Below are 54,970 nucleotides of genomic sequence, written 5' to 3'. Positions count from 1 at the left end.
CGCCAACCACCAGTGCAATGACAGGAACAACGCCGGCCTCGGCGCCGCCGATCTGGCTCAGGCCGTACACCAGGCCACCAAACGCGGGCACGGTGAGTATCACCGAAGGAACGTCCAGAGTGGTCTTCCCGCGTTCCCCCACGTTGGTGAGGTACTTGGCCCCGATCGCGAAAGCAGCCAGGGCAACGGGCAACACGAAGACAAACATGAAGCGCCATGAGAAGTTGTCCAGGATGATGCCGGAAACGGTGGGGCCCATGGCCGGAGCGACCGAGATGGCGATGCTGACGTTGCCCATAACGGCACCACGTTTGGACATCGGCACCAGTGTAAGGATGGTGGTCATCAGCAACGGCAGCATGATGGCGGTACCACCGGCCTGGACGATGCGTGCCAGCAGCAACACCAGGAATCCCGGTGCCAGTGCGGCCATGAGGGTTCCGCCGCTGAAGAGTCCCATGGCCAGCATGAAGGCACCGCGGGTGCTCATCCGCTGCAGGATGAACCCGGTGGTGGGGATGACCACGGCCATGGTCAGCATGAAGCCGGTAGCCAGCCACTGCACGGTGGAGGCGCTCACCTGAAGGTCGATCATGAGTCGCTGGAGGGCGACGTTCATGATGGTCTCGTTGAGGATCACCACGAACGTGGCAACAAGCAACGTGACAATAACCGTGACGGATTCACGGGACATCTTCCCGGACACCGGGGCGTTCGAGGCCGGCGCCTGCGACGCCGGGGCCTGCGGTGGTGCCGCCTCTGCGGAGGTGACGGTACCGGAAGCGCCGGATTCAGGATTGCCGTAGGCGTCGGACGTGACGTCGGTAGACATGAGGATTCCCCAAGGTTTGGATTTGGTGTCCGGCGATCTGTGCCGGTGAAGACTAAAACAGTCTAAACGCCCATCCAATTCCCGTCAGTAGAAAAATTCCTAACGCTAGGAGAACAAAGGGGCGTTGTCGATGAGCCGCACCGGCCCCACCTTGGCGGCAATGATCGCCAAACCCTCACCGCGGAACGGGGTCTCCTTGCAGTTCTCTGCGAGCGGTTCCAGCGTGACGGGATCAACGACGTCGAAGTAGTCCAGTTCCACCAGCGGCTGGGATTCAACAAGCGCGACGGCGGAATCGAGGTCAAGCGGTTGGTGCGCCTTCGCGCGGGACTCAATGAGGCGTAAAGCCCGCGACAACACCAAGGCAGCGTCGCGCTCCTCATCCGAGAGGAAGCGATTGCGGCTAGACAACGCCAAACCGTCCTCGCTCCGAACGATGGGTACAGGAACGATCTCCACAGGGAAGTTCAGGTCCGCAACCATACGCTTCACCAACGCCAACTGTTGTGCGTCCTTCTGGCCGAAGTACGCCCGGTAGGCCGCCGTGGTGCCGTCCGCAGCAACTCCTCCCGGGAGTCCGTAATGCAGCAACTTGGCCACGACGGTGAGCGCGCCGTCGAAGTGCCCGGGGCGGGAGGCGCCTTCCCACTTATCGCCCAGTGGGCCGGACGTTACCCGCACCAAGGGCTGGCCGCCGGGATACACCTCGTCCACGGACGGCGCGAAAACCAAGTCCACGCCTTCAGCATCAAGCAGGGCCATGTCGGCGTCGAGCGTGCGGGGGTAGCGGTCCAGGTCCACAGCATCACCAAACTGCAGGGGGTTCACGAAAATGGTGGCCACCACCACGTCATTCTCCGCCACGGCAGTCCGGGCCAGGGTGGCGTGGCCCGAGTGCAGTGCGCCCATGGTGGGCACCAAACCTTGGGAATGTCCGCCTTTAAGAGCCAGGAGCCGGGCACTGTCGGCGCGCAGTTCCGCCGCAGTGGTCACGAGTTTGATGGCCATGCTGTTCAGTTTCCTTCCGGCGCCTTGGGGTCGGTGCCCAAAGCTTCGTCAATCTCATTCAGTTGCTCCGGGCGCAGCAGTCCGCGGCTTACCGCCCGGCGGGCAGTGGCCTGCGCCATGGCCTGGTAGGCCGCGAGGACATCGCCGCCGGCACCGCCGTCGTACTCTTTCAGAGCTTGGGCATGCGCCGAAACGGTGCCGACATCCCCACGCGCCACGGGACCGGTCAGCGCGGATTCACCGGAGGCAAGCGCGTTCTCCAGCGTCGCGCGCAACAGCGGGCCAAGCATGGACTCAGGATTTTCGACGCCGATCTCCCGCAGCATCTGCGACGCCTGCGCCACCAGCGTGACCATATGGTTCGAGCTGTGCGCCAGTGATGCGTGATAAAGCGTGCGATCGGCCTCAGCAATGGCCACAGGTTCCGCACCCATCTCCACCACAAGGGCCTGGGCGATCGGAAGCATGGCAGCGTCGGCCGTGACACCGAACGTGCAGTCCAAGAGCCGGGTCAGGTCCAAGCTCATGCCGGTAAAGGTCATGGCCGGGTGCAGAGCCAGCGGAATCGCACCCGCCGCCCGGACCGGGTTGAGGATCCCGACGCCGAACCGGCCTGACGTATGCGCCACCAGCTGCCCGGGCTGCCAGGCAGCGAGCTTGGCCAGTCCCGCGACCAGCTCACCCAAGGCGTCGTCAGGGACGGCCAGCAGCACCAGCTCGGAGCGTTCCACGATGTCCTGGATTTCCAGGACCGGGACGCCGGGCAACAGGGTCTCCGCCCGCTCGCGGCTCGCCTCGGACACAGCAGAAACCCCGACGACAGCGTGCTCGGCCGCGCGCAAAGCGGCACCTAGGACGGCACCCACCTTGCCGGCGCCGATGATCCCGACACCGAGTCGTCCTGGCCTAGCCATCGTGGCGTTCCTCCTGTTGTGGTGAAGTACGGGGATGCATGTCTGATTCCGGCTGGGTGGCTTGGCCGGGGTGGGTGGCTTGGCCGGGGTGGGTGGCTTGGGCAGGCTGCGCGGGTTCTACTGCCAGAGTGGCGGCGACCTCCGGGGCTTGCGGGGCCACCTGAGCCAGCCATTGTTCGCTGGTTTGCCGCTTCCGTGCTTCCCGGGCCCGGGCAGCCTGCTGATCGAACAGCTCCACTGCCTGCTCTACGCCCGCTTGGAACACCCGTGGAGAAACGGGACCGGCAGTGGTGTGGAGGACAAGATCGGCCACGCCGAAGCGGCGCGCCAACGGTCCTTGGTGCAGGGCCATGGACTGCGTCCGCTGATGCGGAACCATCACCAGCGTGTGCCACCAGCGACCGGAACGGATCAGCAACGCCGTTTTGGTGGCAAGGAATCCGTTGCGTCGCCAGCCCAGCGGGGCCAGCAAGCGTGCGCGGCGGGGTGTGGTGGTGAAGCCATCGCTCGTCGATGAGCCGGTTTCCACTGGCCCCAGTCCGTCAAGCCCTGCAGTGAATACCCGTTCCGGATCCTCAACTCCAGGATCAGGCAACACCAAGGACATCATCCGCAAAACGTCCGGCTTCAGGCCAACGGGCAGCAGCAAGGTGCGGGCAGCACCTTCGGTACTCCCTGACACTCCATACCCCGCCACGTTCACGTGGATCCGGTACCAACCGAATACCCTCCACAGCGGCGGCTGGGTCACCATGAGCGCCTGAATACGTCCGGGTGGCACAGTCTGCGCCTGGGTATCCAAGAGACCGTAGCGGAGCCGGATACCGTCCGGCGAAATGGCCGCTGTGAAGTTGTAACCCTTGTTGAAGGAGCTCCAGTACGCTGCGCCGATTCCCAGGACGCCGGGGATAAGCGCCAGAAAAAGCGTCTGGTTCTGCGTGAAAACGGAGACTGCAACCACCACGGCCGCGCCCGCCAGAATTCCAACGGTCTGCTCGCTGAGAAGCAAGGACCCGACGAGCCGGGACGGCGGCACGGACAACACAACATGCTCGGGAGCTTCCGGGATTTCCTCCGTCGTCTCGGGTCCGCTGACCACACCGGCCGCCCGCGCAAGGATCGTGGCACGCAGCTGTTTGGCCTTGTCCAGCGGAAGGTAAGCCAGGCGCACGGCCGATTCACCGGCGTCGGCCACTTCAAACTTGAGTTCAGCGAGCCCGAAGATGCGCGCCAAAAGCGGCTGCACTATGTCAATTGCCTGAACGCGGTCCAGCCTGGCCTGCCGTTGCTGCTTGAACAGGAAGCCGGTGTTGACGCGGACATACCCCTCAGCCACTTGATAGCGGGTGAAGTACCAGCTGAGAATGAAACCGCCTACCGTCAACAGCAACACCACAGCGCCGCCGGCCAGGAGCCACGGCACCCGGCCGCTGAGGTTCGGATCCATGAAATCCCGGCCCTGCAGCATCCGCTCAAAAGCATCACGGCCAAAGAAGAACCCGACGGCGGCAAGCGCCACCCAGCCCCGAACGAACGGTGACGCAGGGTGGACGCGGTTCCAGTCGCCGTCGACCGTTGGTTCCGGCTTGCCCGGGAGGCTCTCAGCGGCGTCGTTCTCCAGGCTCACAGCCCGGCCAACCTGGCTTCTCCGCGAGCCGAAAGTTGCTCGCGCAAGCGTGCCCCTTCTGCTGAGGGAAGCCCCGGTAAGTGCGCATTGGTTCCCGCCGAGGCCGTGTGGAGTTTAAGGGTGCACAGCCCCAGGCTGCGTTCAACGGGACCAACCGCGACGTCCACGTATTGCATCCTGCCGTAAGGGACCACCATGGTTCGCTGGAAGAAGATGCCACGGCGGATGAGGAGGTCGTCGTCGCGCTCGGCATAGCCGATTGCACGTACTTGTCGGGGAATCAGCACCAGCCGCCACAGCGCCAACACCAGCATCACTGCGGGGACCGTGATGGCCAGCCACAACGGCGGCCACCTCCACCAGCCAAGCAGCACAAAAACAAGAGGCAAACTGAGGACCGCCAGCAAGATGACATTGCCAATTGCCCACTCCACCAAGCGAACCGTGACGTACTTCGGGGACACCCGCAGCCACTGAACGCCGGGAGGGTCAATCGCCTCGGTATGCATATTCGCCTTCACCTTTAGTTTCGCCGCGACGGGTTTCCGGTCCGGCGGTACCACCTTCGAGATCCTCGGGTGGGATCCGGCAGAACCGCTCCACCACCACTCCGACCACAACCATTACCACGCCACCGCCACCCATCAGCAGGGCGTTCCACAGAACGCCCTCGCCTCCGCGCAAACCGCCAATACGGAGAAGATCCGCCGCGATCCCCACATGCCAGCCAAGAAGCAGGGTCCCGGCGTAAGCGCAGGCCTGGGCAAGAATCAACGTCCTTGCCGCCAGGATCGGGTTGAGCAGATTCTTCTTCTTGCCGTTGCGCCAACGCAGCACCCGGACGCCCATGATCAGCGTCAGCCCGGCGATGACCGCCATGGTGACGAGCGCCGAGACCGGCAACACAGGTGTTGGCATGCTGAAACGGTTGGTAGTGAGAGTAGCCAACCAACCAATCACGGCGGCGATGACGGCGATGAGCAAAAGAACTACCGGGCGCATTGCCTTCATGGCTGCTCCACTGCCCCGTTTGCAGGTACACCGGCCACGTCACCGAAACCGTCGAAGCGCCGGATGTCAGGCATGTCAGCGGCGACGGCGGCGAGTTCAGCCACGCTCCGGCCGTTCAGTGTGGCGTGCGGCTCCAGCAGGGACCACGGGTAGAGCACGAAAGCCCGTTCAGCTGCCCGCGGGTGGGGGATGGCCAGAATAGGGTCTTCGCTGACAAGGTCGCCGAACAGGATGATGTCCACATCCAATGTCCTGGGACCCCAGCGAACCTCACGGGTGCGGTGATGCTTCTGCTCCACAGCATGGCAGTGCTCCAGGAGCTCCATTGGAGTCAGCGTGGTCTCCACAGCCATGACCATGTTCAGGAAATCAGGTTGGCCCTCGGGACCGCCCACAGCCTTGGTCTGCACCACCGGCGAGACACCCAAGAGGCGAACCTCCGGCGGGTCCACCAGATCCGCCACGGCTGTGGAAAGTGTGTCGTTGCGTTCCCCCAGGTTGCTGCCAAGGGCCACGATGGCCTTGGTATAGCCGGCACTCATGATCTCTCCCGGTGGACGCTGACAGTTACGTCGCCAAACGGGGCCTCGATGGGCGCCTTGGGTTTGTGAACGGTGATATCCACGGCCGCTACGTTGTAGTTCTCAAGGATGCCCTCGGCAATCCGGACCGCCAACCCCTCAATGAGGTTCAACGGCTCGCCCTCGATGTGCTTCGTAATCAGTTCAGCCACTTCACCGTAATGGGCCGTGTACTGCAGATCATCCGTCTCAGCAGCTTTGGTGAAGTCCGTGTACAGCACGGCATCCACAACAAAAGGCTGGCCGTCACGGCGTTCGAAATCGAACACCCCGTGATAACCGACGGCGGTGACGCCGGTCAGCGTGATCCTGTCCACAGCGGTATCCAATCAGCGGGAAATACGGGCGGCGACCTTGACGGCGTCAAGGCTGGGGCCGACGTCGTGAACGCGGACAGCCCAAGCGCCCTTGGTAGCGCTCAAAGCGGTGATGGCAGCCGTCGCGGCGTCGCGCTCCAAAGGTGCAGCCGACTTTCCAGCCACGGTGAGAAGCGAACCGAGGAAGCGCTTACGGGAAGCAGCAACCATCACCTTGTGGCCCAGCGAGAAAAGCTGATCCAGGTTCCGGAGGACTTCCCAGTTCTGCTCTTCATTCTTGGAGAAACCAACGCCGGGATCGATGATGATCTGCTCCGGCGCAACACCTGCCGCGTACAGCTTGTCGCGGACGCCGCTGAGCTCCGCCACCACGTCCTCGGTCACGTTGTTGTAGTCCGTGAGGCTGTCCATGGTCCGGGCATCGCCACGGCGGTGCGTCAGGATGTACGGAACCTTGGTCCGGGCAACAAGCTCGGGCATGTCCGGTTCAATCGTCAGGCCGGAGACATCGTTAATGATGGCCGCACCCGCCTCAATGGCAGCGGCCGCGGTGGACGTGTGCATAGTGTCGATGCTGACCAACGCGCCGGCCTTCACCAGCGCCTGAATCACGGGGATGACGCGACTCTGTTCTTCCTCAGGAGAAACCGGTTCAGCGCCCGAGCGGGTGGATTCACCCCCGACGTCGATGATGTCCGCGCCTGCGTAAAACATCCGCAGGCCGAGCGCGATGGCAGTGTCCGGTGTCCGGTGAGTACCGCCGTCGCTGAAAGAATCCGGGGTGACATTGAGGATTCCCATAACCAGCGTGCGATCCTTCGGCAGGTCCTCGAACCTGGCCGCGGGGCGCGGTTTACGAAGAACCGGCAACGGGCTTGTGGCCGGGCCGGTTCCGGGTGCTGCAGCGAGGGAGTCCATAGTGCTTTACCTTCCGAGTATGAGGCTCATGGCCTCGGCGCGGGTGGCCGGGTCATGGAGTTGACCGCGCACCGCGCTGGTGACGGTCTTCGCGCCGGGCTTGCGAATGCCGCGCATGGACATGCACATGTGTTCACATTCGACGACGACAATCGCGCCGCGCGGGTTCAGGTGCTTCACGAGCGCCTCAACGATCTGCGTAGTGAGGCGTTCCTGCACCTGAGGCCGCCGCGCATAGATATCCACGAGTCGTGCCAACTTGCTCAGGCCGGTCACTTTGCCGTCATGTGACGGAATATAACCAACATGCGCCACTCCGTGGAACGGCACCAAGTGATGCTCGCACGTGGAGTAGAAGGGGATGTCCTTCACCAGGACAAGCTCTTCATGGTCCAGGTCAAACGTGGTGGAGAGGACATCCGCAGGGTGTTGGTGCAGGCCTGCGAAGACCTCGGCGTAAGCCTTGGCCACACGCTTGGGCGTGTCCAGCAGGCCTCCACGCTCAGGATCTTCACCTATTGCCAGGAGGATCTCGCGGACGGCCGCTTCAATGCGCGGCCGATCCACTTTGTGGCCATGAGTGGAGCCCACGGCGGAACCGTGGGCGGCGGCGAGGTCGTCGTCGTCGTCGAAATGAGTCACAGCAGAAAGCTTAGCCGTGATGCGGGTGGTCGTTGCCGCCGTCGGGCTGCGGGGCTTGGAATGACTCCTGGCTGCTGACTCCCTGGGCGTGCGGGGCTACGACGTCCAGAGGCTCGTCCAAGCGGGCCTGCTTGGCCTCTTCCTGGGCTTCGCGTTCAGCCTTCTCGGCGCGGCTCTCCACCGGAGGAATCGACTGCACCGGACGGGATTCCTTGGACAGCCAGATCTCGCGGAAATCGCGCTTCCGGATGTCGTGGAAGATGTCAGCGATTTCCTGCTGGTTCAGGGTTTCGCGCTCCAGCAGCTCCAAGGCCAACCGGTCCAGGACGTCGCGGTTCTCCGTGAGGATCGCGTAAGCCTCGTCATGTGCCTGGTCGATCAAGCGACGAACTTCCTCATCCACAACGTAGGCGATCTGGTCGGAGAAGTTACGCTCCTGTGCGGCGTCGCGGCCGAGGAACGGCTCACCGCCACCCTGGCCCAACTTCACGGCACCAACACGCTCGCTCATGCCGTACTGAGTGACCATTTTCCGGGCCGTGGCGGTGGCCTTTTCGATGTCGTTGGATGCACCTGTGGAGGGGTCGTGGAACACGATTTCCTCAGCAACACGGCCGCCCATGGCGTAGGCCATCTGGTCCAGCAGCTCGTTGCGGGTGACCGAGTACTTGTCATCCTCAGGGATCACCATGGTGTACCCGAGAGCACGGCCACGGGGAAGGATGGTGATCTTGGTGACCGGGGCGGAATTACGCAATGCGGCAGCAACAAGAGCGTGGCCGCCTTCGTGGTACGCGGTGATCTTGCGCTCGAGTTCCTTCATGACCCGGCTGCGCTTCTGCGGGCCCGCCATGACGCGGTCGATTGCCTCGTCCAGCGCGCGGTCGTCAATCAGGTTGGCATTGGAACGGGCAGTGAGGAGTGCGGCCTCGTTCAGGACGTTGGCCAGGTCCGCACCGGTGTAGCCCGGAGTCTTTTTGGCCACGGCCTTAAGGTCGATGCCCTGTGCCATCGGCTTGCCCTTGGCGTGGACGTTGAGGATCTGTTCACGGCCAATCATGTCCGGTGCTTCCACGGTGATCTGGCGATCGAAACGGCCCGGGCGCAGCAGCGCAGGATCCAGCACGTCAGGCCGGTTGGTGGCCGCGATGAGAATGACATTGGTCTTGACGTCGAAGCCGTCCATCTCAACGAGGAGCTGGTTCAGGGTCTGCTCGCGCTCATCGTTGCCGCCGCCGATGCCGGCACCACGGTGACGTCCAACGGCGTCGATTTCATCAACAAAGATGATGGCCGGAGAGCTTGCTTTGGCCTGCTCGAAGAGGTCGCGGACACGCGAAGCACCAACGCCGACGAACATTTCCACGAAGTCCGAGCCGGAGATGGAGAAGAACGGAACGCCGGCCTCGCCGGCAACAGCGCGTGCAAGCAGCGTCTTACCGGTACCTGGAGGGCCATAAAGCAGCACACCCTTGGGGATCTTGGCACCAACGGCCTGGAACTTGGCCGGCTCCTGGAGGAACTCCTTGATTTCCTGGAGCTCTTCCACTGCCTCGTCAGCGCCGGCGACGTCAGAGAAGGTCACTTGGGGCATGTCCTTGTTGACCAGCTTGGCCTTGGACTTGCCGAACTGCATCACCTTGGAGCCGCCGCCCTGCATGCGGGAAAGCAGGAACCAGAACAGGACACCGAGGAGCAGCACAGGGATGAGCAGGGAGAACAGACCGGAGAACCAGTTATTCTCCACCGGCTGGTCCGTGAAACCCTTGTCCGGGTTGGCGTTGGTGACAGCCTTGACCACGTCCGGACCACGATCCGTGACGTAGAAGAACTGAACGTTCTTGCCCTTGTCCTGGCCGTCCAGGTTCAGGTTGTCCTTGAGCACCAGGTCAACGCGGTTCTCGGCGTCGAAAATCTTGGCCTGCTCAACCTTCCCGCTTTGGGAAAGGAGTTCGAGGCCTTCTTTGGTGTCAATGCGCGTGGAACCGCCCGGAGCCAGTGTTGCGAATGCCACCAGGAGCAAGCCAACGACGACAACAATCCAGATGCCCGGGCCCTTGAAGAAACTCTTAGCTTTCATCTGATCGGGGTTTTGCCCCGTCCCTCCTGGTAGTGCTGCAAGGCGCAACTTCTGCGCGCGAGTGGTGCTGCTTCAGTTTCAAGCTATACACCGTTCCCAGTAATTCACGCATTGGAAAGTGCAAAAGTTCCCTCTGGGCGTACACAGGATACTCGCGTTGCGTGTGCTGGAACAGGGCTTTTGCGTTGCTCAGGTGGTGCGGAGCAGTGTTGCCTGGCTGCCGGCGCACCCACTCCCGCCAACCGCACCCGCTGACCCATCACCCCCTGCGCCGGCGCACCCACTCCCGCCAACCGCACCCGCTGACCCATCACCCCCTGCGCCGCCGCACCCACTGACCCATCACCCCCTGCGCCGACGCACCCACTCCTGCCAACCGCACCCGTAACCACTGGCGCGAATGGCGGGAACAGGTGCGGGCATGTTGAGGAAAGGGAGCGCTCAGCGGAAAAGGGTGCGGGCCTGGGATGAGCCCTCGCATTACCAGCGCAATGTGGTGTGCACTCCTTTGGTGCTTCCACGTGGTCTTGAGGCTCTTTTTCCACATAGCTTGGACGGGCGCTTTCGACTTCGCACAGAACCGGCAAACGTGGAAGCTATGGCCATTTCGGAACTCATACTTGCTTCAGATGCGACACGCATCGGACAGGACGCGCGCCACCTTGCCAAGCAGGCAAAACGTGGCGAGCTTGTTCGGATTCGACGGGGCGCCTATGTTCGCGCTGCTTCTTGGGCGGAATTGAACGAGCGCCAGCGGCACGGACTTCAAGCTGCTGCGCTGGTCAATGCGGCCAAGACACCTCCCCTCTTCAACTTGCAGACGGCCGCACTCCTGTGGGGCCTGGGCATCGTGAGCGCGCCGAAGCGTTTGTGCACCGTCACTGATGACCCCAGAGGCGGCAGGTCAAAGCACGGAATCCGGAGAAGCTTGGGCTCCCTTGATAGCGGGGTGGCCCAACTGGGCGACTTCCAGGTAACGGACAAGGCGCGCACCACAGTAGAGCTGGCGGCTGCGCTCAACTTTGCTGAGGCCTTGGCCGTCGTGGACTCCAGCCGACGAAATCAAAGGTGGGGCGATGCTCTCGAGGCCGGCAATTGGAGCAAGGACAAGGCCTGGGGTCCGCCGGCCCGCATGGACGAACTGACTGAAGCAATCTCCGCTCTCAGCAGCGCCTCGAGGAAACGACGTGCCCAATCGGTCCTGGATCTCTCTTCAGAAGAGTCCGAGTCAGTGGGGGAATCCATGAGTCGAGCCCAAATGATCTTGCTCAACTTCCCCATGCCCAGCCTCCAAGGCTCTTTTACGCTGAGAAACGGACGAACAGCCCGAACTGATTTCTGGTGGCGCGAACTCGATCTGGTGGGGGAATTCGATGGTCACGGAAAGTACTTGAGACAAGAGTGGCGAGGAAACCAGACCCTCCAACAGGCAGTCATGGCGGAGAAGGACCGTGAAAACGGACTGCGGGCTCTAGGCCTCACTGTTGTTCGCTGGGACTGGTCCGACATGATGAACCCACGTGTGTTCGCGCGCATTCTGAACGACGGCGGTCTTCGTTCCCTGCGCGCGGCGTAGGGAACCCAACTGGGTCAGGCTGCGACTGGAAGCACCAGCAGGTAACCAGTGGGCAGGTCGGTGCTCCAGCGCCGGGGTTCACGGACCACGAATTGTGTGGCCAGCTGCTCCGGAGTAAGCAAACTGTTGGGCTCCGGTGAGGCTCCCCACTGCCCGCTGCCGTGAGGATAGAGCGGATCCAAGACACGAACCCCCGTCACCTGGAACTCCGCGAACTGCGCGGGATCACCCATGGACTCAAAGCCGCTCATCACCCAAGCGTGCCGACCACTCCACATAACCAATCCCACCGGCCGGCCAGTTTCGGCTATTGCTCGCGCCGCCGTCTGCAGCGTGTCCTCGTAAGTTGCGACGCTGACCACCGCGTACGGGCCCATTCCAACTTCAGTCAACACCTGTGCCCAGCCCTTCGGGTTGGCACCGTTGAATGAATTCGAGGACCGTGCACGGGCCATCTCCCACAACTCGCTTTGCTGTGCGGAGGACGCCCATGTTCCACCGCCGGTGTCATCGATGAGGTTGTGTGCCATTTGGATGCTCGCGGCAACACACCAGTCAAAGGTGTACTGCGGGACGAAGTCCCCCTCCTGGTAAAGGTTGAGGGCAAAGGCCTGAGGCACAGCGGGTGGAAGTGCGGGCGGCGCAGGCGGAGGCGGCGGGGCGGGCTGCGGTGGCACAGGAGTTTGGGTGGCGCTCGTTGACGGAGCGGAAGAGAACGCAGTTGGCTGCCCGGAATCGGTCTCAGTGAGATCGACCGCAGGAGTGCAGGCCGTGAGGAGAGTCGCCATGACGGCGAGCCACGTCAAGAGACGGGCGGGAGCACCGGTCATGGTCCAGTTTAGCGCGAGGGCTTGCCGCAGCGGCAGGGTTCACGAACCGGATACCGGCGCCCGCTACCGCCAATCGCACCCCTTAGGCACCAACACCGCACCCAGTCCCGCCACACGCACCAGAGGTTCGGTATTTATCAAGCTGCTTATGACAGCTGTTGGTTGGGTTGGTTGATCCAGACATTGCTGGGTGGGGATTTGATGTGGGGCCGGCGGCCGTATCGTTCGGGGTTGTGGGCGTAGTGGGTATCGAGTATTTCTTGCCGGAGGGTCTGGATCGTGGCCCAGTACCCTTTGTGCACAGAGTCCGGGGTATAGCCATTCAGGCCGGAATGACGGTGGTTTTCGTTGTAGTCGGAGAAGAACTCCCTGGCGTAGCTCCTGGCATGTTCGAGTGAAACGAACCGGGCAGGAAATGCCAGGGAATACTTCACGGTCTTGAAGAGTGATTCGATGAACGGATTGTCATTTGAGGTCCGGGGCCGTGAATGCGAAGGGCTGATCCCCAGCATTCGCAGGACATCGTAGGTCGGCCGTGCCCGCATGGCGGCACCGTTGTCCGAATGCAGGATCTCCGGCGCGCCCCAGTTATCGATCACGGATTGCTCCATCAGCTCCCCAGCCCGGAACGATGTTTCCTGTTGTTCGACCCGGTGGCCGACGACTCGTCGGGAGAAGACATCCATGACGGTGTAGAGCTTCAAGTGCTGTTTCCCGGGACCGTAGAGGTCGGTGATGTCCCAGCACCACAGCTGGTTCGGTCCGGTTGCTTCCAGGACCGGTTTGGACCTCCCGGTGCCGGTGCCAGCGGAGCGCTGCGGAGCGCTGCGGACGTCTGTCACCATTCTGGCCAGCCCGCTTCACGATCCTGTGAGTGGAGGACATCGAGGCATAATATTCACCGTTATCCAGCAGCCGATACCAGGCCTGGGTGATGGACAGGTCTTCGTAGTCCTTGGAGTTCAGCCTGTTCAACAGCTGCTCGCAGACTTCGGGTTCGATCCGGTTGGGGTAGGCCCTGTCGGCGTGCGGGATCCGCACACCGGTGGACAGACCCGGCTTCAGTGACCGGTACCAGAGCATGTGGGAGACACCGGCAACGCTGCAGGCAGCCCGGACAGACCATTTCGCGGCGATCAGCATGGCTACTATCCTGAGGATGATTTCTCGTCGCGGTTGTCCTCCAACCACTCCGGCCGTCCCGGCTCCTTCTCCTCCAAGTGGGGATCGGTCGCCGTCGCGCTCCTGGCCAATGCCTCCAGAAGCGCGGACGCTTTTCCCAGGATGTCAACGGCCGCCTCGGACTTCTCCAGTTTGGCTTTGAGCTTCTCGTTCTCCTTGCGCAACCGATTCAACTCATGACGCTCTCGATCGTTCATCCAGCGGCTCCCCTCCTTAACCGCCGGACCACCTGCATCTGGAGGAGGCGCCATCCGACCCTGTTCGCGGTCAGCAGCCCAGTCCCGCATGGTTCTCGGCTGAACACCGACCGCCCTGCAAAACGCCGCCTTCGCACCTCTATCAAGGCACTTGTCGTACTCAGAGAGCAACTCCCATTTCTGGGCTCGCGAGAATCTGTGGTTACGGGATGGGCGTTGAGGAACTTCAAACACGGGCAATCCATTCCCCGCTCCGCGCATCAGGCACAACTGCAAACACTATGTAACAGCCGAGCCTGACACATGGGGGGTTACGGGTGCAAACGGCGGAAAAGGGCGCGACGCCAAGAAACGCACACCACAGCAAAACAGAACACCACCAGCCGCACCGCAGCTACACGCGCCCGCTACCGCCAATCGCACCCCTTAGGCACCAACACCGCACCCAGTCCCGCCACACGCGCCAGAGGTTACGGGTGCAAACGGCGGAAAAGGGCGCGGCGGCGGTGCGAAGCGGTGAAGCTGAGAGGCCTACTCGTAGACGTGCGGAGCCAAGGTGCCCACGAAGTCCAGGTTGCGGTACTTCTCGGCATAATCCAGGCCGTAGCCCACCACGAATTCGTTAGGGATGTCGTATCCGACGTACTTGACGTCGATTTCCACCTTGGCGGCGGTCGGCTTGCGGAAAGCCGTGCAGATTTCGACGCTTGCCGTGCCACGGGATTCAAGGTTGGACTTGAGCCAGGACAGAGTCAGGCCGGAGTCAATGATGTCCTCGACAATCAGGACGTCCTTGCCCATGAGGTCGGTGTCGAGGTCCTTCAGGATCCGGACAACACCCGAGGACTGAGTACCCGAGCCGTAGGATGAGACCGCCATCCAGTCCATGCTCACGTGGCTGTGCAGCGCACGCGCCAGGTCAGCCATGACCATGACCGCACCCTTAAGGACACCGACAACGAGGATGTCACGGCCTTCGTAGTCTTTGTCGATCTGCGCCGCAAGTTCCGCGATACGCGTCTGGATTTGCTCTTTGGTGTAAAGAACGTGCTTGAGATCTGCCTGGACGTCGTTTGAATCCACCAATGGCTCCTGTTTTGATGCTCGGTGCGGCTACTGTTGGGACGGTTTCTGATGCCGGAATACTAGCTTCCCACAGGGGGAGGCCAGTCGGGGAACGCCGTCACCCGCAGCACCCGCCGAAACAGCCGACGAAGCACCCGCGGAAACAACGCGTTCCTGCTCCAAATCATGGAGGGATAAGCGGTACACACTGACGTGGCCGGGAAGCTCCACGGGCCCCGCCGACCCTTGCCGGCGAAGCAGCGCTTCCGCAGCGTGAAGGCGCCCGTAGCCGGGTTGTTGACCGCCGACGTCGGCCGCCGCCTTCGCGATGACGCGGAACCGGAGCGCTGCAGGCAGCTCACGGACGGCGTCTTCGGGAAGCCACGCATCCCTGCCTTCCCGCTGGACAAGTGAGAGATAAGTCTCGTTGGCAAGGTCTTCAAGGAAGTCTGCGTCTTGCTGCAGGATTGCAGCGGTCCTCGCCAGCGACTCAGCGACCCCCGGGCCGAGCTTTTCCTCCAACACCGGCATCACTTCCACCCGGGTCCTGGAACGGGCATAGGCAGGATCGGCGTTACTCGGATCATGCCAGGGGTTCAGTTCTTCAACCTCGCAGATTTCCAAGGTCTCTTCGCGTCGCAGTCCAAGGAAGGGCCGGAGCAGACGGCCACGGGCGGGCCGCATTCCGGCCAGCGAGCGCGTTCCGGACCCACGGGCCAAGCCCAAGAGCACTTGCTCTGCTTGGTCGTCCAAGGTGTGGCCGAGCAGGATCGCGTCACAGCCAAAGTCATCAGCAGCGGATTCCAACGCAGCGTGACGGGCATCCCTGGCCGCAGCCTCGGGCCCAAAGCCTGTTGCCGCAACTTCCACGGTGCGAACTTCAACTGGAGACAGACCCAGTTCACGCAACACGGCGGCGGTGCGGGAGGCGACGTCCGCGGAGCCCTCCTGCAGCTGATGATCCACCACCACACCGGCAACGTTCGCCGGGTGTCCGTCCACGTGACCGCGCCTGGCGAAGTACGCGGCGATGGCGGCCAGAGCCAAGGAATCCGGGCCGCCACTACAGGCAACCAGCACATGTGAGGGGTAGCCCGCAGAGGCCAGGGCGTTCTGCAACTGCTTTCGCGCTTTGCCGACGACCGGCGCCAAACGCCCCGGCCGTCGTCGACCCTTAGCTACGGACCCGACAGCGGAACCGTCGCCGGAACCAGAACCGGACGGAACGCTCAAAGCCCCATCCGCTCAAGCCACAGCTTGGAGTTGTGGATCTCTTCTTCGGTGGGCAGGTACTCTGCGGATTCCCACACGTGGTTGAAGCCCTCCATGCCGGCCACGGCAACCACTTCGCGGACGAACTTGGCGCCGTCGGTGTACTGGCGCATCTTGGCGTCAAGGCCCAGGAGGTTGCGGATGAACTTCTCCACCACGCCGCGGTCCTTGCCGCGCTCATTGAAACGCTGGCGGATGGTCTTCACGGAGGGGACGATGCTCGAATCCACGGCATCCATCACCACGTTGGCGTGGCCTTCCAGAAGGCTCATGACGGCAGTGATGTGGGACAGGGACGCTTTTTCCTCCGGGTTCTGGAGGAGGTCCAGGATGGCGCCACGGCCCGGCGTCTTCTCGGTGGGGTTTCGGTCCCGCAAGGACTTGGCCACAGCGCCGGCGCGTTCAACCAAAGTATCCATGTTGCCCAGAAGATTGCCGCTGAGCTTTTCGATCTCGTCCAGCATGTGGTGCCGAAGCCATGGTGCAGCCGCGAACTGGACCCGGTGAGTCTGTTCGTGCAGGCAAACCCACAGACGGAAGTCGTCCGGGTGGACGTTCAGTTCGCGTTCCACGGAGATGATGTTCGGCGCCACCAACAGGAGCCGGCCACCCGGGGGCACGTTGGAATCCGGGGCCAGGGCGGCAAAAGGATCGTACTGGCCGAGGACTTTACTGGAGAGGAACGCAAGGACTGCGCCGAGCTGGGCGCCTGTGATGGCACCGCTGGCAGCAGCTGCGGCCGGAGTCATGGCTGCTGGACTGCGGCTTTCCAGCATTTTCTTCAGCGCGGGTTGGAGCATCACCGCGAAACTCTGCGTATTGGCCTTGGACCACGAGGCCCGGTCCACCACAAGAACGTGCGAATCACGCAGGTCCCTCGCGGCGTCCAAGCCGGTGATGTCGTGCACGTGCGGGACGGAGATATCCGCGTTGAAGCGCAGATTATCCACCGCCTTGCTGATCTCCCCGGCGCTCAGCTCCGGGCCGGGAGGGGCAAGCCGGGCAGCCGTAGAGGCGGCCAGGTCCCAGTTGATCAGGGACGGGGCCCCTGCTGACGAATCTCGGGCAGATGACACCATACGGTCCATCAGACCACATGCGACTGACAGTGAGCCTTAAGTTCGCTCCGCGCGGAGGACTCAGCCCCGGCACCCGCAGGCGGCCAGCACCGACGCCGAACGGTCCATCGCCACTTTGTTGCCCGCGGCACCGGGGTCCAGCCCATTGCCGATGAACGAGAACACCAGCAGCCTGCCATCAGCATCCACCACGTAACCGCTCAACGCGATCACGGTATTCAGGGTCCCGGTCTTGGCGCGTACCAGCCCGGCGCCCTCGGATGTTCCGGCGTCGAGGTACCTGTCGTCCAAAGTCCCGGTGAGTCCGGCAACCGGGAAACCGTCGAGCGCGGTCCGCAGGGCAAGGTCCGGCCCGCTGGTGATGGCGCGAACAACCTCGGCAAACTGGTGGGCGGTGACCTGGTTCTCCAAGGCAAGGCCCGAAACGTCGGCCAACTGCATCGAATCCGTGGCGATCCCCAACTCCCCCAACTTTTGCCGCACGGCCGCAGTGGCGCCGTCGTACGTTCCAGCCTGACCGGACGCCAAGGCGGTCATGCGCCCCAGCGCTTCTGCGAGGAAGTTATCCGAGGACTCAAGCATGAGGTCCACTTGCTCGCTGACAGTGGCTGACTCGGCAGCAGCCAACACTTTGGCGGGGAGGCCTTTACCGCGTTCGACGCCGGGAGTCACCGCAACACCGGCAGCCGCCAACTGCCCGGCGAACGCCTGGGCGGTGGTGATGGCGGAATCCTGGGGCCTGGGTCCGGTAAGAACGTCGGGGCTGTAGCGGCCGGAGTTCAACGCCAAGGAGAACAGCGGCGCGGTCTCTCCGGCGGCGACGTCGTCCAGGCTCCATGCCGGGTTCAGGGGTGCGCCGGTAAAGAGGGAGTCGTCAACGCGCAGGGTGACCGGTCCCGTCACCCCGGCCGCGGCCAAAGCGGCAGCCGTGTCCGCAGCCAATGACGCGAGTCCTGCCCGCCCAAGAACGGCGGTGGATTCGGAGGCGCCGGAACCCAGCAGAACATCCCCTCCCCCGGTCAGCACCACGGTGGAGGGATCGTCGGATGCGAGCACACGGGTGGTGAACCGGGATTCCGGACCGAGCGCTTTCAAGGCGGCGACGGCGGTCAGCAGCTTCATGTTCGAGGCCGGAATGCGGTTGGCGTTGGCATCCCGGTCGAACAGAACCTGACCGGTGGATGCGTCCAACACCACACCGCTGATACTGCCCGCACCATCTGGTGTGAGCGTGGCGTCAAGGAGTTTAGCCACCTGGGCAGGCACAGGCAGGGGCGCCCGGGCATCCAACGGAAGCACACTGTTGACCTCGGAAAGGCGGTCCGGCACCTTCTGCCAGGCGGGGACTGGAACGGGGGGCTTAGGGACGCTCAGCAGGCCCGGGAACATTCCCGTTGCCACCACGGCGCCAAGGCACAACAGAACAGTGGTCAGCAGCACCGGCCATGTAAAACGCCCCCACGCCGGGGAATCCCCTTTGCGGGCACCCCCGTTTTTAACGCCCATCATGGAAGTCGCTTGGTCCTGTCAGTCCTGAAATGTCCCCGCCGGTTCAAGAAACCCGGGCCTCTCGCTATATCCTCAATAGTAGTCGGCGGCGCCGGCTGAGCTTTTGCCTGCCGCGCCCCACCCACCCCCGTCAAGGAGCATTCCATGAAGCACGACGTGACCATCGAGATCCCCAAGGGATCGCGCGTCAAGTACGAAGTTGACCACGAAACCGGCCGTGTCCGCCTGGACCGCGTCCTGTTCACCTCCATGCAGTACCCCACGCACTACGGTTTCTTCGAGAACACCCTGGGCGAAGACGGCGACCCGCTGGACGCACTGGTGCTCCTGCAGGACTTCGACCTCCACCCCGGCGTCATCGTTGAATCCCGCCCCATCGGCGTCTTCAACATGACCGACGACGGCGGCGGAGACGCCAAGGTCCTCTGCGTCCCCGTTGACGCACGTTTCGACCACATCCAGGAAGTCAGCGACGTCAGCGAATTCCTCATCAAGGAAATCGAGCACTTCTTCACCCGCTACAAGGACCTGGAGCCCGGCAAGTGGGTCAAGGCTGAGGGCTGGGGCGACCGCGCCGCTGCCGAAGCCGAGCTGGAAGCTTCCATCAAGCGTTACGTTCCGGCAGCCCACTAGGCTCGCCCCCGGTTCACGCCCGACGGCGGCCGGCACGGTTCCCTGCGAACCGAGCCGGCCGCCGTCGTACTTTTTAAAGCAACGCGGGGTCACTTATGGCCCCTTATGGGGACATAGGGGCCATAAGTGACCCCGCGTTGTGTATGGGCATGTCTCCCCATCGCGGCCGCTTGCAGCTCCGCCTAGGCTGGGACGAGACTTTTCGATGCTTGTTTACAGGGGGTTCCTCATGGCTGGGTTCTATGGCGCGGACATCGCGCAGCTTCGCAGTCTGGCTGGCGTGATGGGCAAAGCCGCCGACGCCATCAGCCTGCAAGGCACGCAGTTGTCCAACGCGATCAACTCCACCACGGCGTGGCAGGGCCGCGACGCCACCGTGTTCAAGGGCGACTGGAATTCCCAGCATCGGCAGAGCCTGGTCAAGGCCGCAAACATGCTGCGCGAGAATGCGAGCCAGCTGAAAAAGCACGCCAACCAGCAGGAATTCGCCAGCCACAACGACGGCTCGGGCACGTCAGTGGGCGTCCTCAAGGACGTCTACGACACCGCGATGGGCGTCAAGGGCCTGGCCGCGCCGCTGTGGACAGCGTACAAATACCTCAAGCTTGGCAACGCCGAATGGGTGAAGACCCGCGAAGTCCTGACCAACTGGCGGGCCGGCGGAACTGTGGTCCGCGACGCCATGACCGCGCTGCGCAATGGTGAGAAAGTCACGGACGTCCTCACTGACCTCAAAGCCAACATCCCCTACAGCCAGGCGTTCCAGGATGCCAGCAAGTTCTCCAAAGGCCTCCGCGTGGCCGGAGCGTTGGCGGCGCCGCTGAACATCGTGGGTGGCATCAGCGACATGATCAACCCCCAGCACGATGGCTGGCGCGGCACCGGCGACCGCATTGCCGGCGGCCTGTCCGTGGTTGGCGGTGTTGGAAGCATCATGCTCATGACGGCCGGCGGTGCGGCCTTGCTGGGGCCGATCGGTGCGCCGATCGTCATTGGCGCCGGCATAGTTGCCGGTGCCTGGGCACTGGGCAACCTCGTGGCCGACAACTGGGACTCCATCAGCAACTTCGCCCGCAACCCGGGCAGCTACATCGCCGACGGCGCCAAGGAGGTGGCAGGCTTCGCGAAGGACGTAGGCAGTAAGGTGGCAGACGGGGTCAGTGACGCCGCCAAGTCAGTCGGAAACTTTGTCGGAGGGATATTCGGATGACCACCAGCACCATGAAATGGACCCAGCGGGACGTTGAGGCCGCAGCGAAGGTCCTGGCTACGGCCAGCGCCACCGGTGCGCCCTTGCCCACGCTGACCGATGAAGAAGTTGTGGCACTGGACGGCGTTCAGCACGAACAGCTGGTTGCCCTGCCGTGGCTCTCAGCCCAGGACGCCAGCAAGGAGCTCATGTGCGCTATTGCCCTGCGCGGCCTGCTGGCCAAGGAACTCGTGTACCCGGTGGTCTTCGAGGGCGAAACTGAACCCTCGCGGCTGCACGCCACCGAGGAAATCACCGGCGCACTTACCCTCCGCCGCAGCGGCAGCAGCGTTGTCTCAGTGGAACGCACCGTTTCCACTGGCAAGCGCTGGCTCTACGGCTACCTTCACGATGACGGCGTGCTGCTGGAAGAAGTGGACGAGAGCGGCCTGCACGGCTTCACCGTAGTCACCCGCGATCAGCTGGTTCCACGCCTGGCCGAATTTGTGGACCCCCAGCAAGCCGCAGTGCGCGACACCGAGCCTGCCCTGTACACAGAGGCCCAGTTCGAGGCCCACGCCGCCACAGCCTTGGCCGACACTCAAGCCGCGAGCAACGTGGTGGCGTTCAACTCCGACACCAACGAATTCCCCACCGTCACTGTTTACACCGGCCCGTCCGGCGTCCACGTGCTGACTCCGCGCGTGGAGGGATCACCGGAATCCGATCTGCCGGAGCAGGGCGGAGCCGTGACCTTCGAGTTGCAGGAAACTTCCGCTCCTTCCTTGGCCCGCGTCCTGGGCGGGTTGGCCGGCCTGGCCTGACACTCCGCTCCACAACGTGCCGCCCAAAGCCGCATCCCGCCGTCGAGCTGAAAGCCCCTCATGAGCACTCCTAAACCCACAACCTCCACCGGCTTGGTGGATCCGCTGACCGGACGCGCTGTCCGCCGCCACACCGATACCGGCGCGTACTTCGTCAAAGCCTCCGGAACAGCGCACTTCTGGGGCCGCGTGCTGGATGCCGTGGTGTTCCTCATGGGCTACATGGTCCTGGCCGTGATCGCCGTAATGGTCCGGGAGGCCATGATGAACAGCGGCTCGGCCTTGGGATACAACGACGGTTTGTGGCTGACGCTCTACGTGGTCCTGTGGTTTGTTGGGCTGTTTATTTACGGCATGATCTGGGGATCCGTGGGAAGCGTGGGCGACGCCGCGGCGGGCATGCGCTCTGTGCGGATCAAGAACGGCACGACGGCGGGAGCCTGGTTGGGCGGTTGGCGTGCCATCTGCTGGTCTTTCTTCCCCTTCTTCGTGGTGATGCTCATTGCCTCCGCCATCAGCGGCGGCGGAGATGACACCTGGGACCCGAAGTTTGCAGCCCTGGACCGGCGCTCGGGAATCGCGCAAGGCCAGCAGCCCATCCCGGACCCCAAGGCAGCGGCGGCAGAGCAGGCGGCCGCGGCAGAGCGACAGAACCTGCCCAACCTCTACGGCCAGCGCCCGGATGCACGGCCGTAATTGGCTGGTTCGCCGGGTTGAACGCAGGCTCGGTCCTGAGCTGGGGCAGCTCCGCTACATAGCCTCCTCACGCAAGATCTTCTGGAAGGCCCTGCTCCCCTGCCTTGTTGTGGGTTTCGCCTTTGGGACCATCGCCGAGTTCGTGAGCCCCATCCGCTCCACGCGGGAAGCCGGACACTTCAATGACCCCGCATTCTTTGCTTTGACGAGCATCCTTACCGGCCTTCTGCTGTGGTTCATGACCCTCTTGGGGAGCTTCCGGAAACTGCTGGTCTTCGACGGCGGGCTTGTGGCCAAATATTCCCAGTCGAGTACCCGTCTGATATTTGCTTGGGGTGACATCGTCCCCGGGACCATCAAAGCCGTGACAACGGTGGACGGCACGGATCCCGATCGTCGCCTGACTGCCCGCCGGAAGATTTCCTTGGGTGCAGGTGGGCGGAATGCCCTGGTTTTCAAGGCCCGTGACACGTTCTGGGTTTTTGCCTCCAACAGCGACCCCGCTCCCCTGGTTCTTGCCATCCAAGGGGCCATGCAGGACGCCGGAATACCCGACGCCCCGCGTGCAGCGGCAGGTGCGCTGCCCGCCGTCGTACTGACGGGGCGCACGGCGCTCGACTGAGCCGTTTTGCCCTTGACGTGGCAAATGTGGCTCTTGCAGACCGACTACCAGCCGGTAGCATGTGATCCACTATGTTCACTCTCACCATCAACCAACGCGACAGCCGCCACGACGGCGATCTTGTGCCGCAATTGCTCAAGGACCTGCGGCACATTCCTGCGCGGCTCGACTTTGACCGATCGGTTGAGGATGAGGTTCAGGGCATCGTGGAGGGCAGTCACCAAGCCGTGGAGACGGCCCTGATCGCGCTCCGGTCCGGCCAGTGGTACGTGGGCATCGGAGTGGGACCCATCAACGAACCCCTGCCCAACCTGGTCAAGGACGCATCGGGCCATGGCCTCGTGTACGCCCGAAGGGCAGTGGATCGTCTTCGCAACGGCAAAGAACGTGTCCCCGTGGCAGTTGACGGGCCCCTCGCCGCCTTGGCTTCAGAGGCTGAGGCAGTGCTGCGCCTCCTCGGACACATTGTGCAGCACCGGAGTGCAGCGGAATGGCGGGTACTGGATCTGCTCACGCCGGGTGTCCGAGGTCAGCAGAAAACGGTCGCCCAGGAACTCGGCATCACCACACAGGCAGTGAGCAAGGCGCTGGCCCGCGCACAGTGGGCAGAGGAACACGCCGCCCGCCCGGCCGCCGCCCGTTTGCTGCAGATGATTCTCGACGTTCGCTGACGAGAGTACTGCTGAACAGGAGGTCCCATGCCATACACCGTTGATTTCAAGACTGTCTCTACAGTCGGCCTGGAATCCTCACCGGTAGCCGAGGCCGCCGCTGGGTTGCGTGCCAATGAGGCCCGCTATTTCCAGAACAAGTACCACCACGTTTTTGTGGTGAGCCCGGCACGTGAGGTTCCGGAGGTGGTGGACCGGGTCAGCCGGATCCTTCGCGAAGAGCGCGACATTGCTATTGAGTCCCGCCCCTTGGAGGCCACTGCCTTCCACGTTGAAGACCTGCATATGGCCTACGTCTTCTACGAATCAGGCCTGGCCATCAACGTGATGTACAGCCTCGAGGACGGGAAAAGGGCGGTTGGTTTCAAGCTGGCCGATGGGATGGAGATCCCCGTCGAGTTGGAAGCAAAGTTCAAGTTTGCCCGGCAAAAGTCGAAGCTCGCCGGTACTATCCGGGGCTCTTACTTCGTCATCAAAGGCGAGTACCCACCCGCACCCGCCCAGACGCAGGCCCACCCAACTAAGTAGCAGATCAGGCCGTTCTCAGCCCTCAGAACGACGCCAACTGCTACTTAGTTGGGTTGGCGGGGCGCGTTACTGACTGCTGATGTTGTCCTTCGCAGTCCCGGCGCGGTCCTGGACGTCCGCGGCGGCTGCCTGGCCCTCGTCCTTCACGTTGGCCGCAGCTTCCGTGGCGCTGTCCTTGACGTTCTGCACGGCATCCTGAGCCGGTTCGCGCAGGTGCTCAGCAACTTCCTGGGCGGCGTGGCTCAGCTCATCGGTCAAGGGCTGCGCTGCTTCCTTAACAGCTTGGGCAGCTTCCCGTTCCCGCTCAGACGCCGGGAAAAGGGAGGCCACCAGCAACCCTGCGCCGAAGGCGATGAGGCCTGCGGCAACCGGACTGCCCTGAGCCTTACGGGTCAACACCTGAGGAGCATCGCCAAGATCCGAAACGGCGCTTGAAACATTGCCGGCGACGTCGGACACGGCCTCGCCGGCCCGGTGCGCGGCGTTGCCTGCAGCAACGCTGGCGTCATCGCGAGCGCCGAAGACCGCAGTCTTGATCTTGTCTACCCGGCGGTTGACGATGTGCGACGGCGTGACCTTGTCAGCCACCGCATCAACGTTGGTACTGAGCCGCCGGCGAGTTTCTTCGATATCGGCGCGCAGGGCGTCGGGGTTCTGCGTCATCGTGTCTCCTCAGTGTTCGGTTTCAAAGCGGGCGGTATTTCCTTGACCGTCTCAGCGGTCTGGGGCATGCCCTTGATGGTGTTCAGTTCCTTGCGGCCCAGCGTGGCCAGCACCGCAGCGACGATTCCCCAGATGACCGCGACAATGACGGCGGACCACCCGAGGCCAACAAGCTGGCCCAAGGCCCACCACAGGGCAATGGACAAGAACAGCACGGTGATGTGGCCGGCATACGCGGCTCCACCCAGCATCCCCGCACCCTTGCCTGCCTTGGTGGCGGACTCCTTCAATTCCGCCTTGGCCAGCTCCACTTCCTGCCGCATCAGCGTAGAAACATCACGCGTCAGGTCGCTCAGGAGCTCACCAAGGGGAAGCGTCTCCGCCTTCATGTGGGCTTCTGTGGGGGGCAGATCGGCGGGACTGCTCATCGGTGACCTCCATACCGGGGGTCATCGGGCTGGGGGTCATCGGGGTGGAGCGGTCCTGCCAGCGGATCTCCCTGAGCCTTAACGCCACCGGCCTCGGTTTCCGGGTACGGGAGCGTGGATCCTTCGTAGCCGCCGGTGGTACCGGCGTCGTATCCGGTGGTACCGGCGTCGTATCCGGTGGTTCCGGCGTCGTATCCCGTGGTGGCGGCAGTGCCGTATCCGGTGGTGGTGGCCGCACCGTATCCGGCGGTGGTGACCGTCGGCCCGGGGAGGTCCACTGCCGGAGGAGTTACCGCGCCGCCGGCGCTGGGGTTGTAGGCGGTGTGAGGTGTCCGGGCAGCATCAGCTGAACCTGTAGATCCGGCATCGGAAGCGTTGCCTGCCATGCCCCGACCCAGGCGGCCCGCAAGGACACCGGCGCCGGCAGCAAGCAGCAGGAAGGTTCCTGGCTTGCGGCGGGCGAAGCCCTTGACTTCGTCCAGCAGCGAGCCGGGATCCCGGCCCTCCAGCCACTGGGCGATCGAGGAAGATCGCTGGGCTGCTTGCTGGACCAGGTCCGTGGCAACGCCACCGTTTTCCGTGGAATTGGCCATAGTGGACAGCTCATCGGAGATGGATCGCAGGCCCTCGGCAACCCTTTGCTGCTGGGCTTGGGCTTGATCGGACAGCTCACCCTTGGTTTGAGTGAGCAGCTGGCGGGCGTTCACTTTGACCTCGTGGGCCACGTGACCAGCCTCGGACTTGGCAGTGTCCACGACACCGCTGGCGGCGTCGCCAACGGCACCGGCAACTCCTGCGGCTTCTTGCTTGGCGGTGTGGACGGTTCCGGAATCAGCAGAACCGGCGGCTGCACCGGTGGTGGTGGTTCCCGAAGTTTCTGTTTCAACGTCCGGTGAGTCCAGGTAGCTTCCGGTGAAAGGTTGGGTCCCGGACTGGGTCCCTACCCTCGGCGTTGCGAAGCTTCCGTCCTGCGGAGATTGGCTCTCAGTCATTGTCGCTCTCTTTCCACAGTTGGCAGGCTGCGGACAGCAGCCGGGATAGTAAGTATCGTTACTATCAATGGGTGTGTACCCGCTTGCGGCGCTTCCAATCACCATCGCAGAGGAAATTGATGCATAGCTCACGTTCACCACTTTCCGCTCGACAGGTGACGCCATACCTGCGAACGTTGGCTTGATGAGCCAACTGCCAAGCAGGCGGCGGCTGATCCCCGCGCTTCGAAAGACCGTTACCCGCCACCGCATCCTCTTCGCGGCCAAAACAGCCGTTGCCGCCGGGCTCGCCTGGTACCTCGCGCCCTTCATGCCAGGATCCGCAGCCGCCTATCCGTACTACGCACCCTTGGGCGCCCTGGTCAGCATGCACCCCACCGTGGCGGACTCCGCCAAACATGGGCTGCAAAGCCTGGCGGGACTGGTCCTGGGCATTGGCATGGCCTTCGCCATCACCACTGTGGCAGCGCCCACGGCCTTGGCCGTTGCTTTGGTGGTGGGCCTGGGCGTGCTGATCGGCGGCCTTCCCCGGCTGGGCACCGCGTCCGAATGGATTCCCATGGCAGCTCTGTTCGTGCTGGTGTTGGGAGATTCAAACGCCGAAGGGTTCTCCTTTGCGTACGTCCTCCAGATGGCGCTGGGCGTCACGGTCGGTTTCGCCGTGAACTGGCTGGTTTTCCCGCCCCTGCACCTCGACGACATTGATCCCGCAATCGCCGGCCACCAAGGCGCTTTGTCCCGCCAGCTCAAGGACATGGCCAAGGCAATGCAGGAGTCGTGGCCACCCAACCACGAGGCATGGGCAAGCCGCAGCGATGAACTCTCCCTGACCGCGGCGGCGGTGCGGACTGCGGTGCACCAAGCTGAGCTGAGCGCCAAAGCGAACCCCAGGTCCCGCCGTCGGGCCACCCGCCTTCCGGGTGATTTGGCGGAATTGCGGACGCTCGAGCGGCTCACGTTCCACGTTCAGGACATTACCGACGTCCTGGCGAGCGCCATCTGGGAGGAAGGCGCCGGGACAGTCATCCCAGATGCCGTAGTGGGCAATCTGGCCGAGTCCCTGAATGCCGTTGCGGCCGTGATAGATCACTGGCGGGATGCGGAATCCGGCGAATTGGCCAGTCGCCTGGCGGAGGCGAAGGACAGCATCACAGCCCTCGGTGATGCTGTGGCCGACGCCGCTGCCAACCAGTCCCCTGTCAATGCGCCGGCATCGGTGGCCATGAGTCTGCGCCGGATCCTGACCGTGGTGTTGTCAGAAGGCTAGTGGGCTAGCGCGGTCTCAGCGGAGGCGAGCCCTTCCGGCCTTTACCTGCACCGATCCCGTCCAGCATCTCCGCCAGTGCCTCCAGCGAAGAATGCTTGGGTGACCAGCCCAACAGGGCGTGAGCACGAGCCGTGTCCATGATGGGCGCGTTGGCCGCTATGTCCACCCATCCGCCGTCGGTCACCTGCAGCCTGAGCCGCCAACTGCCCTCGACGACGGCGCGCAGCACCGCCAGCGGGAACGGCATCACCCGCCGGGCGTTCAGTATCCACGCCAAGGCGTTGGGGTCGATGACCGGCTCGGCAGCGATGTTGAACGCGCCTTCCGCTTTGCGCTCCACCACACGCCAGTAGGCATCTGCGACGTCGGCCGTGTGGACTGCCTGGAACACCATCTCCCGGGGGATGGCGAGCAGCGGCAGCCACGGCTTCCGCGGAACCAGCCGAGGCAGAACCCGTCCCAGGAAGTATCTGCCAACCTCGCTCCCGCCACCGGCACTGAACATCAGCGCAGGGCGGAGCCGTGCCACCACAACGTCGGGGGTTTCCTTGGCAAAAGCGTCCAAGAGCCTTTCCTGCGCTGCCTTGTCCACGCTGTAGTGGGAGCTACGGATGCCGCCGGCGGGCCAGCCTTCCTTGGTCCGCTGGTCTTTGGGTGCCGGCGAGTACGCTCCCACGGATGACGCGCACACCACGTGCCCCACTCCCGCTTTCCGCGCGGCGGCGAGCACGTGGGATGTTCCGGCCACATTGGTCCGGCGGAGCATCTCCCGGTTGTGGTTCGGTTGAATCAGCCACGCCAAGTGAACCACGGCATCGGCTTCTGCCAAGGCTGCTTCCAAGGCAGGCTGATCCTCGGTGGCGCTGATGTCCAGGGTGTGCCACTCCACGCCGTGATACGGGGCGGCGTCCTGGTCAGGTTGACGCCGGACCACGCCCACCAGTTCCAGGTCCGCGCCCTCTTCAGACCGTGCCCTCTGGAGCCGCGTCAGCAGTTCCGTGCCGCCATGTCCTGTTGCACCGATGATCGCAATGCGCATGATTGGCTCCTCAGGCCTGCGGGGTTTCGCCCGTGGAACGGATGCGTTCCAGGACCGCTGTAGTGGAGTGCTCAGGCACATAATCCAGGATGGTCACCGTGCCGCCGTAGCGTTCCACCGCTTCGGTTTCCTGGAGCATTTCCGGCGTGTAGTCGCCGCCTTTGGCGTAAACATCCGGCCGGAGGAGCTCTATGAGCGGAATGGGCGTGGGGGTTTCAAACACGGTGACGTGGTCCACGCAGCTCAAGGCGGCGATGACTGCCGCGCGGTCGGCCTCGTGGTTGACCGGCCTGTCCGGGCCTTTGAGCTTCCGCACGGAAGAATCGCTGTTCAGCGCCACCACCAGCACGTCTCCCAGTTGCTTGGCTTGGTTGAGATAGCGGGTGTGGCCACGGTGGAGGACATCGAAGCACCCGTTGGTGAGCACAATCCGCTTGCCCTCCCGGCGATGCTCCTCCACCTCCCGGGCCAACTCGCGGTCCGTCAGCGCTGTATCGGCGAACCCTCGGAGGTGGTTTGCCAGTTCTTCAGTGGTGCACACGGAGGTGCCCGGCCTGTGCACAACGACGTCTGCGGCGGCTTGGGCCAAGTCCACACTGGTGGTCAACGGCAATCCCGCGGCGCGGGCAATGGTCAACGCCGCCACGAACGTATCACCGGCGCCCGAGGCCTGCTTCTCCGCCTGAGGCCGGGCCCACGTCCGGTGCGTTGACGGATTGTGGGTGGCGCTGTTGGGCCGGATGGTCAAGGTCCCCTCCCGGTCTAAAGTCACGACGACGGCGGCCGCCCCCGATGCGCGCAGGAGCTGGTCCGAGTGGGCTTCCACGAAGGGGCACCTGGCAGCTCCCCCGGGGAATTCGGTGCCGAGCAGCCTGGCCGCTTCCTGCGCATTCGGCGTAGCGAGGTCCGGATTGAGGTGGGCCCAGCGTCCCGGATGGTGGGCGTCCACTACTACCAGCGTGTTCTGCCGGACCGCTGGGAAGCCGGCCCCTGCGCCCTCGGGCTGCGATCCCTCGGGCTGCGGCCCATCAGTCTGGGGCCCCTCAGTCTGCGGCCCCAGATTGTCGAGAATCGCCTCTCTCATGCAACCCTCCAAAGCACCCGCACCGTAGTCGCAGACGACCACGGCAGATGAGCCGGGGAGGGCGTCGGGAAGAGCAGCGGCCATATGGCGGAGGCCATCAACAGGGACCTCACTGGCGGCGTCATCCAAGCGCAGCATCACCTGGCCGCCGCTGCTCACACGGAATTTGGTGGTGGTGGTCATGTCCGCATGGGACACAACATGCGAGACGTCCACCCCCGCGGACTTGAGCTGCTCAACGAGCGTGCGACCCCCGAAATCCTCTCCTACCAAGGAAACAAAACGCACCTCAGCCCCCATTGCGGCGAGGTTCATCGCCGTATTCGCCGCACCTCCCGGGGCGAAGTCCCGGCGCTGGACTTGAACCACAGGGGCCGGGGCTTCCCGGCAGAACCGCTCAATGGTTCCATCCCACCAACCGTCCAGGATGGAGTCGCCGATGACCGTCACAACGGGACGTGCCTCGGCCAGGCGGCCTGGCAACCAGTTAGCCAGGCCCTCTTGACTCGCCAGGCCTTCTTGATCGGCCGGTCCCTCGCGATTCGGTAGGCCCTCTTGATTGGATAGGCGTGCCATGGGGTACCTTCCGATTGGGCTTGGAGTTTCCTGTTCCCCTCAGGTACCCCGAGGGGCGGGCTTCACACGCCGGACCCGGGAGTTTCCGCACGGAATCACACGAGCCCGAAGCTCCGGAAGAACCCGCCCGCCGCTTTGCCAGCGAAAGGAATCAGCCATGGAAAAGCCACTGATGACTCCAAACGTCGGCGTGGGTCCAGTGCTGGAAAGGTTCAGCGACGTCAAGCGGATAGCGGTCCTTAGGGGCGGTGGGATGGGAGACCTGATCTATACCTACCCGGCCCTCCACGCAATGAAGAACGCCTACCCCAACGCCACCATCACGGTTTTGGGCACGCCTATCCACGCAGCGGTCGCGGCCGCAACGGAAGGTCCCGTTGACGTCGTCGAGATGTTGCCCGTGGCGCGCGGTATCCACGACGGTCCGCGCAACGGCGAGCGCTTTCAGGACGATGCGGAGGACGCGGCGGCACAGGACGCCTTCATCGAGGCGATGCGGGCCAAGGAGTTCGATGTTGCCTTCCAAATGCACGGCGGCGGACGGTTTTCCAACCCATTCCTGCTCCGCCTTGGCGCGCGGCATACCGTGGGCACGCGCACCAGGGACGCGGAGCCGTTGGAGCGGAACCTTGACTACGTCTATTACCAGAACGAACCGGCCCGCTGGCTGGAAGTGGCAGGACTCTCCGGAGCTCCGAGCATCGGCTCCCCTCCCCTGCGTCCCAGGCCTGAGCATCAGCAGAACATCGAGGGAATGCGGGATCCCCAGCGGACGTCGCTGGTAGTGGTCCACCCTGGTGCCACCGATCCGCGAAGGCGATGGCCGGCGTCGTACTTTGCGGAAGCCGTTGCGGCATTAGTGCGGGAAGGAGCCCAGGTGCTGATCGTGGGTGACCCATCAGAGAAGGCCTTGGCACAGGAAGTAGCGGAGTCGGCGGCCCGGCAGCTGCCGGAGGTGAGCAGGAGCTCTCCAGGTCCGTGGCCGGCGAGCAGGACATTGGGGACCTGGCAGCTCTGCTGGCGGATGCAACAGTCATGCTCGCCAGCGACAGTGGTCCACGGCACCTGGCCCAGGCATTGGGCACGCCCACGGTGGGGATCTTCTGGGTGGGAAACGCCATCAACGCCGGCCCCCGCGGGCGCGCCTTGCACCGCATTCAGATGTCGTGGGTTACGCAGTGCCCGCGCTGCGGAGCGGACGTCACCCAGGTGGGGTGGACGGCACCGCATTGCGGCCACGACGACACTCTGATCAAGGGCATCGCCGTGGCCGACGTTGTTCAGGACGTGCTGGACCTTACGGCCACGAGCCTTCTTCTGCGGGGCAGATGAGGAGCTCACGGACCTCGCTGCCGAACGGCTGGGAAAGGGCGAACACCACGGCCTGCGCCACGTTGGCGGGGTCGTTCAGCTTGGAATCGTCCTGCGGCTTGTACTGCTCGTCGCGATCGTCAAAGAAGTGGGTCTTCATGCCACCGGGGATGATGGTGGTGACGCCGATGACGCCGCCGGTTTCGGCCGCCAAGGCCCTGCTGAAGCCGATCACGCCGAACTTCGAGGCACAATACGCCGTGGCGTCCGGGAGTGCCCGGAGACCCAGCGTGGAGGCGATGGTGATGGCCCGGCCGCGGGATCCCTTCAAATAGGGCAGCGCCGCCCGGACTACGGACACCGTGCCCAGGAGATTCACTCCGATGACCTTTTCCCATTCCTCCGCCGGGACGTCGCCCAACTTGCCGCAGCGATCAATGCCAGCGGCTGTGACCACCCCGTCCAAGCCGCCCAGGGTTTCCGCGGCCTCTTTGACGGCAGCTTCCACGGCTTCACGGTTGGAGACATCCACTTCCAAGGCTTTGGCACCGGAGACACTGCTGACATCGCGGTCAAAGACAAAGGGTGTGCCGCCGGCGTCGCGGATGGCTTCCACGATCGCAGCGCCAAGGCCGGAGCCGCCTCCAGTAACGATGACGCGGCCAGGATTTTGCGTGTTCATGCGATTCCTTTCGGTTACGGGTGCGTTGTGTCAGCTGACTTTGGCCAGTGCTGCAGCCAGGCCGCTGGTGGAGCGTGCCGGGTGGAAGGGCACTGTGACGCAACGCCCTCCCCATCCCGCCACCAGGCGGGCTTCCGGTAATTCTTCGGGGGTGTAATCACCGCCCTTGACCCAGATGTCGGGCCTGATCTCACTGAGGCAGGCCTCGGGAGTGTCCTCGCCGAAGACCACCACGGCGTCAACGGAACCCAATGCCAGCAGCAACTCCGCGCGGTCTTCCACGCTGACGATCGGCCGGTGCGCGCCCTTAAGCCGGCTCACCGATTCATCGGAATTCAGGCACACGATGAGGCAATCGCCCATGCTGCGCGCGGCAGCCAGCGTCCGGGCGTGGCCGGCGTGGAGGAGGTCGAAGCAGCCACCGGTGGCTACCACCGTCCCGCCTCTGGCCCGCACGGCATGAGCCAGGTGGACGCCGTGCGGGTGCAGGTCACCAGGGTCAAGGAGTCCCAAGCCTTTAAGTTCGACGACGGGACTGGGCTCGTTCTCGGGACTGGCCTCGGTTGCGGGGCGCGGCTCGGTTGCCGGGCGCAGCTCCTGTGTTCCATCCGGCGCCGGCGCGTCTGCCACCACCGCCAGCGATGCTGCTCCGCCCGCAGCGAGAAATGCTGATGCGTCCTCCACGGCCTTGGTCGCCGCCTGATCGAGGTCGAGCCCCATCCCCAAATGGACGGCCAGGCTTCCGGCCAGCCTGTCGCCGGCTCCGCACGGATCGCTGACGTTGGTCCTTGGCGCAGGGATGCCTTGTGCCGCGTCAGCCGCGGGGAGAAGGAGTGCCCCCTCTTCACCTTTGGTCACCAGAACGGCGCCGCTTCCCCATCTTTTGAGCAGGTACCGGCCTGCCTGTTCGGCGCCAGTGCACGACGATTCCAAGCCACCCGCTCTCGCGGAGGCCAGAGCCTCGGCAAGGTTGGGCGTCACCACGGCCACTCCCGCCACGGGCGCGGAACCGGCAGGATGCGGGTCCCACACCACCGGGACACGCCTGGCAGCGTCGGCGACGGCTGAACGGATGTCAGTGTTGGCGGTGATTCCCCGGCCGTAGTCGGCCACCACGATGGCGTCCGCCGAGGCAATGGCAGCGAGCATTTGGGCTGTACAGGACGGGACAGGAGCGGGGGCGCATCCTTCATCGAACCGGACCATCGAATGTGTCCCGATCCTCACGCGGGTCTTGGTGGGCGTCGAGGCGAGCGGGGCTCCCGTAAGCACCAACACGCCGGACAGTGCCCGCATTAGGTGGCTGGCGCCGTCGTCGTCCGAGAGGGCGGTGACCAGCGCGACGTCATGGCCGTCGTGCGCGAGCACTGTAGCCACCAGCCCGGCGCCACCTGCACGACGCCGGATATTGGCGACGTCCACCACGGGCACCGGCGCGTCGGGGCTGAGCCGGGTGGCGGTTCCGTTGATGTCGACGTCCAGGAGGACGTCCCCCACCACGGTGATCCTCATGGCCTCCGCGCTCCGAAAGATGGTGAGCCGGATCCGGCCCGCCGGGCTACCTCGGCATCAACAGCCCGGCACATGGCGTGGATGGCGATGAGGTGGCCTTCTTGGGCATTCGCGGAGATCGCATCAACGGTGATGGCTTGATCGCAGGAGTCGGCCAGCGGGTTGGGGCCGGCGCCGGTGAGTGCCCACGTGACCATGCCACGTTCCTTGGCGGCACGCACAGCCTTGATCAGATTGGGGCTGCGGCCGCTGGTGGAAAGGAGGATGAGGACGTCACCGGCCCGGCCGTGGGCCCTGACTTGGCGGGCGAAGACTTCCTCAAAACCATAGTCGTTGGAGAGTGCGGTGACGGCGGAGGACTCTGCGTGGAGTGAGATCGCGGAAAAGGGGGCGCGTTCCTCATCGAACCTGCCCACCAGTTCGGCAGTGAGATGCTGCGCCTCAGCCGCTGAGCCACCGTTGCCGGCCGCCAACAAGCGTTGCCCGGACAAGAGACGTTTGGCCAGCACCGTTCCCCACTCGGACAAACGGCCCGACTGCGAGCGCAGGGAGTCCAGCGCTGGCAGGACGTTGTCCAGGTGCTGGGTCACCGCGGCGATGTGGGTGTCAGCGGGATCGGCCGCCCATCGCGCCGACACAGTGTTCGGAACAGCGGAAGGGGCCGTGCCTTGAGTCGTCACAGGGCCCTGGATAGTCACGGCGCCTTTGATAGTCACAGCTTTGATAGTCACATCTTTGATAGTCACAGTGCCGTTCCTTCCAATGGTTCCAAGCTTTCGCCGGCTTGCCGGGATAGGCCTGCCGCCAGAACAGATCCGTAGGCTTTCTCGGTGACCGCGGCGATCCGTTCCCAGGAGTAGCGTGAGCGTGCCCGGCGTGCCCCGGCTCGGCCCATGTCGGCGCGAAGATCCGGATCAGCCAACAGCTTTCCGAGCGCCACGGCCAAGGCTTCGGGATCACGTGGCGGGACATGCAGCCCGGTTTTCTGATCCACCACCGTTTCCCGGAGGCCGCCCACGGCTGCCGCCACCACAGGGATGCCGCACGCCATGGCTTCAAGGGGCACAATGCCGAACGGCTCATACCAAGGGGCACAGACCACGGCGTCCGCGCTGCGGAAAATGCCCGGCATCGCATCCCGCGGGACCTGCCCACGCATGGTTACTTTGTCCTCCACGCCGAGTTCCTTTGCCAGAGTATGGAGCCTTTGGGCCTCCGGGTCTTCTTCAAGCGTCAGGGCGTCGCCGGAACCCCCAACAATCAAGAGCTCAACGTCGTTGAAGCCAGCCTCGGCCAGCAGTGGAAGGGCCTGGATGATCAGATCCACGCCCTTGCGTTGCACGAGGCGTCCCACGCTCAGGATCCGGTGCGTGCGGGTCTTGGGTTCGGCGTCGGACGTTCCGGGAAACAAGGTGAGGTCCACGCCGCAGGGTGCGATGGAAATCCTGGACCGGTTGATGCCAAAGGCCATAAGTTCGAACACCTCGTCCGGGCAGGTGGCAATGACCCAGCTGGCGGTGCGTCCTACCCACGGTTCCAGCCATTCACGGGCAGGAGGGCTGGTGTCAGCAGCGCCTTGGTGCCTCCGTTTCACCGACCCCAAAGCGTGGAAGGTCTGCACCACGGGGACCGGAAAGTCAGCGCCAGCCCGGCGGGACGCCTGGAGGGCAGCGAGCCCGGACATCCAGAAATGAGAGTGCAGCACGTCCGGCACGTCGCCTGCCCAGTCTGCACAGATCCCGTCCGCCAGCTCTCCCATGTACGGCAAGAGATGGTCCTTGGGAATGCGTCGTGCGGGACCGGCGTCCACATGAACCACGCTGAGCCCCGGCCCTACCTGCACCTTTGCAGGAAGGTCCGGGTCATCCCGCCGCGTGTACACCGTGACCTGATGGCCGCGATCTGCCAGGGCCGACGAAAGCGCTGCCACGTGGACATTTTGCCCCCCGGCGTCGACGCCTCCCAACGCGGCCAGCGGACTGGCGTGTTCGGAGACCATGGAGATTTTCATGGGTGCGTCCTCTCAGTATCTTGGCGGGCATCGGCAACTTGGCGGGCGTTTGCTGTTCCGGTCTGCGGGCTGCTTCCGCTGCGCGAGCCTTTGGGGAGTTCGGCCAGGAGTTCGTCCCAGGCCCCAAGAAACTTGTCCAGTCCATATCGTTGCAGCGCGGCCTCTCGGGCAACCATGCCCATGGCGTAGGCGTCGTCGGGATCATTCAGCAGACGTCGGGCGAACCTCTGGAGATCGCCGACGTCGTTGGAGACCAAGCCTGCACCGCGCGGAATGGCGCGGCTCGCCTCGGTGGTGGCCAGCGCCAGGACGGGCATGCCAAGGTGCATGGCTTCCAGCAGCGCCAACCCGAGGGAGGTCCAGCGGAGCGGGTGGAGGTACAGCCGGCAGCGGGCCAGTTCCTGGTGGAGTGTAGGAGCCGCGACATCCCCGGCAATGCGGAGCCTTTTCTCGCTGAGGCCGAATTCTTTGAGGTTCAGTGCTTCCGGTAAGGCCTCCGTCCCCATGCCGAAGACCCGCAGCGGCGCCACGCCCGCGAATCCGGGCAAGAGATCGGTTCCGGTGACTCGACCGCGCCGGACAGGCTCGTTAACCACCACGCCCATTTCTTCCCGCTCACCGGTGTACAGATGCCCGGGATCCGGAATCCCATGCTCGATCACCGTGGTGGTCGCCGTGCCCGTGTCCCAGAAGAGTTGGTTGAAATGGGTCACGTGGACCACGGGAATGGTGCTCTGGTCCGCCAATGGGTGCAGCGTGAACGGGACGTCGCCTTTGGGGGTGTTGTGTTCCAGGTACACGGCCGGAAGGTCAATTCCCGGGCGGCGGCCGAGGCTTCGGGCAACGGCTGCGATTTCTTCCGGCCGCTGAAGGACCACAGCGTCAACGCTGGCAGGGTCCAGGGTTTCCACGTTCACGTCCTGCGCGGCGACAGGCCACTCACGTCCGCCTCGCCCCAAACCCCACGCGCCGCCGTCGGACGATTTCGGCAGGAGGTACTCATGCCGGCCGCGGACGAATGCCTCCATCCACCCGCCGTGGACATGCCACACCAGGATCCTCATGGCTTCCAAACCTTTCGTCGGGTGGACAGGGATGACACGCCGCCCAGGAGCCGTTCAACAGCTTCCACAACCTGCTGCGGCGTGACCGAGCTCAAACAGGGATGCCCGGCCACCGGGCAAACACGGGCCCGGGTGTTCTTGCAGAGCGCCTCCTGGTCGCCCAGGAGTTCCAGCGGGACGCCGTAGGGCGCCCAGCGGATAGCCGGAACCACCGGGGCAAACAGGCATACCACCGGCGTTCCCACCGCTGCCGCCAGATGGGCGGGGCCGGTATTGCCGGTGACCACGACGGCGGCTCCCGCCAGTACCGCTGCGAGCGTCCGAAGGTTGGTTCCGCCACCGAGGTTCAGAGCGGAGGGGCCGGCCACCGTTGCCGTGAGTGAGGTTTCGCCCGGGCCGCCTGTTACCACCACCCGGTGCCCGTACGCTTCCAGAAGTTCCACGGCTGCTGCGTGGTGAAGGGCGGGCCACGCCCTTGCCGAAGCAGCGGATCCTGGGTGGACAACAATGTACTGGCCCCCGTCAGCCAGGTCTTCGGCTACGCCGTCAGGGTCCGGGCCGGAGGTGATGTGCAGCTTCCCGTCGTCGCCGTTGGGCAGCACATACCCGCCGGCCTCTGCGATGGTGAGCGCCCGGAACGCTTCCGGTTGTTCCTCCGGGAAGTCCTCGCCCGGTTTGAGCCGAACGTCCAGGAGTGAGCCCGCATAGTCGGTTGATGCGCCCGTGATCTTGGTGACGCCGGCCAAGCGCAGGAGCATCGCCAACGGAAGCGGGGACTGATGGAAGGAGGTGAGAATGACCGCTTCCTGTATCCGTGAACTGCGGACGAAGTCGATTAAGCCCCGGGTCATCTGCTCCGTGACAGGGGGCGCGGGATTCACAATCCACGGGCACGCCCACGTGTGCACTTGTGTCACCCCGGGCAGCATCTCCGCCGCGCTGGAACCTTCGGGACCGCAGAGCAGAACCACATCATTGGGTCGGCTGCCATCGGGGCGGCTTCCGTTCGCCACGGCACGCAAGGCAGGTCCTGAAAGGAGGACGTCGCCCATGCTGTCCAACCGGGCTACCAGGACCCGGCTCATAAGCGGGCATCCTGTTCGGCCAAAGCCCCGTCCGTTTCCCCGTCCAGGGCCCCGCCTGCATCCCCGTCCGAAGCCCCGGAAAGCAGGAGGTCCACAGCCTGGACCAAGTCCTCGGCAACACTGGCGGCGGCCTCGATCTCCTCACGTCGAGTGAGCCTTGTTGGTACCAACACAGCTCTGGCCCCCGCCGCGGCGGCTGCTTCCATGTCGGCACCGATGTCACCCACGAACGCGGCCTCGGCAGGTTCGATACCCAGGGTGTGGCAGGCTTCCACGATCATTCCCGGCTCAGGTTTGCGGCAGGAGCAGCCGTCCTCCGGTCCGTGTGGACAGAATCCCCACACGTCGAACGGGCCCAGCAGCTGATCCACCCGCCGGTTGACGGAATGCATTTGCTCCATCGTCAACAGCCCCCGTGCCACGCCTGACTGGTTGGTCACCACTCCCGTGGCCATCCCGGCCCGACGAACCATTTGCAATGCTTCACGGGCACCGTCCATGGGTCGCACCAGCTGCGGATCGCCGTTGTATGGCACGTCAACAACCAGTGTTCCGTCGCGGTCAAACAGGACCGCCTTCAACGTTACGGTTCCTCCCATACCCGCAACGTTCCCCGCTTCTCCCGGCGCTAAACAGTGCGGCCCCCAGAAGTTTCCTCCCGCTAGACTCCTAGCGGGAGGCCACCTTGGACACAGCCTTGGACAGTCATGAGAGCAACGATCAGCCCTTGCTTCTTGCCCTGCGCGCCCTGAAATTAGGGGATTTACTGGTTGCCGTCCCGGCACTCCGTGGCCTGAGTCGGGCGTTCCCTGAGCACCGGATTTTGTACGCCGCGCCGGCATGGATTGCCGAGGCTTTGGAGTTGGTGGGGGGCATCTTCCACCTGCCAACCCCTGGGCTCGATGACCCCCTCAGAGTCCCCCGGGGTGCCGTGGATATCGCCGTCAACCTGCACGGGAACGGCGCTGAAAGCCGTCTGCGGATTGAGGAACTCCAAGCCAACCGGGTGGTGGCGCATGCTTCCAACGGGATGGACGGCCCGGAGTGGATCACCGGCATTCCGGAACGCGAGCGCTGGACCAGGCTGCTCAACTGGCACGGGATCGATGCCGATCCCTCGGATTATCGGTTGAACCGCCCCGCCGTCGCGTCGCCGCGGCCCGGCGCCACCGTGGTGCATGTGGGCGCGGCTTATGGCAGCAGGCTGTGGCCGGTGGAGCGGTTCGCTGACGTCGCGGTGGAGCTTACCGCGGCCGGGCACGAGGTGGTTCTCACAGGCGGCGCATCTGAGCGCGGGCGCGCTGAGGAGACGGCTGCCTTGGCGAAGCTCAAAGGAGCGAACCTCGACGACGGGTTGCTGGCCGGGCGCCAAGGGCTCGCCGAGTTTGCGGCCACCATTGCCGATGCCCGCCTTGTGGTCTCGGCCGACACCGGTGCGGCGCATCTTGCGTCCGCGTATGAGCGCCCCTCGGTAGTGCTGTTCGGCCCAGCGCCCGTGGAAGAGTGGGGACCACCGCCCGGACCGCACGTGGTGCTGACCGCCGTCGAACTCCGCCGTGGTGACGTGTTTTCCGCCGATCCTGATCCGGCGCTGTTGGCCGTCAGCGTCCTCGACGTTTTGGACGCGGTGGAGCGCATGGGCTGCTAGTTGCCTGCGCTGGTGCGTGGTTAGGGGGCCGTCCCGTCGCGCAGTTGTGCTTCTTCGTCCAACAGTTGCGTTTGGAGGGACACCAGGATCTTGGCGAGCTTCCGCGAGACCTGCATTTGCGACATTCCCAACGCCTCCGCGATGGTGGACTGCGTTTCCTCGCGGTAATAGCGGCGGTACAGCAAATGCCGGTCCGAGGCGCACAGGCCGCGGATGGCGTTCCGCAGAGCCAGCACGTCCTCGAGCCGGTCTGTGGGGCAACCGAGGGCCGAAAGAGTGCCCTGAAGGCCATCACGCCCTTCGGATGCCGGGACATCGAGGGAATCCGGGCGTTTGCTGGTGCCCGCCATCAATGCCTCGCGGACCTGGCACGGCTCCAGCTGCAGATCCTCCGCCACCTCTTCCGGCGAAGGCGTGCGTTGCAGTGTTTGCGTCAATTCCTCCGTCCGGGCCAGCACTTGCCGGCGGACATCCTGGATGGTCCGTGGCGGGCGCACCACCCAGCAATGGTCGCGGAGGTAGCGTTTGACCTCCCCGGCGATGGTGGGGGCTGCGTAGGCAGGGAAGCTCACGCCTTTGGCTTCGTCGTAGCCGCGCGAGGCCTTGATGAGGCCCATGTACGCAACCTGTCTGACGTCGTCGAGGTCGTGGGTGTGGGCGGAGTATCTGGCGGCAATGGACTTCGCCAGATTGAGGTGGTCCAGGACCAAACTGTCCTGGAAGCTCTCCCGAATGCTGCCTTCGGGTTTGCCTGCGGCCGGCCGGGTGCGGACGCCAAGGGGAGGGACTTGTCGCATGGGACTTCAATCCTCGAACAAGCTGGAAAGGGTGAGCCCACGGCAAGACTCCTTAAAAAGAGAAGCACACTTACTATTAGCTTTCAACGGGTCCCCGGGGTTAGTCTCAAAAGGTAGCCTCATCCACGGATCGGAGATCCACATGGAAGACCCCCAACTCGCAGAGACGAGCACGGTACTGTCCGATATTCAGGACTTACTGCTCAACACGCCTGACGTTGAAGCGTTCCTCGAAGAGTTGGCCCGGCACTCGGCCACCATGTTCAGCAGCCCTGAGGCGGAGGTTTACTGCGGAATAACGCTGATGCGTCACCGGACAGCCGGCACGGTGGCCAGCAGCAGCGAACGGGCAAGGCAACTGGACGAGGTTCAGTACGCTTACGCAGATGGACCCTGTCTCCACGCTTGCCGCGAAGGCGCCCAAGTCCATATCCCGGACTTCGAAAAAGACACCACGTGGCCCGACTACAACCAGGCCATCACCGGCCACGGTGTTCGTTCCGTGCTCGCGGTTCCCTTCCCACTTCCGGACCGCACCTCAATGGCCGGCCTCAACCTCTATTCCGATCGCCCCAATGCCTTTGACCAGCCTGCTGTACAACGCGCAAACGACTACGTGGGGCAGGCATCCAAAGGGCTGCAGCTGGCCGTGCTGATCGCACAGCACAGCCAAACGGCCGCCAATCTGCGGGCAGCGATGGAGTCACGGACAGTGATCGACGTCGCCACAGGCATCATCATCGCGCAGAACCGCTGCACCCAGGAGGAGGCGATGGAGCTCATCAAGAAAGCCTCCAGCAACCGGAACGTCAAGCTTCGGGTAGTGGCTCAGGCCATCGTTGAATCGGCCGGCGGCGGGCCCATCCAGACCGTCTTCAAGTAGCGTCTCAGGCCTGCTTCGCGTTAGGCCTGCATCGCGCCGATGATGGCGCCCATGACAGTGAAAGTGACCACGTTGTAGCTGCCGTTAATGGCAAACAACGCCAAGCTACGACGTTCGAACAGATAGTTGACGCCCAGCGCTGTTGCTACCCAGCCCAATCCAGCGGCCAAGCCGGCAAAGGTTCCGAACCCGAACCCACCGCCACCAATGAACGCCGCCAGGAAAACGGCCATCACCACGGCAAGGAGGAATGACCCCACAAAGACCCGCGCCGTTCCGGACTTCAGTTGCTCATCACTGACACCCGCCGCTTTTTGCCACGGCTTGGCAAACAGCAGTGAGTACCACAGGCCACCCACCACGAAAGTGGCGAGCGCAGCCAGGAGGACGGCAAGCCAATTTATCTGAAGGTCCATCAGTGTCCTCCCAAATGGAAACAGGTCTTGAGTGGACTGTACGTGGGTTATCGGGCGCAGTCTTGTAAAAAACCCGCAGGTTATCCGATGACTTCGTCCACCGGTACGAACGTGGCGTACTCCGCGCCATAGCTCTGAACCACGCGCAGGTACTCCGTCGGGGTGAAACCGCTGAAGCGCTTGAACGACCTGATCAGATGTGGCTGGTCGTAGTAGTCGGCCAGCTGAAGAAGTTCGCGGCCCGGGACGGAGCCCTTCGGCAGGGCCGCCGCTTGGTTCACCATCCTGTTGAAGCGGCAGACATCCGAATACGCCTTGGCCGTGGCTCCACAGTCCCGCATCATGATCCGCTCCAGTGTGGACGTACTGATTCCCAGATCTGCGGCCAGTACGCTGATTTCCACATCATCCCGGGCCAGGATTTCTGTCGCTTTTTCCGTCCGGGGGTCTGTCTGGTAACCCGGCCTGAGCCTTTGCTGCAGGAAGGTGCTCAGGGCCGTGAAAGCCTGTTCAGGTTGTGCGTTCGCCAGGCTCTGGCGCAAGTCTTGAAAGCCTGGGAACACACTTTCGGCGTCCACCACACGGTTCTGAAACAACGACGGCGGTTGGCTGGTGAACGCCGCCAAGCCAAAGGGAGTCAGGCGGGCACCAACGTTGAAGAGCTGGTCCGGGTTTTCGCTGATCAGGTAACTGCGCTGAAGGCCCGCATAGAAACCCGTGGACACTTCGGTTGAGTTGGCTTCCGACGAGGCCGCAGCTGCACCGGCATCAGGAGGGTTGATCAACCGATAAGGGTCAGACAGATTGAGGATCAGATGCGCCGAAGGTCCGGGGAGGATCTTCTCGTACCTTGCGCGCGGCTCAGCGCGGACAAACCACAACTGAGTGACGAACGGCTGCAGCCCTGGCGGTGGCGGGCTCTCTTGGTAGAACACAGGCCCAGTCTAGGCAGCCCGCTCAGATGAGTGGCTGTTACAGCAGGCTGCGCAAGACGTGCGCCGCGCCGTCGTCGAGCACTGAGGCGGTGACCTCATCCGCAACGGCGATGACTTCATCGGGAGCCTGGCCCATGGCAACGCCCCGGCCAGCCCAGGTGAGCATCTCGATGTCGTTGCGGCCATCGCCAACGGCAACCGTGTTGGCTTGCTCCGTACCGAGCTTGTGGCGCAGGACCTCCAATGCGCTTGCCTTGGTGACGCCCTCAGCTGCGATGTCCAGCCAGGCCGTCCACCCCACCGAGTACGTCACGCCGGAAAGTCCGATGTGCCTGATGGCCTCGTTGAACTCGTCCGAAGTATTCTCGCTGCTGAAGACCACTACGCGGACTGCCGTGGCATCCAGCATGGTCTGGAAGTCGACGCCAATGGACTCCACCCCAAAACTGGCGTCCTGAAAACGCTCCGTGGAGAGGAAATTACCGTCCTCATCTTCCAGCGCGTACTTTGCGTTGGGCAGCCGTTCGCGCAGGGCCTTCAGAGCAGGCGCGGGATCAAAAGTTGCCTTGTGGATGATCTCGAAGCCCTTATCCAACGAGGGATCCAGGCGGAGGGTCACGCCGCCGTTGCAGCACACCGCGTAGCCTCGCTCCAGACCGATCTGCTGGATGATGGGAAGGGTCGCGTTGAGCGAGCGGCCCGTGGCAATCATGACGTCGTGGCCCTCGGTTACCACCGCCTGCGCAGCGGAGCGAACAGCCGGGGACATGTGGCCATCGTGGTCCACAAGGGTGCCGTCCACGTCCAAGGCGATCATGAGCTTGTTGTTGTTATTTGGCTGGTCATCGATGCCAGCAACTGGAGTATCAGTCAAAATAGTCATACTTACAGTAGAGCAGACACCTCGGACACTGAACTAGGACCGGCGCCACAGCTGCGGATTAACGGACGGTGAAATCTCACCCCGTCCCGGACATTTCACCCCCGCATCCGCCGGTGAATTGTCCACATAGCGGTGAACAACCGAACCCATTTCCACATAGCCCTACTGATCAGCAGTCACGTGAATCCCTATGCAGCAACAGTGGTTCATGGACTACCAGAACGAATTCATAGTGGCTGCCCGGCACCGGCTGGAAACCGGGGCATCACGGCAGCTCAGCAGACGGTACAAGACAGGCGAACTTGTCCGGGTACGCCAGGGTGTATACGTGGACAAGGAGCATTGGCTGGGGCTCAAACCCTGGGATCGATACGCCGCAACAGCACGGGCCGTGGCAGCGGAGAACCCCGCCGCGGAGTTTTGCTTCGAAACAGCCGCGTTGCTCTGGGGACTGCAGATGGTCGGCGTGCCCTCGCACATCCACCTCGCCACCGCCTCGCGCGGGCATGCCGGCGCTCGAAAGCCGAGCACCAAGGCAGCGAACGTTGGACCAACTGGCCCCACCGGGCTTGAACGGATTCGGGCTTATGGTGTCTATCGGCACTACTATTCAACCGACACCGTGTACCTGCGCGGGTTGCGGTTGACGGGATTGGCGCGAACGGCCGTGGACGTCCTCGCCAGGGGTCCGTTCACCAAGGGCGTCACCTTAGCCGATCACGCGATCAGTGCAGCAAGGTATCCATCGCTTTTCATGAGCAAAGCGGTCCTTAGCGAGGCAGCCGAGGGCCTGCCTTCCGAGGCCAAGAGACAACGCGTAGAGCATATTCTGAGCTTCGCGGACGAGAACTCCGGCTCTGCGGGGGAGTCGCTGAGCCGTGCCCAGATGCACCTTCTGAGCTTCCCTGCTCCGGAGTTGCAGTGCGAGTTCCGCGATGCCATGGGGTTTGTTGCCCGTACGGACTTCTTTTGGCGGGACCAAGGAGTCATCGGAGAGTTCGACGGCGATGCAAAGTACTTGAGGGATGAATATCTGGGTGGACAGAGCGCCCGGGAAGCGGTCCTCGCCGAGAAGAAACGTGAGGACCGGTTGCGTGCTCTTGGGTTCACGGTGGTGCGCTGGGACTGGGCTACAGCCAACAATCCAGCCCAGCTCACGGCAAAACTCCTCGCGGCCGGGCTTACTCCGGTAAAGGTCACCCCCAAACGGACAATTCACCGGCGCACGCGGGGGTGAATTGTCCGTCTAGGGGTGACAAGTGAAAACTAGAGAACCGGTAGAACCTCAAGTCCACCAAGGTACTTCTGCAGCGCCTTGGGAACGTTGACGGAGCCATCCGGGTTCTGGTGGTGCTCAAGGATGGCAACAATCCAGCGAGTGGTGGCCAGGGTACCGTTCAGCGTGGCAACGGCACGGGTTCCCTTGGCAACACCTTCGTCATTGACCGCGCGTTCGCGGATATTGAGGCGGCGTGCCTGGAACGTGGTGCAGTTGGACGTCGAGGTGAGCTCGCGGTAGGCGTTCTGGGTGGGAACCCAGGCTTCGCAGTCGAACTTGCGGGCCGCGGACATGCCGAGGTCGCCGGCAGCAGTGTCGATCACGCGGTAGGGAAGCTCGCACTTGGCCAGCATTTCCTCTTCCCAAGCCAGCAGGCGCTCATGCTCGGCAGCTGCTTCCTCAACGGTGGTGTAGATGAACATCTCCACCTTGTTGAACTGGTGCACGCGGATGATGCCGCGGGTGTCCTTGCCGTGGGATCCGGCCTCGCGGCGGTAACAGGAGCTCTGGCCCGCGTAGCGAATGGGGCCGGCAGAGAGGTCCAGGATCTCATCTGCGTGGTAGCCGGCGAGGGCCACCTCCGAGGTTCCCACCAAGTAAAGGTCGTCTTCGGCGAGACGGTAGATCTCGGCGTCGTGCTTTACATCAAAACCGGTGCCCTGCATGGTCTCGGGGCGCACCAAAGTGGGGGTGATCATGGGGATGAAACCAGCATCGATGGCCTGTTCCATGGCCATCTGCAGCAACGCCATTTCCAACCGGGCACCAACACCGCGGAGGAAGTAGAAACGTGAACCGGACACCTTGGCGCCGCGTTCCATGTCAATCGCGCCGATCAGTTCACCGATTTCAAGGTGATCCTTGGGCTCAAAGTCGGTGAATTCGCGCGGAGTACCCACGGTTTTGACCACAACGTAGTCATCTTCGCCGCCCTCGGGAACACCATCCACCACCAGGTTGGGGATGACGCGGAGCAGTTCCTCCTGCTTGGCCTGGGCAGCTGCGGCTTCAGCAGACGCAGCCTTGACCGAGTTGGCCAGTTCCTTGACCTCTGCCAGCAGGGCCTGCTTTTCCTCGCCCTTGGCCTGCGCCACCTTCTTGCCGAAAGCGTTCTGCTCGGCGCGGAGGGTTTCGTGACGGATCAGCGCGGCACGACGGGAAGAGTCAGCGGAGATGATCGCGTCCACAACGGACTCGTCGGCGCCACGGGCGCGCTGGCTGGCACGGAACTTGTCCGGATTTTCGCTGAGGTCTTTTACGTCGATCACCAGACAAGAGTATTCGAATCTGGCGCGGATTTCCGGCCCATAGCGGGCAACGTCCGTCCGCCCCGGGCGCGCGGCAAAGAGGGGACTGCCCGGGAGGATAGTGTTGGAGCACCATGAGCGACTGGATCCTGTACCTGATTCTCGCTGGGGGCGTGGCGTTTGCCGTCTCCAGTTGGTGGGGTGTGCGCCGATTGAAAGCCCGCCACATCAGGAGCGCAGTCCGGGAGGACTCACACAAGCCCGGCCCCGGGGACCAGCGCGTGGCGGTCATTCTCAACCCGGTGAAAAACAACGCCGAAGAGGCCCGCCAAGCCATCATCGACGCCTGCGATCTCGCCGGATGGGACGCGCCGAAATTCTTTGAAACCACCGTGGATGACCCCGGCTACGGGCAGTCGCGCCAAGCGCTGGCGTACGGCGCCGACGTCGTACTGGCGTGCGGCGGCGACGGTACAGTGCGCGTTGTGGCTGAGTGCCTGGCGCACAAGAACGTGGCCATGGGCCTCGTCCCGCTGGGCACCGGGAACCTGCTGGCGCGCAACGTGGATCTGGACGTTACCGACCTTGCGGAGTGCATCCAGGTGGCGCTGTTCGGCCACCAGCGTTTTATCGACACCGCAACCATGGGGATCGACAACGAGATCACGGGCGAGTCCGCCAAACACACCTTCCTGGTGATTGCCGGCATGGGCTTGGACGCCGAAGTTGTGGGCGATACCAAGGAAGATCTCAAGAAAAGCGTTGGCTGGCTCGCCTACACGGAGGCCGGCGTCCGGCACCTTCCTGGCCGCCGCAAACGCGTCACCATCACCATGGATGACCAGCCCGAGCAGGCACGGAAAATCCGCAGCGTACTGTTCGCCAACTGTGGCCTGATTCCCGGCGGGATCGACTTCATCCCACAGGCCATGATCGACGACGGAATGCTGGACATTGTGGTGATGAGCCCGCGCAGCGCTTTCGGCTGGCTCGCCATGTACACAAAGGTTCTGTTCAAGCACAATGCGAACCTGCCGATGATGAGCTTCTACCGTTCCGGGAAAGTCACCATCCGCAGCCAGGAACCCATGGCTACCCAGCTCGACGGCGACCCCTCAGGCGAGGCGACCACTGTCACTGTTCAGGTGGAGCCAGGGTCCTTGCTGGTGCGCGTGCCGAAAGCAAAGACCCTCTAGACAGCGCCCTTATTCGGGTGGGGCCGCGTTCTTCCCGGCTTCTTCCGCCGCGGCTTTGGCAGCAGCCCGGGCCTCGGATTGCTCCTTGATCATGGCTTGTTCTTCTTCAAAACGCAGGCGATCCGCACGATCAGCTTCATCGCCGTCCCAGTCAGCTTCATTGTCACTTGAAGGCTTGGGATTGACGATCATGCCCTGGCCGTCTTTGTCATCGCTGTGGACAGTCATGACCGCTCCCTTCATTTGGCATTCATCCATCGTTTATGGATCAGGCAAGCATACGCACAGAAGCATCCTTGCGAAAGGGCAACGATTGCGCCCTGTGGATAGCGGCTATGAGCCCTTCACGATCGAGTCAACCCACGCATGCGCCGAAGCAAAAGCCGCATCCGAGGTGTGAGGTGCCACCACTGCCGGCTGCTTGTCCGCGCGGGCGTAGGAGCCCAGGAACCGGGTTGCCGGACTGATCCGGTGCAAGCCTGCAAGCGCGTCAGCCACCCGCGAATCAGTGGCGTGGCCGTCGGCGTCAATGCTGAAGAAGTAGTGGCCCAAATATTGTCCGGTGGGCCGTGATTCGATGCGGCTCAGGTTCACGCCGCGGGACGCGAATTGGTCCAGGATTTCCATGAGCGCTCCCGGGTGGTCCTCAGGGAGCGGGACCACCACGGTGGTCTTGTCCGCACCCGTTCGTTCCGGAAGGAGGCCGGGCTTGCTCACCAGGATGAACCGGGTGACCGCGTCAGGGTTGTCGCCGATGTCTTCGGCGAGGACGTTGAGGCCGGGTTGTCCCGCAGCAACCAAGGGGGCACAAATGGCCGCATCATAGGGAGCGTCGTCTTCCAGCAGGCCCATGGCGGACGCCGCCGTCGAGGAGCCCGGAACGTAGTCGGCGTCCGGGAGGTGCTCGTCCACCCACAGGCGGCATTGCGCCCACGCATGGCCGTGCGTCGAGATCCGCTTGATCCCGGAAAGCTCGACGCCGGGCCTCGCCACGAGCACGAAGGTGATGGGAACAAGGGCCTCACGAATAATCCGGAGTTCCTGTCCTGTGGCTATGGCGTCCAGGGTGGCAGTAACCCCGCCCTCCACCGAGTTCTCTATGGGCACCATGGCCGCGTCAGCTTGGCCGGCCCGGACCCGGTCCAGCGCGGTGTTGACGTTGGTGCACGGAATGCGAGTGGCGTCACCAGCCCCCGGGACCTGCAGGAGGGCGGCCTCTGTGAAGGTGCCTTCGGGGCCGAGGAAGGTGTAGGTGACTGCCGGCATTCAATATTCCTTGCTGGTTATATACGCGGGTTAGAGAACAACCGGCTTGAGCCCGTTGTCCGACACCATGGGCTTCCCGGTCTCGAACCACATATCCATGCCACCGGCAACGTTCACGGCGGAGTAGCCCTGCCCCACCAGCCACTGGACGGCACGGAATGACCGGCCTCCGGTGCGGCAGATGACAAAGAGGTCATCATCCGGATCGAGCTCGTCCAGGCGAGCCGGCAGCTGGTCCATGGGGATGTGGCGCGCACCTTCGGCGTGACCGGCCACCCACTCGTAGTCTTCGCGGACATCCAGGATGCTGGCGTCTGCCGGAATGTCGCCCACGGGTACAGTTTCGAAGTCGCTCATGGCGTTCCCTTCCATCGAATAAGTCCAGCATCCAGCCTAGTCCCCGAGGCGCGACACCGTAACTTCACGGGCCACCGGAACGTCGAGGCAACCCCCGCCCTTGCTTCCCGGCGCGCGGACGTTAAGACTGGGACGGAAACGCATCCCCATCAACGGCCCGTTAGGAGTGCCCGCATGACCACTGGGCAAGCAACAATTCTGGCGACATCCGGCGGCTACAAGCCGGGCGAGCGGACCAGGATTGAGTTCAATCACCTGATGCATTACGCAGTGGAACTGTCCGGCGCTTCCGGCCGCGCACCCCGGGTGACACACATCGGCACCGCATCCGGTGATCAGCGTTGGTGGGCTGCGGAAATGGACCAGGCAGCGCGCATTGCAGGGTTCGATTTCAGTCATCTGAATCTCTTCACCATGCCTAACGTCGAGGACCCGGAGGCGCATCTCCTGGCGCAGGACGTTATCTGGGTGAACGGCGGTTCTGTGGTGAATTTGCTGGCCGTGTGGCGGGCACACGGACTGGACGGAGTCCTGCGGAAGGCGTGGGAACGCGGAGTGGTGCTGGCCGGCGTCTCAGCGGGCTCCATTTGTTGGTACCAGGGTGGTGTGACCGATTCCTTTGGTCCGGAACTCAAGCCTGTCACCAATGCACTCGGTTTCCTCCCCTACGCCAACGGTGTGCACTACGACTCCGAACTGCGGCGCGCGCCGGCCATCCACAAGCTGGTGGCCAACGGCACGCTCGGCGAGACCCACTGCACGGACGACGGCGTCGGGCTGGTTTACCGGGGAACGGAACTGGTGGAGGTGGTGTCCGAGGTGAAGAACAAGGCCGCCTTCCGGGTGACCGCCGGCGCTGGTGAGAGCGTGGACGCTGTTGCTGTGGAGGAACGGTTGGAGCCACGTTTCCTTGGCTGATCCTTACCTGCATGACGTGTCACGATTGACCGCTGTTGAGCTCCGCGACGCCTTGGCTGCGGGGGAACTCTCTGCCCGCGAGTCCGCGGAGCATTTCCTGCGGGAGATCGAATCGCGGAACAAGCAATTGGGCGCTTTCGTCACCGTCACAGCCGAACAGGCACTCAAAGACGCCGAGGCTGCAGACGCGCTGCACGCAAGGCTGGCCCGGGAGGGACGCCGCGAAGACATCCCCGCCCTCCACGGCATGCCCCTCGCGTTCAAGGACCTCACCGATGTGGCCGGAGTTCCCACCACGCACGGCAGCGCAGCGCTCGAGCACAAACCGGCGCCGGAAGACGGTGCCCTCGCGGCAACCCTGAAGGGTCAGGGTGTTATCTCACTGGGCAAGACCCAGGTTCCGGAATTTGGACTCACCGCCTACAGCGAAAACCGCGTGGCACCGCCGTCGCGCAATCCGCACGCTTTGGGACGCAGCTCCGGCGGGTCCTCGGGCGGTAGCGCCGCTGCCGTGGCTGCGGGACTGGTTCCGTTCGCGCCGGGAACCGACGGCGGCGGTTCCATCCGCATTCCGGCAGGCGCTTGCGGGCTGGTGGGGTTGAAGCCGGGACGGGGCCTGGTGGCATCGGGCGCGAGCGCTGGCGATACCGCCAAGTTGGTGGTCGCCGGGCCGCTCGCCCGGACCGCGGCAGACGCGGCACTGCTGATGGACGCGCTGGTCCCCCGGGATCAAGCGCCCGACGGCGGATACCTCGCCAACGTGGGGTTGGCGCCGGAACCCCTGAGAATCGGCGTGAGTTTGGACAGCCCCTGGGCTGGCGTGTATCCGTTTGAGATCGAGCCGGAAGCGATGGATGCCCTCATGCTGGGCACGAAGTTGCTTGAGAAGGCTGGCCATAACATCAGCGAAGCCGACATCCGGTATGACAACCGCTATCCCGACTCCTTCACGACAGCCTGGACTGCCGGCGTCGGGAGTGCCCGGATAGCACCCCAGCGCGAGGCCTTGCTGACACCGTTGACCCGTACCTTCCGGCGTCGGGCGCAACAGCGGAGCGCCCGGAAGGTTGACGAGGCTCTGAGATTCCTGCGGCAGTTCGAGCACGATACCGTGGCGCAGTACGCGGAGTGGGACCTGATCCTCATGCCTACCCTGGCTCAGACACCGCGCCCGGTCGGGTGGTTCACGGGTGGCGGGCACAGCGGCGAGCCGTGGCCGAGCGAGTGGGCCGGCGATGCTGACGAGGACTACAAAAGGCAGTGCGAGTATGCGCCATGGTCCTCCATGGTGAACGTGTGCGGGCTCCCGGCCATCAGCGTTCCGGTGCACACCACTGCTGCGGGGTTGCCCATGGGGATTCAGCTGATTGGCAGGCCCGGATCGGAACTGCTGCTTCTGCAGCTCGCTGCAGTCCTCGAGACCCACTAGGACCCGCGTCTAACATATGGAAAGTGGTTGCCCCGGGCATTCATCGATGTGACAATGCCCGCAGTCAGTGCCAGCATTGAGAAAATGAGCACACCTCAAACCACGGCTGAGTCCGCACAGCCAGCGGGCGATACGTCATTCTTCGGCCACCCAAAGATGTTGGCCAGCCTCTTCTCCGTGGAAATGTGGGAGCGATTCTCCTTCTACGGCATGCAGGGAATCCTGCTCTACTACATGTACTTCACCGCCGAGCAGGGCGGGCTTTCCATCGACCAGGGGCTCGCTGCTGGTTTGGTGGGCGCGTACGGTGGTGGCGTTTACCTGTCGACGATCCTCGGCGCCTGGCTCGCCGACCGTCTCTTCGGCTCCGAAAAGGTTCTGTTCGGTTCGGCCATCATGATCATGGCCGGCCACATCGCGCTGGCCCTCCTTCCGGGTATTCCAGGCCTGATCGCAGGCCTGGTGTTGGTGGGAATTGGCTCCGGCGGCCTGAAAGCCAACGCCACGGCGTTGGTGGGCAGCCTGTATGGCGAGAAGGACGAGCGCCGCGACGCCGGCTTCTCCATTTTCTACATGGGCATCAACCTGGGCGGCCTCATCGGCCCTCTGGTTACCGGTTGGCTGCAGACGAGTTACGGCTTCCACATCGGCTTCGGCGCTGCAGCGGTGGGTATGGCGATCGGCCTGGTCATCTACTCCTTGGGCCGCAAACGCCTCCCGGATGAAGCACACCGCGTTCCCAACCCGCTCCCGGCCAAGGACCGCACCAAGTACGGCCTGATCTTCCTGGCCATCCTGATTGTGGTGGCCGTCCTGCTCGGCACTGGACTGGTCAACGCCAACAACCTGGCCAGCAGCATGGCCTACGCCGCGATCGGCGCCGCAGTGATCTACCTGTTCCTGATCTTCCGTAGCCCCTTGGTCACCGCCGTGGAACGCAAACGAGTAGTGGCCTTCATCCCCTTGTTCATAGCATCTGCCGGGTTCTGGGCTCTGTTCCAGCAGCAGTTCACGTTCATCGCCGTGTACTCGCAGGAGAAACTGGACCGTAACCTGTTCGGCTGGGAAATGCCGGCAGCCTGGGTCCAGTCCATCAACCCTGTGTTCATCATCATCTTCGCCGGTGTCATGGCTGCCCTCTGGACCAAACTGGGCTCCAAGCAGCCGAGCTCACCGTTGAAATTCTCCGCAGGCCTGTTGATCATGGGCCTGGCTTTCCTGGCGTTCATCCCGCTGGCTGGCGAGGGCAAGACCCCGTTGCTGGCGCTCGTGGGCATCCTGTTCATGTTCACCTTGGCGGAACTGTTCCTCTCCCCCATCGGCCTTTCCGTGAGCACCAAGCTCGCACCCAAGGCATTCCACACCCAGATGGTGGCGTTGTTCTTCCTGTCCGTCTCGCTCGGCACCACCCTGGCCGGCATCCTCGCCGGGCTCTACAACCCCGACGACGAACTCCCGTACTTCCTGGGGATCGGCGGCGTTGCAGTGGTCCTGGCCGTTGGCCTGGCTGCAGCAACCCCGGCCATCAAGAAACTCATGGGCGGCGTTCGCTAGGGTTCCTGGCTGAAGGACCTCCTTCTAACGACTTAACGACGGCGACCCTTGCGTCCGGTGGGATTCCCACCTGACGCAAGGGTCGCCGTCGTACGTGCCCTAGTAGTTGTAGCGGCTGCCGCTTGACGCGCCAATGGCGGCGAAGAAGATGATGCCCAAAACGAGCGTCAGCGCCACGCCGAGGTAGCCCATCACCAAGCCGGCGATCGCCATTCCCTTGCCGGCGGGCTCCCGCTTCAAGGCGAGGTGGCCCAGGACCACGGCTGCGATCTGAGGGAGGATGAAGAACCCGAAGCCAACGTAGACGGCGATGCCACAGCACATGCTGGCGATGCTCAGGCCCTTGGGCTCGGCCTGCATGGCGTAGTAGGCGGGCTGGCCGTAGGGTGACTGCGGCTGGCCGTACGGCTGCTGGCCATAGGGCTGCTGGTTGAACGCCTGCTGCTGGTACGGGCTGGGCGGCTGGCCGTAGGGCGAAGGGGGTTGCTGGCTGTAATCGCCAGGCGTGTACGCGCCGGCCGGGTCCTGCGGCTGGGTGTACGGGCTCTGCCCCGGCGTGCCCTGCCCCGGCGTGCTCTGCTCGTAGGGCGGGAGCGGCTGGGTGGCGTTCGCACCGTATTCCGGAGCGCCGTATTGGGGTGCGCCCTGTTCAGGTGCACTTTCGCCGGATGGGCTGGACGTGCCTGGCTCGGGCGCGCTGAACTGTGCGGGCGGGACGTACTGCGGCGGTTCGTAGCCCGCGGGCTTGTCCTCGTTGCCCTTGGATGGCTGGTCTGACATAGGTATCCCCCTGGATGTGGTCTTTGGTCCCAACACTACCGCCGCCGGGGGCGCCACATAAGGTAGCGCGCGTCCCGCGTGTGTGCCACCGTTGCGAGGACGGTCACATTCATGCATATGCATGGAATATTTTCGAGCCGGACTTGGTTTTCGATAATAGCGACCTAAACAGCGCTCACCAACGAAATCTGCGGGACCTGTCCCGCAAAGGAGGAATCATGGGTAACTTCGAAGGCAAAACTGCGCTCGTCACCGGCGGGGGCTCCGGCCTCGGCGAAGCAATCAGCAAGGACCTCGCGAAGAACGGCGTCAACGTAGTTGTTGTAGACGTCAACCTCGACGCCGCCACGCGTGTGGCCGGGCAGATCACGGCCGACGGCGGCAAGGCAGTACCGTTCCAAGGCAACACAGCCGTGGCCGAGGACAGCAAGAAGGCAGTCGACTTTGCAGTAGAGACCTACGGCGCGCTCAACTACGCCGTCAACAACGCCGGCATCGGCGGCGCCAGCGCTCCCGTTGGGGAAATCGACATCGAAGACTGGGACCGCGTCATCGCCATTAACCTGAGCGGCGTCCTCTACGGAATGCGCTACCAAGTCCCGGCCATCCTTGCCGCAGGCGCATCCGAGGGTGCCATTGTGAACATGGCGTCCATTCACGGCGCCGTGGCCGCCCCGGGCAACGCCGCGTACACCGCCGCCAAGCACGGCGTAGTGGGCATGACCAAGAATGCTGCAGCTGAATACGGCGCCCAGGGGCTTCGCGTCAATGCGATTGGGCCTGGCTACATTGATACTCCCCTGTTGGCCGCTGCGCCGAAGGAGCTCATCGGGGGCCTCGAAGCAAAGCACCCGCTTGGCCGACTGGGCACTGCAGAGGAGATCGCCAACGTCACAACATTCCTCCTGTCCGACAAGGCCAGCTTCATGACCGGCTCTTACGTACTGGTCGATGGCGGCTACACCGCTGTCTAGTGTTCGCTCCCGCTGGGTTGTTCGCTACCCCTACCCCCGCCCGCGCCCGTAACCTCTGGAGCGAATAGTGCGAAAGGGCGCGCCACCGGTGAACACGTGGTGCGCCCAGGGGGAACGGGTGCGCCTGCTGTGGTCTGAACAGGGAATGAATCTTTGCTGACTTTGCCGTTTTTGTCCTGACGAAACAACGCCATTCGGCGTCACAGGGGCCGGATCGGCGGACATTTCGTGTCAGCAGGCCCCGTGGTCTGGCATGCTGGACCCCATGGCTAGCCGAGCGGGCACAGTTGCCCTTCCCCAGGACCTTGTTGACATCACAGCCTTGCTGGATGCGTATTTCGACGTAACTCCGGATGTGGGCGACCCTGCGCAGCGCGTGGCGTTTGGCACGTCCGGGCACCGCGGATCCAGCTTGAAGGCGTCCTTCAACGAGCCGCACATCTTGGCCATCACGCAGGCAATTGTGGAATACCGTGGCCGCCAGGGCATCACAGGGCCGCTGTTCATCGGACGCGACACCCACGCCCTCAGCGAACCGGCGCAGAACTCTGCTCTGGAAGTACTAGCCGCCAATGGCGTCACCGTTCTGGTGGACGCCCGGCACGGCTACACCCCCACGCCGGCACTAAGCCACGCCATCCTCAAATACAACCGCGAAGCTGCGCCGGGCACGCCCCAGGCTGACGGCATCGTGGTCACGCCCAGCCACAACCCGCCAGCCGATGGTGGCTTCAAATACAACCCTCCCCACGGCGGCCCGGCAGACACCGACGCCACCCGATGGATCGCCGACCGCGCCAACCAGCTGCTCGAGAACGGCCTCCGCGGCGTCAAGCGCATGCCCCTGAATGATGCCCTTGCCGCTGACACCACCGGCAAGTTCGATTTCCT

The 54,970-nt window shown here is 63.7% G+C and carries 58 protein-coding genes and 1 pseudogene (2 of these 59 running past the window's edge); 20 read left to right on the top strand and 39 right to left on the bottom strand.

The features are described from left to right. The 11 genes from AR689_RS18455 to ftsH form a co-directional block, all read right to left on the bottom strand. Positions 1–832 carry the 5' portion of a DHA2 family efflux MFS transporter permease subunit gene (locus tag AR689_RS18455; protein ID WP_062072473.1) on the bottom strand. The gene continues 686 nt to the left of window position 1, outside the view, so 832 of the gene's 1,518 nt are visible here — the first part of the coding sequence; its start codon is at positions 830–832; its stop codon lies beyond the left edge, outside the window. A gap of 105 nt (positions 833–937) precedes the next feature. After that, positions 938–1,840, bottom strand: coding sequence for a pantoate--beta-alanine ligase (panC, locus tag AR689_RS18450; RefSeq protein WP_062072471.1), 903 nt, complete (start codon positions 1,838–1,840; stop codon positions 938–940). Between the two features lie 5 nt (positions 1,841–1,845). Continuing rightward, complete coding sequence (locus AR689_RS18445; RefSeq protein WP_062072469.1) at positions 1,846–2,754, bottom strand: Rossmann-like and DUF2520 domain-containing protein; 909 nt, start codon at positions 2,752–2,754, stop codon at positions 1,846–1,848. Next, entirely contained in the window at positions 2,747–4,381 is a 1,635-nt protein-coding gene (locus AR689_RS18440) for a PH domain-containing protein (RefSeq protein ID WP_062072467.1), read from the bottom strand. The genes AR689_RS18445 and AR689_RS18440 overlap by 8 nt, the downstream gene beginning before the upstream one ends. Further along, positions 4,378–4,890 (bottom strand): PH domain-containing protein, encoded by a 513-nt coding sequence (locus AR689_RS18435; protein WP_062072465.1) that lies wholly within the window; start codon positions 4,888–4,890, stop codon positions 4,378–4,380. The genes AR689_RS18440 and AR689_RS18435 overlap by 4 nt, the downstream gene beginning before the upstream one ends. Beyond that, positions 4,871–5,392 (bottom strand): DUF3180 domain-containing protein, encoded by a 522-nt coding sequence (locus AR689_RS18430; RefSeq protein WP_062072464.1) that lies wholly within the window; start codon positions 5,390–5,392, stop codon positions 4,871–4,873. Before AR689_RS18430 ends, AR689_RS18435 begins: the two co-directional genes overlap by 20 nt. After that, a complete protein-coding gene (gene folK, locus AR689_RS18425; RefSeq protein WP_062072462.1) occupies positions 5,389–5,934 on the bottom strand; it encodes a 2-amino-4-hydroxy-6-hydroxymethyldihydropteridine diphosphokinase in 546 nt (181 codons plus the stop codon). Before folK ends, AR689_RS18430 begins: the two co-directional genes overlap by 4 nt. After that, positions 5,931–6,290 carry a dihydroneopterin aldolase gene (gene folB / locus AR689_RS18420; protein WP_062072460.1) on the bottom strand — a complete coding sequence of 120 codons (360 nt, stop codon included), beginning with the start codon at positions 6,288–6,290 and terminating at the stop codon, positions 5,931–5,933. Before folB ends, folK begins: the two co-directional genes overlap by 4 nt. 12 nt (positions 6,291–6,302) lie before the next feature. Next, entirely contained in the window at positions 6,303–7,208 is a 906-nt protein-coding gene (folP, locus tag AR689_RS18415) for a dihydropteroate synthase (RefSeq protein ID WP_062072458.1), read from the bottom strand. A gap of 6 nt (positions 7,209–7,214) precedes the next feature. Beyond that, entirely contained in the window at positions 7,215–7,850 is a 636-nt protein-coding gene (gene folE / locus AR689_RS18410) for a GTP cyclohydrolase I FolE (RefSeq protein ID WP_062072456.1), read from the bottom strand. 10 nt (positions 7,851–7,860) lie between these two features. Continuing rightward, positions 7,861–9,930 (bottom strand): ATP-dependent zinc metalloprotease FtsH, encoded by a 2,070-nt coding sequence (ftsH, locus tag AR689_RS18405; protein ID WP_062072454.1) that lies wholly within the window; start codon positions 9,928–9,930, stop codon positions 7,861–7,863. 598 nt (positions 9,931–10,528) lie between these two features. Between ftsH and AR689_RS18400 the strand changes: the two genes are divergently transcribed. Further along, positions 10,529–11,506, top strand: coding sequence for a type IV toxin-antitoxin system AbiEi family antitoxin domain-containing protein (locus AR689_RS18400; protein WP_062072450.1), 978 nt, complete (start codon positions 10,529–10,531; stop codon positions 11,504–11,506). Positions 11,507–11,520: 14 nt separating this feature from the next. Here AR689_RS18400 and AR689_RS18395 read toward each other — a convergent pair whose 3' ends face one another. The 7 genes from AR689_RS18395 to dacB form a co-directional block, all read right to left on the bottom strand. Further along, positions 11,521–12,336: a hypothetical protein gene (locus AR689_RS18395; RefSeq protein WP_062072449.1), complete on the bottom strand. Its 816-nt coding sequence runs from the start codon at positions 12,334–12,336 to the stop codon at positions 11,521–11,523. Between the two features lie 146 nt (positions 12,337–12,482). Beyond that, the gene (locus tag AR689_RS18390) at positions 12,483–13,181 is read right to left on the bottom strand and encodes an IS3 family transposase (protein WP_062072447.1); all 699 of its coding nucleotides are present in this window, start codon (positions 13,179–13,181) and stop codon (positions 12,483–12,485) included. 303 nt (positions 13,182–13,484) lie between these two features. After that, a complete protein-coding gene (locus AR689_RS22830) occupies positions 13,485–13,976 on the bottom strand; it encodes a transposase (RefSeq protein WP_082698055.1) in 492 nt (163 codons plus the stop codon). A gap of 270 nt (positions 13,977–14,246) precedes the next feature. Next, a complete protein-coding gene (gene hpt, locus AR689_RS18380; RefSeq protein WP_026540856.1) occupies positions 14,247–14,798 on the bottom strand; it encodes a hypoxanthine phosphoribosyltransferase in 552 nt (183 codons plus the stop codon). Positions 14,799–14,828: 30 nt separating this feature from the next. Then, positions 14,829–15,899 carry a tRNA lysidine(34) synthetase TilS gene (tilS, locus tag AR689_RS18375; protein ID WP_062073880.1) on the bottom strand — a complete coding sequence of 357 codons (1,071 nt, stop codon included), beginning with the start codon at positions 15,897–15,899 and terminating at the stop codon, positions 14,829–14,831. 110 nt (positions 15,900–16,009) lie between these two features. Next, positions 16,010–17,131: an Rv3626c family coenzyme F420 biosynthesis-associated protein gene (locus AR689_RS18370; protein WP_062072444.1), complete on the bottom strand. Its 1,122-nt coding sequence runs from the start codon at positions 17,129–17,131 to the stop codon at positions 16,010–16,012. 60 nt (positions 17,132–17,191) lie between these two features. Further along, on the bottom strand, positions 17,192–18,637 hold the full coding sequence (gene dacB / locus AR689_RS18365; RefSeq protein ID WP_062073879.1) for a D-alanyl-D-alanine carboxypeptidase/D-alanyl-D-alanine endopeptidase: 1,446 nt from the start codon (positions 18,635–18,637) through the stop codon (positions 17,192–17,194). A 147-nt stretch (positions 18,638–18,784) separates the two neighbouring features. On the opposite strand from dacB, the gene AR689_RS18360 reads away from it, so the two are divergent. The 7 genes from AR689_RS18360 (at position 18,785) to AR689_RS18330 (ending at position 23,803) form a co-directional block, all read left to right on the top strand. Continuing rightward, positions 18,785–19,273: an inorganic diphosphatase gene (locus AR689_RS18360; RefSeq protein ID WP_024818962.1), complete on the top strand. Its 489-nt coding sequence runs from the start codon at positions 18,785–18,787 to the stop codon at positions 19,271–19,273. 229 nt (positions 19,274–19,502) lie between these two features. Continuing rightward, positions 19,503–20,483, top strand: a complete 981-nt coding sequence (locus AR689_RS18355; RefSeq protein ID WP_062072442.1) for a hypothetical protein — start codon at positions 19,503–19,505, stop codon at positions 20,481–20,483. Beyond that, the gene (locus tag AR689_RS18350; protein WP_062072440.1) at positions 20,480–21,286 is read left to right on the top strand and encodes a hypothetical protein; all 807 of its coding nucleotides are present in this window, start codon (positions 20,480–20,482) and stop codon (positions 21,284–21,286) included. The genes AR689_RS18355 and AR689_RS18350 overlap by 4 nt, the downstream gene beginning before the upstream one ends. 60 nt (positions 21,287–21,346) lie before the next feature. After that, positions 21,347–21,982: an RDD family protein gene (locus AR689_RS18345; RefSeq protein WP_062072438.1), complete on the top strand. Its 636-nt coding sequence runs from the start codon at positions 21,347–21,349 to the stop codon at positions 21,980–21,982. Beyond that, positions 21,969–22,604 carry a hypothetical protein gene (locus tag AR689_RS18340; RefSeq protein WP_062072436.1) on the top strand — a complete coding sequence of 212 codons (636 nt, stop codon included), beginning with the start codon at positions 21,969–21,971 and terminating at the stop codon, positions 22,602–22,604. The genes AR689_RS18345 and AR689_RS18340 overlap by 14 nt, the downstream gene beginning before the upstream one ends. A gap of 71 nt (positions 22,605–22,675) precedes the next feature. Continuing rightward, a complete protein-coding gene (locus tag AR689_RS18335; protein ID WP_062072428.1) occupies positions 22,676–23,275 on the top strand; it encodes a hypothetical protein in 600 nt (199 codons plus the stop codon). Between the two features lie 27 nt (positions 23,276–23,302). Continuing rightward, entirely contained in the window at positions 23,303–23,803 is a 501-nt protein-coding gene (locus tag AR689_RS18330) for a DUF8821 family protein (RefSeq protein WP_062072426.1), read from the top strand. 66 nt (positions 23,804–23,869) lie between these two features. Here the strand turns inward: AR689_RS18330 and AR689_RS18325 are convergent, their stop codons facing one another. The 3 genes from AR689_RS18325 to AR689_RS18315 are packed head-to-tail and all read right to left on the bottom strand — an operon-like array spanning position 23,870 to position 25,886. Beyond that, positions 23,870–24,466, bottom strand: a complete 597-nt coding sequence (locus AR689_RS18325) for a DUF3618 domain-containing protein (protein ID WP_062072424.1) — start codon at positions 24,464–24,466, stop codon at positions 23,870–23,872. Further along, positions 24,463–24,894, bottom strand: a complete 432-nt coding sequence (locus AR689_RS18320; RefSeq protein WP_062072422.1) for a phage holin family protein — start codon at positions 24,892–24,894, stop codon at positions 24,463–24,465. Before AR689_RS18320 ends, AR689_RS18325 begins: the two co-directional genes overlap by 4 nt. Further along, the gene (locus AR689_RS18315; RefSeq protein ID WP_197412922.1) at positions 24,891–25,886 is read right to left on the bottom strand and encodes a hypothetical protein; all 996 of its coding nucleotides are present in this window, start codon (positions 25,884–25,886) and stop codon (positions 24,891–24,893) included. The genes AR689_RS18320 and AR689_RS18315 overlap by 4 nt, the downstream gene beginning before the upstream one ends. Before the next feature lie 184 nt (positions 25,887–26,070). Here AR689_RS18315 and AR689_RS18310 point away from each other — a divergent pair, with 184 nt between their 5' ends. Next, positions 26,071–27,153, top strand: coding sequence for an FUSC family protein (locus AR689_RS18310; protein ID WP_231745587.1), 1,083 nt, complete (start codon positions 26,071–26,073; stop codon positions 27,151–27,153). 4 nt (positions 27,154–27,157) lie between these two features. Here AR689_RS18310 and AR689_RS18305 read toward each other — a convergent pair whose 3' ends face one another. After that, positions 27,158–28,192, bottom strand: a complete 1,035-nt coding sequence (locus AR689_RS18305) for an NAD-dependent epimerase/dehydratase family protein (RefSeq protein WP_062072420.1) — start codon at positions 28,190–28,192, stop codon at positions 27,158–27,160. A 10-nt stretch (positions 28,193–28,202) separates the two neighbouring features. Beyond that, entirely contained in the window at positions 28,203–29,852 is a 1,650-nt protein-coding gene (gene rfaE2 / locus AR689_RS18300) for a D-glycero-beta-D-manno-heptose 1-phosphate adenylyltransferase (RefSeq protein ID WP_062072418.1), read from the bottom strand. Here rfaE2 and AR689_RS23795 point away from each other — a divergent pair. After that, positions 29,851–30,735, top strand: a pseudogene (locus AR689_RS23795) (glycosyltransferase family 9 protein); the annotation flags it as partial. The gene rfaE2 and the pseudogene AR689_RS23795 sit on opposite strands and share 2 nt — an antisense overlap. 95 nt (positions 30,736–30,830) lie before the next feature. Further along, complete coding sequence (locus AR689_RS23675) at positions 30,831–31,184, top strand: glycosyltransferase family 9 protein (protein ID WP_286158885.1); 354 nt, start codon at positions 30,831–30,833, stop codon at positions 31,182–31,184. Here the strand turns inward: AR689_RS23675 and AR689_RS18290 are convergent. The 7 genes from AR689_RS18290 to AR689_RS18260 form a co-directional block, all read right to left on the bottom strand. Further along, positions 31,150–31,845 (bottom strand): SDR family oxidoreductase, encoded by a 696-nt coding sequence (locus AR689_RS18290; RefSeq protein ID WP_062072416.1) that lies wholly within the window; start codon positions 31,843–31,845, stop codon positions 31,150–31,152. The genes AR689_RS23675 and AR689_RS18290 overlap by 35 nt on opposite strands. 30 nt (positions 31,846–31,875) lie before the next feature. Continuing rightward, the gene (locus AR689_RS18285; RefSeq protein WP_062072414.1) at positions 31,876–33,357 is read right to left on the bottom strand and encodes a PfkB family carbohydrate kinase; all 1,482 of its coding nucleotides are present in this window, start codon (positions 33,355–33,357) and stop codon (positions 31,876–31,878) included. Then, entirely contained in the window at positions 33,354–33,995 is a 642-nt protein-coding gene (locus tag AR689_RS18280; RefSeq protein ID WP_231745654.1) for a D-sedoheptulose-7-phosphate isomerase, read from the bottom strand. The genes AR689_RS18285 and AR689_RS18280 overlap by 4 nt, the downstream gene beginning before the upstream one ends. Before the next feature lie 104 nt (positions 33,996–34,099). Then, a complete protein-coding gene (locus AR689_RS18275; protein ID WP_062072412.1) occupies positions 34,100–35,368 on the bottom strand; it encodes a glycosyltransferase in 1,269 nt (422 codons plus the stop codon). Next, positions 35,365–36,432 (bottom strand): glycosyltransferase, encoded by a 1,068-nt coding sequence (locus AR689_RS18270; RefSeq protein WP_062072410.1) that lies wholly within the window; start codon positions 36,430–36,432, stop codon positions 35,365–35,367. Before AR689_RS18270 ends, AR689_RS18275 begins: the two co-directional genes overlap by 4 nt. Then, positions 36,429–37,517, bottom strand: coding sequence for a glycosyltransferase family 9 protein (locus AR689_RS18265; protein WP_062072408.1), 1,089 nt, complete (start codon positions 37,515–37,517; stop codon positions 36,429–36,431). Before AR689_RS18265 ends, AR689_RS18270 begins: the two co-directional genes overlap by 4 nt. Continuing rightward, complete coding sequence (locus AR689_RS18260) at positions 37,514–38,116, bottom strand: D-glycero-alpha-D-manno-heptose-1,7-bisphosphate 7-phosphatase (protein ID WP_082698053.1); 603 nt, start codon at positions 38,114–38,116, stop codon at positions 37,514–37,516. Before AR689_RS18260 ends, AR689_RS18265 begins: the two co-directional genes overlap by 4 nt. Before the next feature lie 86 nt (positions 38,117–38,202). On the opposite strand from AR689_RS18260, the gene AR689_RS18255 reads away from it, so the two are divergent. Continuing rightward, complete coding sequence (locus tag AR689_RS18255; RefSeq protein WP_062072406.1) at positions 38,203–39,165, top strand: glycosyltransferase family 9 protein; 963 nt, start codon at positions 38,203–38,205, stop codon at positions 39,163–39,165. Between the two features lie 20 nt (positions 39,166–39,185). Here the strand turns inward: AR689_RS18255 and AR689_RS18250 are convergent, their stop codons facing one another. Further along, positions 39,186–39,962, bottom strand: coding sequence for a sigma-70 family RNA polymerase sigma factor (locus AR689_RS18250; protein WP_062072404.1), 777 nt, complete (start codon positions 39,960–39,962; stop codon positions 39,186–39,188). Between the two features lie 142 nt (positions 39,963–40,104). Here AR689_RS18250 and AR689_RS18245 point away from each other — a divergent pair, with 142 nt between their 5' ends. Next, on the top strand, positions 40,105–40,845 hold the full coding sequence (locus AR689_RS18245; RefSeq protein WP_062072403.1) for a GAF and ANTAR domain-containing protein: 741 nt from the start codon (positions 40,105–40,107) through the stop codon (positions 40,843–40,845). 20 nt (positions 40,846–40,865) lie between these two features. On the opposite strand, the gene AR689_RS18240 is transcribed toward AR689_RS18245, so the two are convergent. The 3 genes from AR689_RS18240 to AR689_RS18230 all read right to left on the bottom strand — a co-directional run bounded on the left by AR689_RS18240 (position 40,866) and on the right by AR689_RS18230 (position 43,079). Beyond that, complete coding sequence (locus tag AR689_RS18240) at positions 40,866–41,261, bottom strand: DUF1761 domain-containing protein (RefSeq protein WP_062072401.1); 396 nt, start codon at positions 41,259–41,261, stop codon at positions 40,866–40,868. Positions 41,262–41,341: 80 nt separating this feature from the next. Next, positions 41,342–42,196, bottom strand: coding sequence for a helix-turn-helix domain-containing protein (locus AR689_RS18235; protein ID WP_062072399.1), 855 nt, complete (start codon positions 42,194–42,196; stop codon positions 41,342–41,344). Between the two features lie 37 nt (positions 42,197–42,233). After that, positions 42,234–43,079: a Cof-type HAD-IIB family hydrolase gene (locus AR689_RS18230; protein WP_062072398.1), complete on the bottom strand. Its 846-nt coding sequence runs from the start codon at positions 43,077–43,079 to the stop codon at positions 42,234–42,236. Between the two features lie 190 nt (positions 43,080–43,269). Here AR689_RS18230 and AR689_RS18225 point away from each other — a divergent pair, with 190 nt between their 5' ends. Further along, entirely contained in the window at positions 43,270–44,316 is a 1,047-nt protein-coding gene (locus tag AR689_RS18225; RefSeq protein ID WP_231745586.1) for a type IV toxin-antitoxin system AbiEi family antitoxin domain-containing protein, read from the top strand. Positions 44,317–44,345: 29 nt separating this feature from the next. On the opposite strand, the gene serS is transcribed toward AR689_RS18225, so the two are convergent. Then, positions 44,346–45,626: a serine--tRNA ligase gene (serS, locus tag AR689_RS18220; RefSeq protein WP_062072396.1), complete on the bottom strand. Its 1,281-nt coding sequence runs from the start codon at positions 45,624–45,626 to the stop codon at positions 44,346–44,348. Positions 45,627–45,739: 113 nt separating this feature from the next. Between serS and AR689_RS18215 the strand changes: the two genes are divergently transcribed. Further along, positions 45,740–46,801, top strand: a complete 1,062-nt coding sequence (locus AR689_RS18215; RefSeq protein ID WP_062072395.1) for a diacylglycerol/lipid kinase family protein — start codon at positions 45,740–45,742, stop codon at positions 46,799–46,801. A gap of 9 nt (positions 46,802–46,810) precedes the next feature. Here the strand turns inward: AR689_RS18215 and AR689_RS18210 are convergent, their stop codons facing one another. The 3 genes from AR689_RS18210 to AR689_RS18200 form a co-directional block, all read right to left on the bottom strand. Beyond that, positions 46,811–47,029 (bottom strand): hypothetical protein, encoded by a 219-nt coding sequence (locus tag AR689_RS18210; protein ID WP_062073874.1) that lies wholly within the window; start codon positions 47,027–47,029, stop codon positions 46,811–46,813. Positions 47,030–47,134: 105 nt separating this feature from the next. Further along, positions 47,135–48,067 carry a prephenate dehydratase gene (gene pheA, locus AR689_RS18205; RefSeq protein WP_062072393.1) on the bottom strand — a complete coding sequence of 311 codons (933 nt, stop codon included), beginning with the start codon at positions 48,065–48,067 and terminating at the stop codon, positions 47,135–47,137. Positions 48,068–48,097: 30 nt separating this feature from the next. Further along, positions 48,098–48,424, bottom strand: coding sequence for a rhodanese-like domain-containing protein (locus AR689_RS18200; RefSeq protein ID WP_062072391.1), 327 nt, complete (start codon positions 48,422–48,424; stop codon positions 48,098–48,100). A 174-nt stretch (positions 48,425–48,598) separates the two neighbouring features. On the opposite strand from AR689_RS18200, the gene AR689_RS18195 reads away from it, so the two are divergent. The 3 genes from AR689_RS18195 to AR689_RS18185 are packed head-to-tail and all read left to right on the top strand — an operon-like array spanning position 48,599 to position 52,325. Then, the gene (locus AR689_RS18195) at positions 48,599–49,342 is read left to right on the top strand and encodes a Type 1 glutamine amidotransferase-like domain-containing protein (RefSeq protein WP_062072385.1); all 744 of its coding nucleotides are present in this window, start codon (positions 48,599–48,601) and stop codon (positions 49,340–49,342) included. Next, entirely contained in the window at positions 49,335–50,771 is a 1,437-nt protein-coding gene (locus AR689_RS18190) for an amidase (protein WP_082698051.1), read from the top strand. Before AR689_RS18195 ends, AR689_RS18190 begins: the two co-directional genes overlap by 8 nt. Before the next feature lie 54 nt (positions 50,772–50,825). Then, positions 50,826–52,325 carry a peptide MFS transporter gene (locus tag AR689_RS18185; protein ID WP_062072383.1) on the top strand — a complete coding sequence of 500 codons (1,500 nt, stop codon included), beginning with the start codon at positions 50,826–50,828 and terminating at the stop codon, positions 52,323–52,325. Positions 52,326–52,424: 99 nt separating this feature from the next. Here the strand turns inward: AR689_RS18185 and AR689_RS18180 are convergent, their stop codons facing one another. Continuing rightward, on the bottom strand, positions 52,425–53,105 hold the full coding sequence (locus AR689_RS18180; protein ID WP_062072381.1) for a DUF4190 domain-containing protein: 681 nt from the start codon (positions 53,103–53,105) through the stop codon (positions 52,425–52,427). 218 nt (positions 53,106–53,323) lie between these two features. Between AR689_RS18180 and AR689_RS18175 the strand changes: the two genes are divergently transcribed. Together AR689_RS18175 and pgm are read left to right on the top strand one after the other, a co-directional pair. After that, complete coding sequence (locus AR689_RS18175) at positions 53,324–54,079, top strand: SDR family NAD(P)-dependent oxidoreductase (protein ID WP_062072379.1); 756 nt, start codon at positions 53,324–53,326, stop codon at positions 54,077–54,079. A 265-nt stretch (positions 54,080–54,344) separates the two neighbouring features. Beyond that, a protein-coding gene (pgm, locus tag AR689_RS18170; RefSeq protein WP_231745585.1) for a phosphoglucomutase (alpha-D-glucose-1,6-bisphosphate-dependent) crosses the window boundary here: on the top strand, positions 54,345–54,970 show its start. It continues 1,036 nt past the right edge of the window; the window shows 626 of its 1,662 coding nt (coding positions 1–626); its start codon is at positions 54,345–54,347; the stop codon falls past the right edge of the window.

Source organism: Arthrobacter sp. EpRS71 (genome assembly GCF_001512285.1).
Lineage (GTDB): Bacteria > Actinomycetota > Actinomycetes > Actinomycetales > Micrococcaceae > Arthrobacter.
Note: the sequence above shows the minus strand (reverse complement) of the source record. Positions and strands in the feature narration are given on the sequence as shown.

What these genes read in the sequence shown, in the direction of transcription:
- AR689_RS18175 (WP_062072379.1), top strand. Translation starts at nt 53,324, where the DNA reads ATGGGTAACTTCGAAGGCAAAACTGCGCTCGTCACCGGCGGGGGCTCC.
- AR689_RS18445 (WP_062072469.1), bottom strand. Translation starts at nt 2,754, where the DNA reads ATGGCTAGGCCAGGACGACTCGGTGTCGGGATCATCGGCGCCGGCAAG.
- AR689_RS18260 (WP_082698053.1), bottom strand. Translation starts at nt 38,116, where the DNA reads ATGGGAGGAACCGTAACGTTGAAGGCGGTCCTGTTTGACCGCGACGGA.
- AR689_RS18265 (WP_062072408.1), bottom strand. Translation starts at nt 37,517, where the DNA reads ATGAGCCGGGTCCTGGTAGCCCGGTTGGACAGCATGGGCGACGTCCTC.
- AR689_RS22830 (WP_082698055.1), bottom strand. Translation starts at nt 13,976, where the DNA reads ATGCGCGGAGCGGGGAATGGATTGCCCGTGTTTGAAGTTCCTCAACGC.
- AR689_RS18390 (WP_062072447.1), bottom strand. Translation starts at nt 13,181, where the DNA reads ATGGTGACAGACGTCCGCAGCGCTCCGCAGCGCTCCGCTGGCACCGGC.
- AR689_RS18400 (WP_062072450.1), top strand. Translation starts at nt 10,529, where the DNA reads ATGGCCATTTCGGAACTCATACTTGCTTCAGATGCGACACGCATCGGA.
- rfaE2 (WP_062072418.1), bottom strand. Translation starts at nt 29,852, where the DNA reads ATGGCACGCCTATCCAATCAAGAGGGCCTACCGAATCGCGAGGGACCG.
- AR689_RS18430 (WP_062072464.1), bottom strand. Translation starts at nt 5,392, where the DNA reads ATGAAGGCAATGCGCCCGGTAGTTCTTTTGCTCATCGCCGTCATCGCC.
- AR689_RS18325 (WP_062072424.1), bottom strand. Translation starts at nt 24,466, where the DNA reads ATGACGCAGAACCCCGACGCCCTGCGCGCCGATATCGAAGAAACTCGC.
- AR689_RS18180 (WP_062072381.1), bottom strand. Translation starts at nt 53,105, where the DNA reads ATGTCAGACCAGCCATCCAAGGGCAACGAGGACAAGCCCGCGGGCTAC.
- AR689_RS18305 (WP_062072420.1), bottom strand. Translation starts at nt 28,192, where the DNA reads ATGCGCATTGCGATCATCGGTGCAACAGGACATGGCGGCACGGAACTG.
- AR689_RS18230 (WP_062072398.1), bottom strand. Translation starts at nt 43,079, where the DNA reads ATGACTATTTTGACTGATACTCCAGTTGCTGGCATCGATGACCAGCCA.
- AR689_RS18285 (WP_062072414.1), bottom strand. Translation starts at nt 33,357, where the DNA reads ATGAGGATCACCGTGGTGGGGGACGTCCTCCTGGACGTCGACATCAAC.
- AR689_RS18315 (WP_197412922.1), bottom strand. Translation starts at nt 25,886, where the DNA reads ATGACTGAGAGCCAATCTCCGCAGGACGGAAGCTTCGCAACGCCGAGG.
- folP (WP_062072458.1), bottom strand. Translation starts at nt 7,208, where the DNA reads ATGGACTCCCTCGCTGCAGCACCCGGAACCGGCCCGGCCACAAGCCCG.
- AR689_RS18340 (WP_062072436.1), top strand. Translation starts at nt 21,969, where the DNA reads ATGCACGGCCGTAATTGGCTGGTTCGCCGGGTTGAACGCAGGCTCGGT.
- AR689_RS18320 (WP_062072422.1), bottom strand. Translation starts at nt 24,894, where the DNA reads ATGAGCAGTCCCGCCGATCTGCCCCCCACAGAAGCCCACATGAAGGCG.
- AR689_RS18210 (WP_062073874.1), bottom strand. Translation starts at nt 47,029, where the DNA reads ATGACTGTCCACAGCGATGACAAAGACGGCCAGGGCATGATCGTCAAT.
- AR689_RS18245 (WP_062072403.1), top strand. Translation starts at nt 40,105, where the DNA reads ATGGAAGACCCCCAACTCGCAGAGACGAGCACGGTACTGTCCGATATT.
- AR689_RS18330 (WP_062072426.1), top strand. Translation starts at nt 23,303, where the DNA reads ATGCCATACACCGTTGATTTCAAGACTGTCTCTACAGTCGGCCTGGAA.
- folK (WP_062072462.1), bottom strand. Translation starts at nt 5,934, where the DNA reads ATGAGTGCCGGCTATACCAAGGCCATCGTGGCCCTTGGCAGCAACCTG.
- AR689_RS18335 (WP_062072428.1), top strand. Translation starts at nt 22,676, where the DNA reads ATGTTCACTCTCACCATCAACCAACGCGACAGCCGCCACGACGGCGAT.
- AR689_RS18360 (WP_024818962.1), top strand. Translation starts at nt 18,785, where the DNA reads ATGAAGCACGACGTGACCATCGAGATCCCCAAGGGATCGCGCGTCAAG.
- AR689_RS18200 (WP_062072391.1), bottom strand. Translation starts at nt 48,424, where the DNA reads ATGAGCGACTTCGAAACTGTACCCGTGGGCGACATTCCGGCAGACGCC.
- AR689_RS18370 (WP_062072444.1), bottom strand. Translation starts at nt 17,131, where the DNA reads ATGGTGTCATCTGCCCGAGATTCGTCAGCAGGGGCCCCGTCCCTGATC.
- AR689_RS18345 (WP_062072438.1), top strand. Translation starts at nt 21,347, where the DNA reads ATGAGCACTCCTAAACCCACAACCTCCACCGGCTTGGTGGATCCGCTG.
- pheA (WP_062072393.1), bottom strand. Translation starts at nt 48,067, where the DNA reads ATGCCGGCAGTCACCTACACCTTCCTCGGCCCCGAAGGCACCTTCACA.
- AR689_RS18250 (WP_062072404.1), bottom strand. Translation starts at nt 39,962, where the DNA reads ATGCGACAAGTCCCTCCCCTTGGCGTCCGCACCCGGCCGGCCGCAGGC.
- AR689_RS18185 (WP_062072383.1), top strand. Translation starts at nt 50,826, where the DNA reads ATGCCCGCAGTCAGTGCCAGCATTGAGAAAATGAGCACACCTCAAACC.
- dacB (WP_062073879.1), bottom strand. Translation starts at nt 18,637, where the DNA reads ATGGGCGTTAAAAACGGGGGTGCCCGCAAAGGGGATTCCCCGGCGTGG.
- AR689_RS18355 (WP_062072442.1), top strand. Translation starts at nt 19,503, where the DNA reads ATGGCTGGGTTCTATGGCGCGGACATCGCGCAGCTTCGCAGTCTGGCT.
- ftsH (WP_062072454.1), bottom strand. Translation starts at nt 9,930, where the DNA reads ATGAAAGCTAAGAGTTTCTTCAAGGGCCCGGGCATCTGGATTGTTGTC.
- panC (WP_062072471.1), bottom strand. Translation starts at nt 1,840, where the DNA reads ATGGCCATCAAACTCGTGACCACTGCGGCGGAACTGCGCGCCGACAGT.
- AR689_RS18290 (WP_062072416.1), bottom strand. Translation starts at nt 31,845, where the DNA reads ATGAACACGCAAAATCCTGGCCGCGTCATCGTTACTGGAGGCGGCTCC.
- AR689_RS18310 (WP_231745587.1), top strand. Translation starts at nt 26,071, where the DNA reads ATGAGCCAACTGCCAAGCAGGCGGCGGCTGATCCCCGCGCTTCGAAAG.
- AR689_RS18270 (WP_062072410.1), bottom strand. Translation starts at nt 36,432, where the DNA reads ATGAGGATCCTGGTGTGGCATGTCCACGGCGGGTGGATGGAGGCATTC.
- AR689_RS18275 (WP_062072412.1), bottom strand. Translation starts at nt 35,368, where the DNA reads ATGAAAATCTCCATGGTCTCCGAACACGCCAGTCCGCTGGCCGCGTTG.
- AR689_RS18435 (WP_062072465.1), bottom strand. Translation starts at nt 4,890, where the DNA reads ATGCATACCGAGGCGATTGACCCTCCCGGCGTTCAGTGGCTGCGGGTG.
- AR689_RS18225 (WP_231745586.1), top strand. Translation starts at nt 43,270, where the DNA reads ATGCAGCAACAGTGGTTCATGGACTACCAGAACGAATTCATAGTGGCT.
- AR689_RS18395 (WP_062072449.1), bottom strand. Translation starts at nt 12,336, where the DNA reads ATGACCGGTGCTCCCGCCCGTCTCTTGACGTGGCTCGCCGTCATGGCG.
- AR689_RS18240 (WP_062072401.1), bottom strand. Translation starts at nt 41,261, where the DNA reads ATGGACCTTCAGATAAATTGGCTTGCCGTCCTCCTGGCTGCGCTCGCC.
- AR689_RS18350 (WP_062072440.1), top strand. Translation starts at nt 20,480, where the DNA reads ATGACCACCAGCACCATGAAATGGACCCAGCGGGACGTTGAGGCCGCA.
- AR689_RS18195 (WP_062072385.1), top strand. Translation starts at nt 48,599, where the DNA reads ATGACCACTGGGCAAGCAACAATTCTGGCGACATCCGGCGGCTACAAG.
- AR689_RS18215 (WP_062072395.1), top strand. Translation starts at nt 45,740, where the DNA reads ATGAGCGACTGGATCCTGTACCTGATTCTCGCTGGGGGCGTGGCGTTT.